The organism is Actinoallomurus iriomotensis (assembly GCF_030269445.1).
Taxonomy (GTDB): Bacteria; Actinomycetota; Actinomycetes; order Streptosporangiales; family Streptosporangiaceae; genus Actinoallomurus; species Actinoallomurus iriomotensis.
In genome coordinates this window covers 110390-165895 of record NZ_BSTJ01000006.1, presented here as the reverse complement: position 1 = coordinate 165895, position 55506 = coordinate 110390, and the positions used below count along the sequence as shown (strand labels likewise).

The 55506-nt window shown below is 71.0% G+C and carries 60 protein-coding genes (2 of these 60 only partly in view); 22 read left to right on the top strand and 38 right to left on the bottom strand.

The window, feature by feature from the left end; genetic code table 11:
* A protein-coding gene (locus QSK37_RS24630) for a GMC oxidoreductase (protein WP_285625285.1) crosses the window boundary here: on the bottom strand, positions 1 to 682 show its 5' end (the start). Its footprint begins 1040 nt before the window's first position; only the first 682 of its 1722 coding nucleotides appear in the window; the start codon lies at positions 680 to 682; the stop codon falls past the left edge of the window.
* An 8-nt stretch (positions 683 to 690) separates the two neighbouring features.
* Positions 691 to 2292, bottom strand: coding sequence for a succinic semialdehyde dehydrogenase (locus tag QSK37_RS24625; protein WP_285625283.1), 1602 nt, complete (start codon positions 2290 to 2292; stop codon positions 691 to 693).
* 246 nt (positions 2293 to 2538) lie between these two features.
* On the opposite strand from QSK37_RS24625, the gene QSK37_RS24620 reads away from it, so the two are divergent.
* On the top strand, positions 2539 to 3135 hold the full coding sequence (locus QSK37_RS24620) for a TetR/AcrR family transcriptional regulator (RefSeq protein WP_285625280.1): 597 nt from the start codon (positions 2539 to 2541) through the stop codon (positions 3133 to 3135).
* 10 nt (positions 3136 to 3145) lie between these two features.
* Here QSK37_RS24620 and QSK37_RS24615 read toward each other — a convergent pair whose 3' ends face one another.
* The 3 genes from QSK37_RS24615 to QSK37_RS24605 all read right to left on the bottom strand — a co-directional run bounded on the left by QSK37_RS24615 (position 3146) and on the right by QSK37_RS24605 (position 5374).
* The gene (locus QSK37_RS24615) at positions 3146 to 3679 is read right to left on the bottom strand and encodes an HAAS signaling domain-containing protein (RefSeq protein ID WP_432705602.1); all 534 of its coding nucleotides are present in this window, start codon (positions 3677 to 3679) and stop codon (positions 3146 to 3148) included.
* Positions 3680 to 3743: 64 nt separating this feature from the next.
* Positions 3744 to 4949, bottom strand: coding sequence for a phospholipase D-like domain-containing protein (locus QSK37_RS24610; protein WP_285625275.1), 1206 nt, complete (start codon positions 4947 to 4949; stop codon positions 3744 to 3746).
* A 158-nt stretch (positions 4950 to 5107) separates the two neighbouring features.
* Positions 5108 to 5374 (bottom strand): hypothetical protein, encoded by a 267-nt coding sequence (locus tag QSK37_RS24605; protein ID WP_285625272.1) that lies wholly within the window; start codon positions 5372 to 5374, stop codon positions 5108 to 5110.
* Positions 5375 to 5378: 4 nt separating this feature from the next.
* On the opposite strand from QSK37_RS24605, the gene QSK37_RS51490 reads away from it, so the two are divergent.
* Together QSK37_RS51490 and QSK37_RS24600 are read left to right on the top strand one after the other, a co-directional pair.
* Entirely contained in the window at positions 5379 to 5597 is a 219-nt protein-coding gene (locus QSK37_RS51490) for a hypothetical protein (RefSeq protein WP_349497985.1), read from the top strand.
* Entirely contained in the window at positions 5546 to 6049 is a 504-nt protein-coding gene (locus QSK37_RS24600) for a serine hydrolase (protein ID WP_349497984.1), read from the top strand. The genes QSK37_RS51490 and QSK37_RS24600 overlap by 52 nt, the downstream gene beginning before the upstream one ends.
* A gap of 73 nt (positions 6050 to 6122) precedes the next feature.
* Here QSK37_RS24600 and QSK37_RS24595 read toward each other — a convergent pair whose 3' ends face one another.
* Positions 6123 to 6767: a TetR/AcrR family transcriptional regulator gene (locus QSK37_RS24595; protein WP_285625270.1), complete on the bottom strand. Its 645-nt coding sequence runs from the start codon at positions 6765 to 6767 to the stop codon at positions 6123 to 6125.
* 80 nt (positions 6768 to 6847) lie between these two features.
* Here QSK37_RS24595 and QSK37_RS24590 point away from each other — a divergent pair, with 80 nt between their 5' ends.
* Entirely contained in the window at positions 6848 to 7696 is an 849-nt protein-coding gene (locus QSK37_RS24590; protein WP_285625266.1) for an oxidoreductase, read from the top strand.
* 42 nt (positions 7697 to 7738) lie between these two features.
* Here the strand turns inward: QSK37_RS24590 and glpD are convergent, their stop codons facing one another.
* From glpD to groES, 9 genes are all read right to left on the bottom strand, one after another.
* Positions 7739 to 9481, bottom strand: coding sequence for a glycerol-3-phosphate dehydrogenase (gene glpD / locus QSK37_RS24585; RefSeq protein ID WP_285625264.1), 1743 nt, complete (start codon positions 9479 to 9481; stop codon positions 7739 to 7741).
* Between the two features lie 69 nt (positions 9482 to 9550).
* The gene (locus tag QSK37_RS24580) at positions 9551 to 10663 is read right to left on the bottom strand and encodes a GuaB3 family IMP dehydrogenase-related protein (RefSeq protein WP_285582575.1); all 1113 of its coding nucleotides are present in this window, start codon (positions 10661 to 10663) and stop codon (positions 9551 to 9553) included.
* A 63-nt stretch (positions 10664 to 10726) separates the two neighbouring features.
* Positions 10727 to 12223, bottom strand: a complete 1497-nt coding sequence (gene guaB, locus QSK37_RS24575; protein WP_285582577.1) for an IMP dehydrogenase — start codon at positions 12221 to 12223, stop codon at positions 10727 to 10729.
* A 137-nt stretch (positions 12224 to 12360) separates the two neighbouring features.
* Complete coding sequence (locus tag QSK37_RS24570) at positions 12361 to 12747, bottom strand: DUF5319 domain-containing protein (protein ID WP_285582579.1); 387 nt, start codon at positions 12745 to 12747, stop codon at positions 12361 to 12363.
* A 120-nt stretch (positions 12748 to 12867) separates the two neighbouring features.
* Positions 12868 to 13362 carry a hypothetical protein gene (locus QSK37_RS24565; RefSeq protein WP_285625261.1) on the bottom strand — a complete coding sequence of 165 codons (495 nt, stop codon included), beginning with the start codon at positions 13360 to 13362 and terminating at the stop codon, positions 12868 to 12870.
* A 505-nt stretch (positions 13363 to 13867) separates the two neighbouring features.
* Positions 13868 to 14554 (bottom strand): hypothetical protein, encoded by a 687-nt coding sequence (locus tag QSK37_RS24560; RefSeq protein ID WP_285625259.1) that lies wholly within the window; start codon positions 14552 to 14554, stop codon positions 13868 to 13870.
* Complete coding sequence (locus QSK37_RS24555) at positions 14551 to 15189, bottom strand: sigma-70 family RNA polymerase sigma factor (RefSeq protein ID WP_432705594.1); 639 nt, start codon at positions 15187 to 15189, stop codon at positions 14551 to 14553. Before QSK37_RS24555 ends, QSK37_RS24560 begins: the two co-directional genes overlap by 4 nt.
* Positions 15190 to 15466: 277 nt before the next feature.
* Entirely contained in the window at positions 15467 to 17089 is a 1623-nt protein-coding gene (groL, locus tag QSK37_RS24550; protein WP_285582585.1) for a chaperonin GroEL, read from the bottom strand.
* Between the two features lie 103 nt (positions 17090 to 17192).
* On the bottom strand, positions 17193 to 17504 hold the full coding sequence (gene groES / locus QSK37_RS24545; RefSeq protein ID WP_141956791.1) for a co-chaperone GroES: 312 nt from the start codon (positions 17502 to 17504) through the stop codon (positions 17193 to 17195).
* A gap of 304 nt (positions 17505 to 17808) precedes the next feature.
* On the opposite strand from groES, the gene QSK37_RS24540 reads away from it, so the two are divergent.
* From QSK37_RS24540 to QSK37_RS24525, 4 genes are all read left to right on the top strand, one after another.
* Positions 17809 to 19047 carry a class I SAM-dependent methyltransferase gene (locus QSK37_RS24540; protein WP_285625257.1) on the top strand — a complete coding sequence of 413 codons (1239 nt, stop codon included), beginning with the start codon at positions 17809 to 17811 and terminating at the stop codon, positions 19045 to 19047.
* Positions 19048 to 19171: 124 nt separating this feature from the next.
* Entirely contained in the window at positions 19172 to 19384 is a 213-nt protein-coding gene (locus QSK37_RS24535) for a TFIIB-type zinc ribbon-containing protein (RefSeq protein WP_285582589.1), read from the top strand.
* A gap of 161 nt (positions 19385 to 19545) precedes the next feature.
* Positions 19546 to 20790 carry a coiled-coil domain-containing protein gene (locus QSK37_RS24530; RefSeq protein ID WP_285582590.1) on the top strand — a complete coding sequence of 415 codons (1245 nt, stop codon included), beginning with the start codon at positions 19546 to 19548 and terminating at the stop codon, positions 20788 to 20790.
* A gap of 204 nt (positions 20791 to 20994) precedes the next feature.
* A complete protein-coding gene (locus QSK37_RS24525) occupies positions 20995 to 21918 on the top strand; it encodes a phosphotransferase family protein (RefSeq protein ID WP_285625254.1) in 924 nt (307 codons plus the stop codon).
* A gap of 23 nt (positions 21919 to 21941) precedes the next feature.
* Here the strand turns inward: QSK37_RS24525 and tsaD are convergent, their stop codons facing one another.
* Genes tsaD through QSK37_RS24505 form a run of 4 tightly spaced genes read right to left on the bottom strand, consistent with a single transcriptional unit; the run spans position 21942 to position 24869 of the window.
* On the bottom strand, positions 21942 to 22973 hold the full coding sequence (gene tsaD / locus QSK37_RS24520; RefSeq protein ID WP_285625252.1) for a tRNA (adenosine(37)-N6)-threonylcarbamoyltransferase complex transferase subunit TsaD: 1032 nt from the start codon (positions 22971 to 22973) through the stop codon (positions 21942 to 21944).
* Complete coding sequence (gene rimI, locus QSK37_RS24515) at positions 22970 to 23452, bottom strand: ribosomal protein S18-alanine N-acetyltransferase (RefSeq protein WP_285582595.1); 483 nt, start codon at positions 23450 to 23452, stop codon at positions 22970 to 22972. The genes tsaD and rimI overlap by 4 nt, the downstream gene beginning before the upstream one ends.
* On the bottom strand, positions 23449 to 24114 hold the full coding sequence (gene tsaB / locus QSK37_RS24510) for a tRNA (adenosine(37)-N6)-threonylcarbamoyltransferase complex dimerization subunit type 1 TsaB (RefSeq protein WP_285582597.1): 666 nt from the start codon (positions 24112 to 24114) through the stop codon (positions 23449 to 23451). The genes rimI and tsaB overlap by 4 nt, the downstream gene beginning before the upstream one ends.
* Positions 24115 to 24149: 35 nt before the next feature.
* Positions 24150 to 24869: a hypothetical protein gene (locus QSK37_RS24505; protein WP_285625249.1), complete on the bottom strand. Its 720-nt coding sequence runs from the start codon at positions 24867 to 24869 to the stop codon at positions 24150 to 24152.
* Positions 24870 to 25028: 159 nt separating this feature from the next.
* On the opposite strand from QSK37_RS24505, the gene QSK37_RS24500 reads away from it, so the two are divergent.
* Complete coding sequence (locus QSK37_RS24500; protein WP_285625246.1) at positions 25029 to 25640, top strand: nucleotidyltransferase domain-containing protein; 612 nt, start codon at positions 25029 to 25031, stop codon at positions 25638 to 25640.
* 14 nt (positions 25641 to 25654) lie between these two features.
* On the opposite strand, the gene tsaE is transcribed toward QSK37_RS24500, so the two are convergent.
* From tsaE to QSK37_RS24470, 6 genes are all read right to left on the bottom strand, one after another.
* Complete coding sequence (gene tsaE / locus QSK37_RS24495) at positions 25655 to 26074, bottom strand: tRNA (adenosine(37)-N6)-threonylcarbamoyltransferase complex ATPase subunit type 1 TsaE (RefSeq protein ID WP_432705601.1); 420 nt, start codon at positions 26072 to 26074, stop codon at positions 25655 to 25657.
* A 104-nt stretch (positions 26075 to 26178) separates the two neighbouring features.
* The gene (locus QSK37_RS24490; protein ID WP_285625241.1) at positions 26179 to 27252 is read right to left on the bottom strand and encodes an alpha/beta fold hydrolase; all 1074 of its coding nucleotides are present in this window, start codon (positions 27250 to 27252) and stop codon (positions 26179 to 26181) included.
* Positions 27249 to 28382 carry an alanine racemase gene (gene alr / locus QSK37_RS24485; protein WP_285625240.1) on the bottom strand — a complete coding sequence of 378 codons (1134 nt, stop codon included), beginning with the start codon at positions 28380 to 28382 and terminating at the stop codon, positions 27249 to 27251. Before alr ends, QSK37_RS24490 begins: the two co-directional genes overlap by 4 nt.
* A 79-nt stretch (positions 28383 to 28461) precedes the next feature.
* Positions 28462 to 29979, bottom strand: a complete 1518-nt coding sequence (locus QSK37_RS24480) for an NAD(P)H-hydrate dehydratase (protein WP_285625238.1) — start codon at positions 29977 to 29979, stop codon at positions 28462 to 28464.
* A 2-nt stretch (positions 29980 to 29981) separates the two neighbouring features.
* Entirely contained in the window at positions 29982 to 30353 is a 372-nt protein-coding gene (locus tag QSK37_RS24475; protein WP_285625236.1) for a holo-ACP synthase, read from the bottom strand.
* Between the two features lie 31 nt (positions 30354 to 30384).
* Positions 30385 to 31254: a helix-turn-helix transcriptional regulator gene (locus QSK37_RS24470; RefSeq protein WP_285625235.1), complete on the bottom strand. Its 870-nt coding sequence runs from the start codon at positions 31252 to 31254 to the stop codon at positions 30385 to 30387.
* A 103-nt stretch (positions 31255 to 31357) separates the two neighbouring features.
* Between QSK37_RS24470 and QSK37_RS24465 the strand changes: the two genes are divergently transcribed.
* A complete protein-coding gene (locus tag QSK37_RS24465; protein WP_285625233.1) occupies positions 31358 to 32743 on the top strand; it encodes an MFS transporter in 1386 nt (461 codons plus the stop codon).
* A gap of 10 nt (positions 32744 to 32753) precedes the next feature.
* On the opposite strand, the gene coaA is transcribed toward QSK37_RS24465, so the two are convergent.
* Positions 32754 to 33692: a type I pantothenate kinase gene (coaA, locus tag QSK37_RS24460; protein WP_285625229.1), complete on the bottom strand. Its 939-nt coding sequence runs from the start codon at positions 33690 to 33692 to the stop codon at positions 32754 to 32756.
* A 140-nt stretch (positions 33693 to 33832) separates the two neighbouring features.
* Between coaA and glmS the strand changes: the two genes are divergently transcribed.
* The gene (glmS, locus tag QSK37_RS24455; protein WP_285625227.1) at positions 33833 to 35680 is read left to right on the top strand and encodes a glutamine--fructose-6-phosphate transaminase (isomerizing); all 1848 of its coding nucleotides are present in this window, start codon (positions 33833 to 33835) and stop codon (positions 35678 to 35680) included.
* Positions 35681 to 35943: 263 nt separating this feature from the next.
* Here glmS and QSK37_RS24450 read toward each other — a convergent pair whose 3' ends face one another.
* Positions 35944 to 36069, bottom strand: coding sequence for a hypothetical protein (locus QSK37_RS24450; RefSeq protein ID WP_285625225.1), 126 nt, complete (start codon positions 36067 to 36069; stop codon positions 35944 to 35946).
* Positions 36070 to 36142: 73 nt separating this feature from the next.
* Here QSK37_RS24450 and QSK37_RS24445 point away from each other — a divergent pair, with 73 nt between their 5' ends.
* Positions 36143 to 36670, top strand: coding sequence for a DUF1697 domain-containing protein (locus tag QSK37_RS24445; protein WP_285625224.1), 528 nt, complete (start codon positions 36143 to 36145; stop codon positions 36668 to 36670).
* 54 nt (positions 36671 to 36724) lie between these two features.
* Positions 36725 to 36877 (top strand): hypothetical protein, encoded by a 153-nt coding sequence (locus QSK37_RS52065; RefSeq protein WP_490246503.1) that lies wholly within the window; start codon positions 36725 to 36727, stop codon positions 36875 to 36877.
* A 66-nt stretch (positions 36878 to 36943) separates the two neighbouring features.
* Here the strand turns inward: QSK37_RS52065 and QSK37_RS24440 are convergent, their stop codons facing one another.
* Positions 36944 to 37636 (bottom strand): HNH endonuclease family protein, encoded by a 693-nt coding sequence (locus QSK37_RS24440; protein WP_285625220.1) that lies wholly within the window; start codon positions 37634 to 37636, stop codon positions 36944 to 36946.
* Positions 37637 to 37793: 157 nt separating this feature from the next.
* Here QSK37_RS24440 and QSK37_RS24435 point away from each other — a divergent pair, with 157 nt between their 5' ends.
* From QSK37_RS24435 to QSK37_RS24415, 5 genes are all read left to right on the top strand, one after another.
* Positions 37794 to 38696: an ABC transporter ATP-binding protein gene (locus QSK37_RS24435; RefSeq protein ID WP_285625217.1), complete on the top strand. Its 903-nt coding sequence runs from the start codon at positions 37794 to 37796 to the stop codon at positions 38694 to 38696.
* Positions 38693 to 39583, top strand: coding sequence for an ABC transporter permease (locus QSK37_RS24430; protein WP_285582633.1), 891 nt, complete (start codon positions 38693 to 38695; stop codon positions 39581 to 39583). The genes QSK37_RS24435 and QSK37_RS24430 overlap by 4 nt, the downstream gene beginning before the upstream one ends.
* 31 nt (positions 39584 to 39614) lie before the next feature.
* Positions 39615 to 40526: an ABC transporter ATP-binding protein gene (locus QSK37_RS24425; protein WP_285625214.1), complete on the top strand. Its 912-nt coding sequence runs from the start codon at positions 39615 to 39617 to the stop codon at positions 40524 to 40526.
* Between the two features lie 10 nt (positions 40527 to 40536).
* Positions 40537 to 41250, top strand: a complete 714-nt coding sequence (locus tag QSK37_RS24420; protein ID WP_285582636.1) for an ABC transporter permease — start codon at positions 40537 to 40539, stop codon at positions 41248 to 41250.
* A gap of 1065 nt (positions 41251 to 42315) precedes the next feature.
* Positions 42316 to 43116, top strand: coding sequence for a hypothetical protein (locus QSK37_RS24415; protein WP_285625211.1), 801 nt, complete (start codon positions 42316 to 42318; stop codon positions 43114 to 43116).
* A 56-nt stretch (positions 43117 to 43172) separates the two neighbouring features.
* Here the strand turns inward: QSK37_RS24415 and glmM are convergent, their stop codons facing one another.
* From glmM to rplM, 3 genes are all read right to left on the bottom strand, one after another.
* Positions 43173 to 44513 carry a phosphoglucosamine mutase gene (gene glmM / locus QSK37_RS24410; protein ID WP_285625209.1) on the bottom strand — a complete coding sequence of 447 codons (1341 nt, stop codon included), beginning with the start codon at positions 44511 to 44513 and terminating at the stop codon, positions 43173 to 43175.
* Positions 44514 to 44664: 151 nt separating this feature from the next.
* Entirely contained in the window at positions 44665 to 45171 is a 507-nt protein-coding gene (gene rpsI / locus QSK37_RS24405; protein ID WP_285582643.1) for a 30S ribosomal protein S9, read from the bottom strand.
* Between the two features lie 34 nt (positions 45172 to 45205).
* Positions 45206 to 45649 carry a 50S ribosomal protein L13 gene (rplM, locus tag QSK37_RS24400; RefSeq protein ID WP_285582645.1) on the bottom strand — a complete coding sequence of 148 codons (444 nt, stop codon included), beginning with the start codon at positions 45647 to 45649 and terminating at the stop codon, positions 45206 to 45208.
* Between the two features lie 255 nt (positions 45650 to 45904).
* Here rplM and QSK37_RS24395 point away from each other — a divergent pair, with 255 nt between their 5' ends.
* The 3 genes from QSK37_RS24395 (at position 45905) to QSK37_RS24385 (ending at position 49758) form a co-directional block, all read left to right on the top strand.
* A complete protein-coding gene (locus QSK37_RS24395) occupies positions 45905 to 46663 on the top strand; it encodes a CAP domain-containing protein (protein ID WP_285625207.1) in 759 nt (252 codons plus the stop codon).
* Between the two features lie 40 nt (positions 46664 to 46703).
* Positions 46704 to 47786: a flagellar basal body-associated FliL family protein gene (locus QSK37_RS24390; protein ID WP_285625205.1), complete on the top strand. Its 1083-nt coding sequence runs from the start codon at positions 46704 to 46706 to the stop codon at positions 47784 to 47786.
* A gap of 229 nt (positions 47787 to 48015) precedes the next feature.
* On the top strand, positions 48016 to 49758 hold the full coding sequence (locus tag QSK37_RS24385) for a hypothetical protein (RefSeq protein WP_285625202.1): 1743 nt from the start codon (positions 48016 to 48018) through the stop codon (positions 49756 to 49758).
* 85 nt (positions 49759 to 49843) lie between these two features.
* On the opposite strand, the gene QSK37_RS24380 is transcribed toward QSK37_RS24385, so the two are convergent.
* Positions 49844 to 50548, bottom strand: coding sequence for a hypothetical protein (locus QSK37_RS24380; protein WP_285625200.1), 705 nt, complete (start codon positions 50546 to 50548; stop codon positions 49844 to 49846).
* A 76-nt stretch (positions 50549 to 50624) separates the two neighbouring features.
* Here QSK37_RS24380 and QSK37_RS24375 point away from each other — a divergent pair, with 76 nt between their 5' ends.
* Positions 50625 to 51152, top strand: coding sequence for a DUF1707 SHOCT-like domain-containing protein (locus QSK37_RS24375; RefSeq protein ID WP_285625197.1), 528 nt, complete (start codon positions 50625 to 50627; stop codon positions 51150 to 51152).
* 84 nt (positions 51153 to 51236) lie between these two features.
* On the opposite strand, the gene truA is transcribed toward QSK37_RS24375, so the two are convergent.
* The 6 genes from truA to rpsM all read right to left on the bottom strand — a co-directional run.
* Positions 51237 to 52124: a tRNA pseudouridine(38-40) synthase TruA gene (truA, locus tag QSK37_RS24370; protein WP_285625195.1), complete on the bottom strand. Its 888-nt coding sequence runs from the start codon at positions 52122 to 52124 to the stop codon at positions 51237 to 51239.
* A gap of 136 nt (positions 52125 to 52260) precedes the next feature.
* Positions 52261 to 52788, bottom strand: coding sequence for a 50S ribosomal protein L17 (gene rplQ / locus QSK37_RS24365; RefSeq protein ID WP_285625192.1), 528 nt, complete (start codon positions 52786 to 52788; stop codon positions 52261 to 52263).
* A gap of 127 nt (positions 52789 to 52915) precedes the next feature.
* The gene (locus tag QSK37_RS24360) at positions 52916 to 53929 is read right to left on the bottom strand and encodes a DNA-directed RNA polymerase subunit alpha (protein ID WP_285582656.1); all 1014 of its coding nucleotides are present in this window, start codon (positions 53927 to 53929) and stop codon (positions 52916 to 52918) included.
* 98 nt (positions 53930 to 54027) lie between these two features.
* Positions 54028 to 54657 (bottom strand): 30S ribosomal protein S4, encoded by a 630-nt coding sequence (gene rpsD / locus QSK37_RS24355; protein WP_285582657.1) that lies wholly within the window; start codon positions 54655 to 54657, stop codon positions 54028 to 54030.
* 16 nt (positions 54658 to 54673) lie between these two features.
* Entirely contained in the window at positions 54674 to 55075 is a 402-nt protein-coding gene (gene rpsK, locus QSK37_RS24350; RefSeq protein ID WP_285582658.1) for a 30S ribosomal protein S11, read from the bottom strand.
* Between the two features lie 64 nt (positions 55076 to 55139).
* Positions 55140 to 55506 carry the 3' portion of a 30S ribosomal protein S13 gene (rpsM, locus tag QSK37_RS24345; RefSeq protein WP_285582660.1) on the bottom strand. It continues 14 nt past the right edge of the window, so 367 of the gene's 381 nt are visible here — the last part of the coding sequence; its start codon lies beyond the right edge, outside the window; it ends in the stop codon at positions 55140 to 55142.

Genomic DNA, 55506 nt, shown 5'->3' with positions numbered 1-55506 from the left:
CGTGCTCGGCCAGGTAGAGGTAGTTCTCGGTGAGCATGTTCTTGGCGCCCACGCGGCAGCCGGTCATGCACGACCCGCACTCGGTGCACGTCGTACGACGGGGGCCGGCGCCGCCGAAGTAGGGGTCCTCGACCCGCTCACCGGCCTTCTCGCCGAAAAGGACGCCCACCGGGGTGCGGTGGAAGGTCTCGCCGCGGCCCATCCGCTCGGCGATCCGCTGGATCGCCTGGTCGGCGGGCGTCATCGTGGGGTTCGTACGGACGCCGAGCATGCGGCGGGCCTGGTCGTAGAAGGGCGACAGCTCGGCCCGCCAGTCGGTGATGTGCCGCCACTGCGGATCCTGGAAGAACGGCTCCGGCGGCTCGTACAGGGTGTTGGCGTACACCAGCGACCCGCCGCCGACGCCCGCTCCGGCGAGGACGAGGACCCGCGAGCCCTTCTCCCCGCGCAGCAGATGGATGCGCTGGATGCCGGTCATGCCGAGGCCGGGCGCCCACAGGTACCTGCGGGTGCGCCAGGAGGTCTTGGGCAGGTCGCGGTGGCGCCTCCCCGGCTCGCCGTCCGGGTCGTCGAACCGCCGGCCGGCCTCGACCACGGCGACGCGGTACCCCTTCTCGGTCAGCCGCAGCGCCGCGACGCTGCCGCCGAACCCCGAGCCGACCACGATCACGTCGTAATCCATGCGGGCTCCTACCTGAGGCGCAGGCGTTTCATCGTCTTCAGGCCACGGCTGAGCAGCGCCGCGTACTTCTCGTAGGGCATGCCCATGACCGGTTCGAAACCGAGCCAGTGCTGGCTCGCAACGGTCTGGACCTCCGTGTACTTCAGCAGGCCCTCCGCACCGTGCCGACGGCCCACACCGGAGTCCTTCATACCGCCCATCGGCGCGTCGTAGGACCCGTATGCCGAGGCGTATCCCTCGTTGATGTTGACCGTGCCGGCCTTGATCCGTACGGCGAGGCGGCGCGCGCGGCCCACGTCGCCGCTCCAGATGCTGGCGTTCAGCCCGTAGGCGGAGTCGTTGGCGAGCTCGACGGCCTCGTCCTCGTCGCGGAAGGGGTACAGCGCCACGACCGGTCCGAACGTCTCGGACCGGCACAGCTCCATCTCGTCCTCGACGCCGGTGAGCACGGTCGGTTCGAAGAAGTACGGCCCGGTCTCGGGGCGGGGCCGGCCGCCCGCGAGCACCTTGGCGCCCTTCTCGACCGCCTCCTCGACGTGCCGGACGACGGTGTCGAGCTGCCGCTGGGAGGTGAGCGAGCCCATGTCGGCGTCGTAGCCGGCGCCGAGCCGCATGTTGCGCACACGGTGGGCGAAGCGCTCGGCGAACCGGTCGAAGATCTTCTCGTGGACGTAGAGCCGCTCGATCGAGATGCAGAGCTGACCGGCGTTGGCGAAGCACGCGCGGACCGCGCCCTGGGCGGCCTTCTCGATGTCGGCGTCGTCCAGCACGATCATCGGGTTCTTGCCGCCGAGTTCGAGTGAGTAGCCGATCAGCCTCCTGGCGGCCTGTTCGGCGATGGCGCGGCCGCCCCGCGTCGAGCCGGTGAACGCGACGTAGTCGGCCGCGCCGACCAGCGGCTCGCCGATCTCGGCCGGGTCGCCGACCACGACCTGCCAGATCTCGGGCGGCATCCCGCACTCGACCAGCAGGTCGAGGGCCCACAGCGCGGTGAACGTGGTCTGGGTGTCCGGCTTGTGGACGATCGTGTTGCCCGCGAGGAGCGCCGGCACGGCGTCGGGCACGCTGAGCGCGAGCGGGTAGTTCCACGGCGAGATCAGCCCGACGACGCCCTTGGGATGGCGGACCTCGATCGTGCGGGTCGCGAGCGGCATCAGGCCCTGGCGGTGGTGCGGCCGGAGCAGGCCGGGCGCGTGCCGAGCGTGGTAGAGCGTGCAGGCGGCCGCGTCCATGACCTCCTCGAACGCGTGCCGGCGCGCCTTGCCGGTCTCCAGCTGCAGAATGTCGAGGATCTCCTCCCGCCGGTCCAGCACCGCGTCGTGGAAGCGGATGAACGGCGCGGCGCGCTCGGCCGGCGACCGGCGCGCCCACTCCCGCTGCGCGGCACGGGCGCGCTCGTACGCGGTCGCCACGTCGTCCGGGCCGGAGACCGGCAGCTCGGCGAGCGCCTCTCCGGTGAGCGGGGTCCGTACGGTGGTGGTCCGCCCGCCGGAGACGACGCGGGCGGCCAGCCGATCGAGGCCGTCCGGTACGGGGGGCGCCTTGACGTCGGGGGCCTCGCCGGTCCCCGCGTCGGGCGCTTCGGCGGGGGACGCGGCGGTGGAGCTCATGGACGAAGCGTAGAACGTGGTTCGGCGGTTGGCTACCGCCCGGTAACCAAGACGTCCGTTTTGGGGTGCCGGACAAGCCTCAAAGTGGATTTCGGCCGACTCAAGCACCGCCGAGCCGCACTCAACTTTCGTTTCTACTGGTGCGTCTTGAGAAAACCTTGTATCCCGGTGTTGGAGGGGTGACCGGTAGTCGACGGAAGGGCAAGGATGATCTCCGACCCGCAGGAACGCGCCGTCCCAGAAGCGGTGAGACGGACGTCTCGTCAGGAGAAGCGCGCCCAGACACGGGAGGCGCTGCTGGACGCGGCGGAGCGGCTGTGGGCCAAACACGGCATCCGGGGAGCGTCGCTGGATGAGATCGCGGCGTCCGCGGGCATGACCAAGGGCGCGGTGTACTCCAACTTCGCCGGCAAGACCGACCTGATCCTGGCGCTCCTCGAGCGGTACACCCAGCTCGAGTTCGGGCGGCGCACCTCCTCGACCCTGCGCGACCAGGGCCGCCCGCGCGCCGACCGCTGCGCCGACGCGGGCCGCCACTACGCCAGCCGGCTGTCCGCCGAGGAGACCCGGATGAAGGCGCTGCTGCTGATGGAGCTGTGGCTCTTCGGCATGCGCGACTTCTCGGCCGGCTGGCGCATCGCCGACTGGTACCAGAGCCACCGCGAGGGGCTCGCCGCGGGGCTGCGGGCGGGCGGCGACGACCTGTCGGCCGCGGACCGCGCGTCGCTGGCGATGGCGATCGAGTTCGGGCTGGCGCTGCAGCACCTGCTCGACCCCGACCGCGTCCCGGCGGAGCTGTACGGCCCGGGGATGGACCTCGTCCTGGGGCCCGCCATGCCGTGAGTCCCGGAGGTCACGCCGCGGTGCGCCTCGCGCGGTGCAGCAGGTACGCCGCCGAGCCGATGGAGCCGATCGAGCCGACGAGGGCGAGGGTCAGCGCGGGGCCGGCGGACATTCCCGACGTCTGACAGGCCCCGTCCGAGGTGCACACACTCGAACCGCCCCAGAACAGGAGGTACCAGGCGGCGACGGCCAGACCGCCGGGGAAGACCAGCGTGCCGATCAGCTTGTCACGGCTCGTCCAACGGGCCGAGGCCCACAGCAGCACCACTCCGGCCAGCCAGCCGAGCACCGGTAGCACGATGCCGCCGATCAGCAGGAGGACCACCGTCACCAGTTCGAGGGCGCCGACCGACAGGCGCCCGGCGACCTCCTCGCCGGCCGGAGCCGATCCCGCTCCCGCCTCACGAGCGATGTCCTCGGGTTCACCGAGACGGTCGAGGATGGTACGCACCGTGGCCTCACCCTGGTCTTGGGCGCCGGACAGTGTGACGGTGATGTGTTCTCTGATCTGGGCGAGCAGTTCGACCCGCCGGGCCTCGGGCAGTGTGCGCGTAGGCCCGTTCAGAAAATGTCGTGCCGGGAGACCGCGAACCGTCAGGGGGCCGGGGTCACTCGCGGCTGCGGTCGGCCTGCTCCGGGTCCGGCGGTTCCAGTACTTTCTCGGGCACGGAGTCGGCGCTCTTGACCGTACGGCCGTGCTTGAACACCGCGTCGAAGTTCCCGGCGTACTCCTGCTCCAGCTGCGCGTCGGCCACGGTGATCATCGCTTCGTCGTGGCCGTGGAAGCCGACGGTCGTGTAGTTGTTGCTGCCGGTGAAGACGACCTCCTGCGGCCGGCCCTGGTACCGGCCGTCGATCAGCAGGTACTTCGAGTGCGCGTACGTCGTGCGGCCGCCCTCGGTGAGGTAGCGGGTCTCGGGACCCCCGTGCCGCCCGCCCTTCTTGGTGAGGGCGCGCAGGGTCCCCGGTCCGATGATGTCGAACACGACCTGCACCCGGCAGCCCGCGTCGTCCAGCTTCCACAGCCGCCGCGCGATGGACGCCACCGTGAAGTGGCCGAGGCTGAGCCTGATCCGGGTGCCGCCGGCGCAGGAGACCTGGTCGAGCGCCTGGCCGATCGGGTTGCCCTTGGCCCAGGGAAAGAAGTCCAGGCGGTACTTCCCGGCCTGCACGGTGCGGTGGTAGTCGAGCTTGTGGTGCTGGGCGGCCAGGTCCTGAAAGTAGGACAGGTAGGCGGCGTAGACCGCCGGGTCCCGCAGGACGAGCGCGTCGTTCCACTGGGTGTCGCGCGCGCCGTCGGTGGCGTTCGCGGAGGTCTGCACGACCATGTCCTGCGCGTCGCCCGTGGTGGAGAACAGGAAGAATTTGTTGTGGTTGAACTCCGGCCCGATGCAGCCCCGGTCCTCCTCGCACACGACCACCCAGGAGGCCTTCTTGGTGTCGGTGCCGAGCCCCCGCTTGAGGCGCTTGAAGGCGGCGTACGCGGTTGACTCGTGGTCGAGCACGACCTGCACGCTCACGTGCCGCTTGGCGGCGGCGACGAGTTGCGCGGCGGTGTCCATGCTGGAGAAGTGATACATCGCGATGGCGATCCGGCTGCCCTTGGGCGTCCCGGCGATCAGGCGGGCGACGCGGCTGGCGATCGCGTCGCGCTTCGCCGTGCCGCTGACCGGAGAGTTGAAGATCGGCCCGGTCTGCGGGCTCGGATCGGACCCGCCGGGCCGGGCGTGGGCGGCCGCGGGCGCTGCGGTGACGGCGGCGGCCAGCACCGAGGCCGCGATCACGGCCCTGGCGGCCGGCACGAACTTCGCCACACGGACTCCCGAAGAGGACACTAAGCGTCAAAGCACGCAGAAGGCGCTTGAAGTGCCGAAAGCGTACATGAGTTACGGGTGCCCATAACAGCCTTATACGGTCAAGAGTTATCCCGAACCTCCAGGTCAGCGGGATACCTCTCCCCGACTGCGCCGAGTCAGGCGGGTTTCGCTGGCACCAGCCGGAAGGCGTCTTGGTCCACCCGGCCAAGGGGGCTCCGGCCCATCGAGGCGGCGCCGCGATGATCTTTAACGTGGTCAAGCGCAACCGGCGCCGTGTCGCCGCCGTCGTCGCGCTCAGCGGTCTGGCACTGCTGGGCGGCCTCGCCTCCCCCGCCGCGGCGTTCGCGGCGCACACCGGCGACCGGCCCGCCGACGTGGTCCAGCAACGTCTCGACGCGCTGGTCGGCGACGACGCGGGACATCACGGTGCGGCAGATCCTCCAGCACACCAGCGGGCTGCCCAACTACACGAACCTGTTCGCGCAGCGCCTCCTGCCGTACCAGCACACGTACTTCGCGTCGCACCAGCCGCTCGCGATGGCGTTCAGCCAGAAGGCGCCCTTCGCGCCCGGCACGAACTCACGAACCACATCGTGGAGAAGGTCACCGGCCGCCCGCTGGGCGAGGAGATCACCAGGCGGGTGATCGAACGCGCCGGCCTGCGGCACACGTACTTCCGCACCCCCACGGGTACCACCATGACGCCGAAGGCGGCACTGACGACGTCACCAACGAGGATCCGTCCCCGGGGCTGGGCGGCCGGCCAGATCATCTCCGCGCCGCGCGACGTCAACCGCCTGTTCTCCGCGCTGCTCGTCGGCCGGCCACCGCCCGCGGCCCAGCTCAAGCAGATGCGGACCACGGTGCCCGCCCCGGCGCCGGGCAACGGCGTCCGGTACGGACTGGGCCTGACCAGCACCCCGCTGACCTGCGGCGGCGTCGCCTGGGGCCACGGCGGCGACTTCCCCGGCTACCACGCCAGCGACGCCGTCACCACGGACGGCCGGGCCGCCACCATCGCCGTCACCGAACTGTCCGGCAGCCCGGCGCGGCCGCAGCACCTGACCACCGACATCGACACCGCACTCCGCCAGTGACCCTCCCCCATGAGCCTCGCCATCGGCGGCGGCCCCGAACGGCCGGCGCCGTACCGGCGTGCAGGCAACCGATCTACCTGGAATCGGCGCCCGCGTCTCCGGCTCGGCTTTCCGGAGGCGCGGGCGCCGTCATGATCCGGCGCCAGACCTCGATGGACGTCTCGGCGGCCTGCGCCAACTGATCGCCGGGGGAGCGGGAGGCCTGATAGAAGGTCCGCTCGGTCATCCAGCACAGGGCGCGGGCCAGGGCCGCGGCCTCCTGGGGCCCGTCCCCGTCGGGCACGCCCGCACGTGCGAGCACGCCCCGCATCGTCGCGGTGAACAGCTCCACGGTCTCATCCCACGCGGTGCCGATCTCCGGGTGTACGGTGCCGTACTCGACGGCGGCGCGCATCACCGTGCCGTGGTCGCGCCACATCTTCTCGACGCTCTTGACCGCGCGCTCCATGGCTCCGACCGGCGAGGACGCCAGGTCGTCGGCGGTGATCGACGCCTCCTTGCGGATCTCGGCCACCGTGCGGCGGACCAGCGCCGCGAGCACCTCGTGCTTGGAGCCGAAGTAGAAGTACATCGATCCGCGGGAGATGCCGGCCCCCCGGGCGATCGCGTCGACCGTCATCCGCTCCAGGCCGGTCTGTTCAAGAAGTACTTCCGCCGCGTCGAGGAGCGCCTGCTCCCGCCGGTCCCCCTTGCTCGGAGCGCCAGCTCGCCTGCCCATTGTTTCCTCCCTGACCACCGAAGAGGCTACCGTAATCTGCATAGTGCTGAAAAAAGTCTGCGATGTGTAGAGTTAGGGCCATGGACAAGACATTCCTGATCACCGGGGTCAGCAGCGGTCTGGGCCGCGCCTTCGCCGCCGGCGCCCTCCGGGCTGGTCACACCGTCGTCGGGACGGTGCGCAAGCAGGCCGACGCCGAAGAGTTCGCAGCTCTGAGCCCCGAACGCGCCCACGCACGCCTCCTCGACGTCACCGACGAGGCGGCGGTCCACTCCGTGGTGGAGGACGTGGAGGCCTCCGTCGGCCCCATCGAAGTACTGATCGCCAACGCCGGCTACGGCGTGGAGGGGACCTTCGAGGAGACGCCGCTGAACGAACTCCGCGCCCAGTTCGAGGTCAACGTGTTCGGCGCTGCCGCGACCGTACGGGCCGTCCTGCCGTACATGCGCGAGCGCCGACGCGGACACATCCTCGCCGTGACCTCGATGGGCGGCCTGGCCGGCTTCCCCGGCGTCTCGGCGTACTGCGGCAGCAAGTACGCGCTCGAAGGCATCCTCGAAGCGGTCGGCAAGGAGGTCATCGGGTTCGGCATCCATGTCACCGCCATCGAACCCGGTTCCTTCCGCACCGACTGGGCCGGACGCTCGATAGTCCGCGTGCCGCGCAGCATCCCCGACTACGACGAGATCTTCAAACCGATCCGCGCGGCCCGGCAGGCGGCCAGCGGGAACCAGCTCGGCGACCCTGACAAAGCGGCGGCTGCCGTCCTGCGCATCCTCGACGAGCCCGACCCGCCCGCCCACCTGGTGCTCGGCTCCGACGCGTTGCGCCTCATACGCGGGGCTCGAGCGAACCTGGACAAGGACCTGGACACCTGGGAGGAGCTGTCCCACTCGACCGACTTCCCCGACGGCCACCAGATCGCCTAGCGCCTCGGACGGCTCCCGAGCGCCGGCAAGCTCAGAACGCCGTCAGGGAGTCATCGTGGGGACGATGTCCGGGACGCCACGGCGAGTCGCGTCGGCTTCCAGGTCGCCCTCCTGCTTCTGGGAGATGCGTTCGGCTTCGACGCGCTTCTCGTAGTACTCGATCTCGCGTTCGGTCTGTTCGTCGGACCAGCCGAGTTCGGGGGCGAGGAGTTCGGCGACCTCGCGGGCCACGCGGACGCCGCGGTCCCACGTTTCGATGGAGATCCTGGTGCGGCGGGAGAGCACGTCGTTGACGTGCCGGGCGCCCTCGTGGGTGGCGGCGTAGACGATCTCGGCGCGCAGATAGTCGTCGGCGCCCTCGATCGGGCGGCCCAGGTCGGGGCGTTCGCGGATCAGGGCCAGCAGGTCCTCCGCCAGCGTGCCGTACCGGCGGAGCAGATGCTCGATGCGGGCCACGTGCAGGCCCGAGGACTCCGACAGCCGGTGGCGGGAGTTCCAGAGCGCCTGGAAGCCGTCACCGCCGACCAACGCGACCTGGTCGGTGCACGAACCCGGCACCTTGCCGTCCAGGCCGTGTGCCACCGCGTCGACGGCGTCCTTGGCCATGACCCGGTAGGTGGTGTACTTGCCGCCCGCGACGACGACCAGGCCGGGGACCGGATGCGCCACGACGTGCTCGCGTGACAGCTTCGACGTCTCGTCCGACTCGCCGGACAGCAACGGCCGCAGTCCCGCGTACACGCCCTCGACGTCGTCGTGCGTCAGCGGCACGTTGAGCACCGCGTTGACGTGTTCGAGGACGTAGTCGATGTCGGCCTTGGACGCCGCCGGATGCGCCTTGTCCAGGTCCCACGGCGTATCCGTGGTGCCGATGATCCAGTGCCGGCCCCACGGGATCACGAACAGGACCGACTTCTCCGTCCGCAGGATGATGCCGCTGGCGGAGTGGATGCGGTCCTTGGGCACGACGAGGTGCACGCCCTTGGAGGCGCGTACGTGGATCTGGCCGCGGCCGCCGACGAGCTCCTGGATGTCGTCGGTCCACACGCCGGTGGCGTTGACGACCTGCTTGGCGCGGACGTCGGTCTCCGTCTCGGATTCCAGGTCGCGGATGCGCACGCCGGTGACGCGCTCGCCCTCGCGCAGGAAGCCCACGGCCTGCGTGCGCGAGACGATCTGCGCGCCGTACTCCGCCGCCGTGCGCAGCAGCATCGTGACGTAGCGGGCGTCGTCCACCTGGGCGTCCCAGTATTGGATGGCGCCGACGAACGAGTCGCGCTTCAGCGACGGCGCGACCTTCAGCGCCTTCGTACGGGTGAGGTGGCGGTGGTGGGGGACGCCGCGCGCCGTGCCCATCGACAGGGACAGGCCGTCGTACAGCGCGACGCCGGCGCCGATGTACGCGCGTTCCCACACCCGGTGCGTCATCGGGAACAGGAACGGCACCGGGTGTACGAGGTGCGGGGCGATGCGGCTCAGCAGCAGACCGCGTTCGGTGAGCGCCTCGCGTACGAGCTCGAAGTCGCGCTGTTCGAGGTAGCGCAGCCCGCCGTGGATGAGCTTGGACGACCGTGAGGAGGTGCCGGAGGCGAAGTCGCGCGCCTCGATGAGTGCCACGGACAGCCCGCGCGTCGCCGCGTCGAGCGCCACACCGGCGCCGACGATGCCACCGCCGACCACGACGACGTCGAACTCTTCGGCGCCCATGCGTTTCAGCGCCGTCTCGCGCTCGGCGGGACCGAGACGCGAGGTGCCGAGTCCGTTCACCGACTGCCCATCTGCCATTGCGCACTCCCTCGCGTCGTCTGCACCGACCACGCTATGACGGTGTCACTTCAGCCACAAAGCAGGTGTTCAGTGCGGTGCGACGACGACCTGCACGCGCTGGAACTCCTTCAGGTCGGAGTATCCGGAGGTCGCCATGGCACGGCGTAGCGCGCCGATGAGGTTCATCGAGCCGTCGGCGACGTTGGAGGGACCGTAGAGGATCTGCTCCAGCGTGCCGATCGACCCCACGTCGAGCCGGGTGCCGCGTGGCAGCTCCTCGTGGTGCGCCTCGCTGCCCCAGTGGAAGCCGCGGCCCGGCGCCTCGGCGGCCCGCGCGAACGGAGAGCCGACCATGACCGCGTCGGCGCCGACGGCGAGTGCCTTGGCGATGTCGCCGGACTGCCGCATGCCGCCGTCGGCGATCACGTGGACGTAGCGTCCGCCCGACTCGTCGAGGTAGTCGCGCCGGGCGGCGGCGACGTCGGAGATCGCGGTGGCCATCGGCACCGCGACGCCGAGCACCGTGCGGGTCGTGTGCCCCGACCCGCCGCCGAACCCGACGAGCACACCCGCGGCGCCGGTGCGCATCAGGTGCAGCGCGGCGGTGTAGGTGGCGCAGCCGCCGACGATCACCGGCACGTCGAGGTCGTAGATGAACTGCTTGAGGTTGAGCGGCTCCGCGCGGCCCGAGACGTGCTCGGCGCTGACCGTCGTGCCGCGGATGACGAAGAGGTCGACCCCGGCGTCGATGACGGCCTTGTGGTACTGCGCGGTGCGCTGCGGCGACAGCCGGGCCGCCACGGTCACACCCGCGTCGCGGATCTCCTTGATGCGCTGCCCGATCAGCTCTTCTTTGATCGGCTCGGCGTACAGCTCCTGAAGCCGCTTGGTCGCGGTGTCGTCCTCCAGCGAGGTGATCTCGGCGAGCAGCGACTCGGGGTTCTCATAGCGGGTCCACAGGCCTTCGAGGTCGAGCACGCCCAGCCCGCCGAGCCGCCCGATCGCGATCGCGATCTCGGGGCTGACCACGCTGTCCATCGGGGCGACGACCAGCGGCATCTCGAACCGGTACGCGTCGATCTGCCAGGCGACGCTGACCTCTTCGGGATCGCGCGTGCGGCGGGAGGGGACGATGCCGATCTCATCGAGCTCGTACGCCCGGCGGCCGCTCTTGCCCCGCCCGATCTCAACCTCAGCCATCTGGTGTCCCTTTCCATGGCTCGGCCGCGACCACCCTGTGGTCACGGCCGAGAAGTCTTTCTTTCAGCGGACCTGGTAGTTGGGCGCCTCGACCGTCATCTGGATGTCGTGCGGGTGGCTCTCTCGCAGACCCGCCCCAGTGATCGGCATGAGGACCGCGTTCTCCTTCAGATCCGTGATCGTGCGGGAGCCGGTGTACCACATCGCCTGGCGTAGCCCACCGACGAGCTGGTGCGCGACGGCCGCGATCGGCCCGCGGTAGGGCACCTGGCCCTCGATGCCCTCGGGGATGAGCTTGTCCTCGCCCTCGACGGTGTCCTGGGAGTAGCGGTCCTTGCTGTACGAACCGCCGCGCTCGCGGTTTTTCATCGCGCCGAGCGAGCCCATGCCGCGATAGGTCTTGTACTGCTTGCCGTTGATGAAGATCAGCTCGCCGGGGCTCTCCTCGCAGCCCGCGAGCAGGGACCCCAGCATCACCGAGTCGGCCCCGGCCGCGATGGCCTTGGCGATGTCACCCGAGTACTGCAGGCCGCCGTCGCCGATCACCGGCACCCCGGCGGGACGGCAGGCCAGCGCGGCCTCGTAGATCGCGGTCACCTGGGGCGCGCCGACGCCGGCCACCACCCGCGTCGTACAGATCGAGCCGGGACCGACCCCGACCTTGACCGCGTCGGCGCCCGCGTCGACGAGCGCCTGGGCTCCCGCGCGGGTCGCGATGTTGCCCGCGATGACGTCCGCACGAGTGTTGGCCTTGAGCTTGGCGACCATGTCGAGCATGCCGCGCGAATGGCCGTGGGCGGTGTCCACGACGATGACGTCGGCCCCCGCCTCGACCAGCGCGCGGGCGCGCCGCTCGGCCTCGTCGCCCACGCCCACCCCGGCGCCGACGATCAGCCGGCCGGCGGAGTCCTTGGTGGCGTCGGGGTACTGCTCGCTCTTGGTGAAGTCCTTGACGGTGATCAGCCCGCGCAGCCGGTCGCCCTTGTCGACCAGTGGGAGCTTCTCCACCTTGTTCTTGCGCAAGAGGGCGAACGCGTCCTCACGTGACACGCCGACCGGGGCCGTGACCAGCGGCATCGGCGTCATGACCTCGCGTACGGGACGGGAGGTGTCGGCCTCGAACCGCATGTCGCGGTTGGTCACGATGCCGACCAGGACGCCCTGCTCGTCGGTCACCGGCACGCCGGAGATGCGGTAGTGGGCGCACAGGCGCTCGACGTCGGCGAGCGTGTCGCCGGGCGAGCACGTCACCGGGTCGGTGACCATGCCCGCCTCGGACCGCTTGACCAGGTCGACCTGGAGCGCCTGTTCTTCGATCGGCAGGTTGCGGTGCAGCACGCCGAGGCCGCCCTGACGGGCCATCGCCACGGCCATCCGGGCCTCGGTGACGGTGTCCATCGCCGCGGAGACCAGCGGGATGCGCAGGGTCACCGAGCGGGACAGCCGGGTCGTCGTGTCGGCGTCGCCCGGCCCGAGATCGGAGTAGGAGGGCACGAGCAACACGTCGTCGTAGGTGAAGCCCTGCGGAGCGAACTTGGCGGGCTCGGGCGCGGAAGTCATTGGCATCATCCGATGGGGTGCGATATCGGGCCAGGTCAGCGGATCCTGGTTACATCCTAGAGCGAGGGGGTCGCTGACAAGGCCCGTCGGGTAGGGCTGTGGATAACCGGAAGGCGCCCGTACAGCGTCACGGAGCGTCAGCCGGACTGGCCCTCTTCGCTGTCGATCACACCGTCGACGTAGCCACGGGCGTACTCCCAGCTGACATAGTCGCTGGGCTCCGCGGCGATGGCCGGCTCGTGCACCCGGGCCAGGCCCTGGTCGAGCAGTTGCCGCAGGTTGCCGTACAGCAGGTCCCAGTCGATGTGGTGGGGTTTGCCGCAGTCGGTGCAGTCGACCGTCAGGCCCTTGATGCCCAACGGCTCCAGGAGCGCGCGGAAGACCTCGAGGTCGGACAGATCCGCGAGCACGTCCTCACGCTCCGTCATGCTCAGCGGCTCGGCCTCGTCATCCAGGTCGCCGAGGGCGGCGGCCGGGTCTTCCGGATCGTCCGCGAAGGGATCGAGCGGGGCGTCATCGTGCACAAACCCACGCTACTGCGCGGCGCAAGTGGTGCGTGCGGGGTCCGTCACACCGATGAGCACGCCGCGACGTGCCTGCCACGTCCGGGCAAAGCGGCGAGGGTCCCGAGCCGGGCCCTCAGCTCACCAGTCCGAGACGATCATCACGATGGCCGAGATGCCCCTGCGCAGCGTGAACCAGTAGCTCAACCGCCAGATCGCCGGGAACGCGGGCGGGATCGGGCGGAGGATCCGCCATCTCGCGTCCCGCCTGGCGCCGCACACGCGGCAGATGCCCGCCCACAGGCATCCCAGCGGCCAGAACATCAGGTGCAGGGCGAACAGCACGGGAGTCAGCAGAAACGTAACCACCCAGTACACGGCGTAGAGGGCCAGGAACGGCAGCAGGACGATCAGCAGGAGCACCCGGCCGACGGTCCCCCAGAAGCCGCGCCCGCGAAGCCGTAGCGCGGGCGGCGGAAACCGGCGGCGGCCCGCCGGACCCTGCGGCGCCCCGGCCGGATGCCGCGCGAAGTGATCGGGAGCCGTCCCGTGCCCCGGTGGCCGTCCGTACGGCCCCTGCCCCGGCTGCTCCCACGCCGACGGTGGGTCACCCTGCCCGTGATTCCGGCCCGTCACGACGGTCACCTTATCCTCGCCGATCACCCGGCGATCGTTCGCTCCCCTCCTCCACAGGTGCCGTCAGAGCGGTGCGTACGGCCTGACGGGTGCGGGACGTGCTCATGATCGATCAGGGGGCGCACCGGCTCGGCCGTCCAGCCGGCCGCTCCGCGTCGCCTGTGGCGAGCGCCGGTCGAAGTCGATCGCGATGAGCGAAGCTTGATCTCGTCCGCACCGCGCCCGCCCAGGCTGAGGCCCGGCCATGGGATGCGCTCCGGCCGGGAGGGCGACCTGTACCGGCCGCCGATCGGATAACGCGGATCCGCGCGGCTCGACGGACGGTGGCCATCCACCGGCGCTCGTACGGTGCCGCGCGACGGCCGGCGCCCCGATCAGGGGGCTGGGCGTGTGCTCCGGCCCGGGACGGCGATCTGTACCGGCCGTCGGCCAGGTAGCGCGGCTCGACGGACGGTGGCCGTCCACCGGCGCTCGTACGGTGCCGCGCGACTACCGATGGGCCCGGTCAGGGGGAGGGCGGGTGCTCCGGCCGGGACGGCGATCTGTACCGGCCGCCGGCCGGGTAGCGCGGTTCGGCGCGGCTCGACGGATGGTGGCCGTCCACCGGCGGTCGTACGGTGCCGCGTGACGGCCGGTGGCCCCGGTGGAACCACGGCGGCTGCGGGTCATCGCCGGTGCGGGGCGCGGACTCCTTCGCGGCCTCCGGCGGAACGGCGCGCGCGCTTCTGTCCGTGGTGCGTCGCACCGGCGTGCGGCGGTCGGCCGGGACGGCGTTCGTGCCGGCCACCGGATCACGGCGCTGGACGTTCGCGTTGGAACGTTCCGATGCCTTGATGCCGGCCGATCCGGGCGTGCGGCCCATCGCGCCGAGATCCTTGCCCCCGCCCGCCGCGGCGGCGCCGGCCGACGTCAGCACCATCGCGGCCACGCCGAACGTCACGAACGCGCGGACGCCACGGCGGTACTGCCCCTGGAGGCCGCACGGAACCCGGGCCGGAGGAGCGGGCAGCGGCGGGGCGCCCGCGTCGACGTCGGCGACCAGCGCCGCCAGCAGGGCGGCCGCCGGATCGTCGGCGGCGGTGCGGCGGGCATCGGCGAGGCGGCGTGCGGAAAGCGCGTCGAAGAGCTCGTCAGTGCCGCTGACCGCGCTGATGTCGAACGGATCGGGGGTGGTGGCACGACCACGTGTCAAGCGATCGACTCCTCACTTGCCATCGCTCGAAGCCGGGCGATCGCCCGGTGTTGCGCGACGCGAACGGCCCCCGCTGACATACCGAGTACATTACCGGTCTCCTCCGCGGACAGACCGGCCACCACCCTCAGAAGAACCAGCTCGCGCTGGTGTTCCGGCAGGCGGTCGAGCAGGTCGCGAGCGCGCTCGGCCTCGATGTAGCGCACGACCGTCTCCTCCGGTCCGGGCCCCTCGTCGGGCCCGTCGGGCAGGTCCTCGGTCGGCACGGCCGCGCGGATGGCGCTGCGCAACGCATCGGCGATCTTGTGTGAGGCGATTCCGAAGACGAAAGAGGCGAACGGCCGGCCCATGTCACGGTAACGGGGCAGGGCCCCGAGCACGGCGATACACACCTCCTGCGCGACGTCATCGGCGATGTGGTATTGCCCGGACACCCGGCCGAGTCGCGCACGGCAGTAACGGACGATCATCGGGCGTACACGCCCGATCAGAGACTCGACAGCCGCCGGGTCTCCTTGTACGGCGAGGCTCGTCAGGTCTCGGAGATCGCTTTCATCCCCTTTGGCCGGACGGCTCAACCGTAGATCGTCGGCAGCACCCCGATACGTGGCCCCGGCGATTGCTCCCTCGGTCACGAGAGCATGATGCCCATCGAGATCGCGCCTGTCTGCCTCGTTGATGACAACGGAATGGTCACAGTGCACGATCGAGCGGCCATTTCTCACTCATTGTAGCCGCATGCAAGCTCACTGTCAGCGTTGTGTGTCATTTGCAACATACATTCCGAGAGCAGCGGGCTTTCGGGAAATTATTGGCATCCCTCGCAAGTCCAGCGTACATAGGGCCGCCGAAGACAAAAGAAAGACCCTCGCCGCGCGACGCGGCGAGGGTCTGAAAAAAGACCGGTCGGAATCAGTGACCGTGGCCGTGGCCGTGACCGCCGGCCGCGGCGTCGGGCTCTTCCTCCGGCTTGTCCGCGACCAGCGCCTCGGTGGTGAGGAGCATGCCCGCGATCGACGCGGCGTTGGTGACCGCCGAGCGGGTGACCTTCACCGGGTCGATGACGCCCTGCGCGATCAGGTCGCCGAACTCTCCGGTGGCGGCGTTGAAGCCGTGCCCGGCCGACAGCTCCTGGACCTTGGAGACGACGACGTAGCCCTCGTTGCCGCCGTTCTCGGCGATCCAGCGCAGCGGCTCGACGAGCGCCTTGCGCACGGACTCGGCGCCCGTGGCCTCGTCGCCCGACAGGCCGAGCGCGTCGAAGCCGCCCTTGGCGACGTGCACCAGCGCGCTGCCGCCGCCGGAGACGATGCCCTCCTCGATCGCCGCGCGGGTCGCGGAGATGGCGTCCTCGAGACGGTGCTTCTTCTCCTTCAGCTCCACCTCGGTGGCCGCGCCGACGCGCAGCACGCTCACACCGCCGGCGAGCTTGGCGAGCCGCTCCTGGAGCTTCTCGCGGTCCCAGTCGGAGTCGCTGTTCTCGATCTCCTGGCGGATCTGGCGGACCCGGTCCTCGATGGCGGACTGCTCGCCGGCGCCGTCGACGATCGTGGTCGCGTCCTTCTTCACCGTGACGCGGCGGGCCGTGCCGAGCATGTCGATCTCGACGCCGTCCAGCTTGAGGCCGACGGCCTCGGTGATGACCTGACCGCCGGTGAGCACGGCGATGTCCTCGAGCATGGCCTTGCGGCGGTCGCCGAAGCCGGGCGCCTTGACGGCGACGCTGACGAACGTGCCGCGGATCTTGTTCTGCACCAGGAGCGCCAGGGCCTCGCCCTCGACGTCCTCGGCGACGATCAGCAGCGGCTTACGGGTCTGGGCGACCTTCTCCGCGAGGGGCAGGAACTCGGTGACGTTGGAGATCTTGCCGTCGTGGATGAGGATGTAGGCGTCCTCGAGGACCGCCTCCATGCGCTCGGGGTCGGTCACCATGTACGGCGAGAGGTACCCCTTGTCGAACTGGAGTCCCTCGGTGAACTCCAGCTCCAGGCCCATCGTGTGGGCCTCCTCGACCGTGATGACGCCGTCCTTGCCGACCTTGTCGAACGCCTCGGCGATCAGCTCGCCGATCTTGGCGTCCTGGGCGGAGATGGTGGCGACGTGCGCGATCGACTCCTTGTCGTCGACCTCGCGGGCCGACTTGAGCAGCTCGTCGGAGACGTATGCGGCTGCGGCGTCGATGCCGCGCTTGAGGCCGATCGGCGAGGCGCCGGCGGCGACGTTGCGCAGGCCCTGGTGGACCATGGCCTGGGCCAGGACGGTCGCGGTCGTGGTGCCGTCACCCGCGACGTCGTTGGTCTTGGTGGCGACCTCCTTGGCGAGCTGGGCCCCGAGGTTCTCGAACGGGTCCTCCAGGTCGACCTCGCGCGCGATGGTCACACCGTCGTTGGTGATCGTGGGGGCGCCCCACTTCTTGTCGATGACGACGTTGCGGCCACGCGGGCCGATCGTCACCTTCACGGCGTCGGCGAGGGCGTTGACGCCACGCTCGAGCGAGCGCCGCGCGTCCTCGTCGAAGTCCAGGATCTTCGGCATGAGAGAAGCTCCAAGTAAGGGATGTACGTCAGCTATGGGCTAGAAGCACACAGCCCCGGCCGCCCGCAGGGGCCGACCGGGGCGGTGCATCTGTCTTCAGTTGTTACTTCTCGACGACGGCGAGCACGTCGCGAGCAGACAGCACGAGGTAGTCCTCGTTGTTGTACTTGACCTCGGTGCCGCCGTACTTGCTGTAGAGCACGACATCCCCGACCTTGACGTCGAGCGGCACGCGCTTCTCGCCCTTGTCGTCGAAGCGGCCCGGGCCCACGGCGAGGACGGTGCCCTCCTGCGGCTTCTCCTTGGCGGTGTCCGGAATAACCAGACCTGACGCAGTTGTCTGCTCGGCCTCGAGGGGCTGGACGACGATGCGGTCCTCGAGCGGCTTGAGAACAACCTTGGTGGCGGTCGACACGATCTGACCTTCCCCTTCGATTGCGTATCCTCGGCCGACCGAAGCGGCCAGCCGCATGATGGAGACGCGACCACGGTGGTCTGCCGTCGCGGGTGCCAGACCAGCCTGTCGCTTGATTGGCACTCTGATGATGAGAGTGCCAGTCATGGAGATTATGCCGTGGCCGGGAACCCGTCAACACGGGCCCGCACCCTGGGAGTCCGCCGCCTGTGACCTGCCCCGATAACAGGTGTGGCGCACGGTGTGACTCTCCGGCGCCCACCGCCCGTGCCGTACCGCGCGCGGGCGTCGCTACCTTCTTCGGGTGGACATCGCCGCTTTCGAAGGCCTGCTGACCCCCGGCGGCCAGGCCCTGCTCGGCGAGGCGGGCGCGGCCGACGTGAGCGAGGGGGCGCTGCTGACGACCGCGTCGCGGCTGCGCACCCGCCATCCTCCGGAGCTGGTCGGGGCCGCGCTGACCCAGGTACGCCTGCGGCAGCGGGCGCGCGCCAAGTTCGGTGCCGACGCCGACCGCATGTACTTCACGCCGGCCGGCCTGGAGCAGGCGACGCGCGCGAGCGTCGCGCGGCACCGGGCCCGGCGCTTCGCCGCCCACCTGGAGGACACGGGGAGCGTGCTCGACCTGGGCTGCGGCATCGGCGGCGACCTGGTCGCGCGCGGGCGGGCCGGCTGCCGTGGGCTCGGCGTCGACCTGGACCCGCTGACCGCCGCCGTCGCCCGCGCGAACGTGGCGGCGTTCGGCTTGGCGGACTCCGCCTCCGTACGCGCGGGCGACGCGGTCGCCCAGGATCCCGCGCGGCACGCCGCCGTCTTCGCCGACCCCGGGCGGCGCACGTCGCGCGGGCGGGTGTTCGACCCGGAGGCGTACGAGCCGCCGCTGACCACCGTGCTCGGCCTCGCCCGTACGGCGCCGGCCGGCTGCGTGAAGGTGGCGCCGGGCATCCCGCACGACGCGGTGCCGGAGGGGGCCGAGGCCGAGTGGATCTCCGACGGCGGCGAGGTCAAGGAGGCGGCGTTGTGGCTCGGCGGCCTGTCCGGGGCGCGGCGGGGCACGACGCTGCGGCGGGCGACCGTGCTCAGGGAGGGCGCGGAGCCGGCCACGATGACGGCCGATCCGGCGCTTGGGCCCCCGCCCGTCGCGCCGTGGCGGCGTTACCTCTACGAACCGGACGGAGCAGTCGTACGCGCCCATCTCGTCGCGGAGGTCGCCGCCGCGCTCGGCGGGGCACTCGCCGACCCGCGCATCGCCTACATCACCTCCGACACGCTGCGGCCCACCCCGTTCGCCCGCGCGTACGAGATCCACGACGTTCTGCCCTTCTCGGTCAAACGCCTGCGCGCGGAACTGCGGCGACGCGACGCCGGCACCCTGACGATCAAGAAGCGGGGATTCGCCGCCGACATCGAACGCCTGCGGCGCGACCTCCGGCCGTCGGGGTCCAAGGAGTGGGTCGTGGTTCTCACTCGGGTGGGCGAAACACCAACGGCACTCATCTGCGCGGCCCGCCGACACCAGGTCACGGCAGAAGACACGCCACCCTAAGGCAAACACTGCGACTATTGCCGTATTGGGTTGACTACTCTTGGCAGCGGCCGCAATCCGCGCCGCGGGGGGCGCGGGCGGGAGCAGCGCCCGGTGGGGCGCACGGGGGAAATGGGGAACGACGATGACCGACGCCGTGCTGCAATGTCCCAAGTGCGGCGTCGCCATGGCCGGCTTTCACCGCGCCGGCGTCACCCTGCGGGAGTGCGGCGCATGTCGCGGCGTCTTCCTCGGCCGCGGCGAACTCGACCGGCTCCTCGGCCGGGGCGCCGCGAGCACGGGGGCGAACGCGCATGCGGCGTCCGCGCCTTACGAAGGCCGTCACCGCCGCGACTAAAACGGCATTCCGCTACTCCGGGATAAGGATCTCTTTTCCCTGAATTTCTTTGCTTACGCTCGATGACCATGGTCGGCTCATTAGAGTGACCCTTCGCGACGCACGCCACTGCCATTTACGCGCGCAGGCCGGCGACCCGGCAAAACGAAGGAGCTCCCCGGGTGGACACCAATCACAACTTCCTGCAGACAGGAGGTCAACCGGTCTCGGACCGAATGCGGGAATTGCTGGCCCGCGCTGCTCAAGATCATGTTTACGAGCAACGCTCGACAGGTCAGGTCCTCGACGAGATCCATCAGCGGCTCGAGGGCATCGAGTGGCTGCTCCGCGAGGTGCGCGAGCGCGAGCTCAGCGGCCTGACGACCCAGCTCGACTCGGTTCGTGGCCAGGTCGACGAGCTGTACGGCAAGCCTCCGGAGTGGGCCGAGGGGCTGGCCGAGCACATCGAGTCCGTCGGCGAGAAGGTCAAGCCGGTCGCCGAGCTGCCCTCGCTGTGGGCCGACGTCGGCGTCATCGCGGAGAACGTCGACGAGGGCCTCTCCCGCATCCAGAACGTCCTCGACTCGAGCAAGAGCATCACCGACGCGACGCTGCGGGCCGCGCAGCAGATGGACGACCTCACCAAACGCCTTGACCGGCTGGCGGGCACGATGGAGGCCGCGTCCGTACGCTTCAACCGGCTCGACAAGACCCTCGCCGACCTCGGACACCGCTCCGAGAAGCTCGAACACCAGATCAACGCCGTGGCCGGCAAGGTCGACCAGTCGCTCGGCGACATGGCCGAGCGCGTCGAGCAGGGCCTCGACGCGGTCAACGGCAGGGTCGAGGGCGTCGGCGGGCGTCTCGACGGCATCGACGGCCGCGTCGAGGGCCTGTCCGGCAAGATCAAGGGCATCGAGGGCCACTTCCAGGGGCTCGAGGCCAAGATCGAAGGGGTCGACGACCGCGTCGACGGGGTCAACCAGCGCATCGGCCAGCTGCCGGTCACGCTGGAGATCGGCGAGTTGCACCGCAAACTCGCCGCCATCGGCGACCGGCCGTTCATCGATCCGACCGACCGCTTCGACGCCCTGGAGAAACGCCTGGCCGAGGCGATCGACCCGCTCGTCGACGAGTTGCGGGCGCGGCCCGACCGCGACGAGGCCGAGGAGACCCTCTCCAAGATCGTCGAGTCGTCGCGCTCCGACCTCACCAAACACATGGAGATCCTCCGCGAGGACCTGCTGCGGCAGGTCGGCGGTGTGCACGAGGACGTGAGCAAGAAGGTCGACACGGCCCAGCACGACATGACGCAGCGCATGACCTCGGTCCACGAGGACCTCATGAAGCGGCTCATCACTCTTGAGGAGACCATGCTCGCGCTGGCCGAGGCGCTGTTCCGCCCGCGCCGGGAGAGCAAGGAGTGACGGCGACGGCCGCTCCGGTCTTGTCCCGGAGCGGCCTTTTCGTCGCCCTTTGCGCGAAACGCTGCACACATAGGTATTTGCGGGGTTTTCGGGATTAATAGCAGACCCAAGAAGATCGTCGGGCCGCAATGACATGCCGTTTACTTCGCCTTGGATTGATAAAATCACTCCCGATACGGTTCGGAATCCGTTTGGATGGGACCCGTGACCTTCCCCAGATTCTCAGAGCCGCTGAGCGCTGCGACGCTGCGCTGGGTCGAGGAATGCCTGGGGCCGGGCAGCGAGGTGAAGATGGTCCGGCCGCTCGTCGGCGGCCTGTCCCACATCAACCACGCGCTGCTCGCGGAGAGCCGCTCCGGCACCGTGCACCGGCTCGTGCTGCGCCGCTGGGCCTCCGCGTCCTGGCCGGACATCGACATCGAGTTCTCGCCCGAGCGCGAGATCGCCGCGCTGACGCTCCTGGCGGGCTGCGAGATCCCGACGCCGTCGCTCGTGGCGGCCGACCCCTCGGGCGCCCACTGCGAGACGCCGACGCTGCTGATCACGAGGCTGCTCGGCCACCCGCCGCGACCGGCGCGCGAAGAGCTGCCCGAATACCTCATCCAGTTGGCCGCCGGCCTGCTGTCGGTGCACGCGGTCGGGGGCGCCTCCACGATGCCGCCCTACCGCCCGTACAACCACCTCGACGTGCGTCTCGCGCCGATCAACGCCCGGCATCCGGCGCTGTGGGAGCGGGCGTTCGACATCGCGGCCGGCCCGTCCCCCGGCGCCACACCGCACTTCATCCACCGTGACTACCTGCCCGACAACACCCTCTGGGCGTACGGGCGGCTCACCGGCATCGTCGACTGGTCCGGCGCCTCACACGGACCGGCCGCCGTCGACGTGGCCCACATGCGGTGGAACCTCGCCCTCCGATACGGGGTCGAGGTCGCCGACCAGTTCCTCGGGGCCTTCGACCAGGTCTCCGGCGGCTACCGGCACAACCCGTACTGGGACCTGCGCACCGTGCTCGACCTCCTGCCCGAGCAGCCGCTGCGCCCGATCTCGCCGAACGACATCCCCGCGCTGGAGAGCTTCCTGGAGCACGCCCTGATCGAGCTGGGCGCGCCCGCGACGCGGTTCTGAGGTCGGACTCGCCGAACCGCGCCCTACACCAGCACGTCGGTGATCGGCAGGGACGAGTCGGCCGGGAGGTCGAGGGCCGAGGGCTTCAGGCCCGCGCCGACGAGTTCCGCGCCGAGGGCCGCGACCATGGCGCCGTTGTCGGTGCACAGTTTCGGGCGCGGCACCCGCAGCTGGATGCCGGCCGCCTCACAGCGCTCCTGGGCCAGCGCCCGCAGGCGGGAGTTGGCCGCGACGCCGCCGCCGACGAGCAGGTGGGAGACGCCGTTATCCCTGCAGGCGGCGATGGCCTTCTTGGTCAGCACGTCGACCACCGCCTCCTGGAACGCCGCCGCGACGTCGGCCACCGGCACCGGCTCACCGGCGCGCTCGCGTGACTCGACCCAGCGGGCCACCGCGGTCTTCAGCCCCGAGAAGGAGAAGTCGTAGGTGCCGTCCTCGTACTTGCCGCGCGGGAAGGAGATCGACGCCCGGTCGCCCTCGCGCGCCGCGCGGTCGATGTACGGGCCGCCGGGGAAGCCGAGGTCGAGCACTCGTGCCACCTTGTCGAACGCCTCGCCGGCGGCGTCGTCGACCGTCGCGCCCAGCGGGCGCACGTCGGAGGCCACGTCCGGCACGAGAAGGAGCGATGAGTGCCCGCCGGAGACGAGGAGGGCCACGCAGGGCTTGGGCAGCGGACCGTGTTCGAGCTGGTCGACGGCCACGTGGGCGGCGAGATGGTTGACGCCGTACAGCGGCTTGCCCAGGCCCAGGGCGTACGCCTTGGCGGCCGCGACGCCCACGAGCAGGGCGCCGGCCAGGCCGGGGCCGGCGGTGACCGCGATCGCGTCGACGTCGGCGAGCGTCACGCCGGCCTCGCTCAGCGCCCGGTCCACGGTCGGCGTCATCGCCTCCAGGTGGGCGCGGGAGGCCACCTCGGGCACCACCCCGCCGAACCTGGCGTGTTCGTCGACGCTGGAGGCGATCGCGTCGGCGAGGAGAGTGTGGCCGCGGACCACGCCCACGCCGGTCTCGTCGCACGACGTCTCGATGCCCAGCACCAGCGGCTGGTCCGTCACGGTTTCACCCCCTGCCGCGCCGGCGCCTCGCCCGGCCGCGACTCTTTCATCATCACGATCGCGTCCACCCCGGAGGGCTGGTAGTAGCGCTTGCGGACGCCGACGGCGGTGAAGCCGAAACGCTCGTAGAGCCGGCGCGCCCGGTCGTTGTCGGCCCGCACGTCGAGGAAGATCTCCACGCAGCCGCGTACGGCCGCCTCTTCCAGCAGCGCGGTCAGCAGCGCCGAGCCGATGCCCCGGCCCTGGAGCTCGGGGCGTACGCCGATGGTCAGCACGTCGCCCTGCCCGCCCACGGCGGACAGGCCGGCCCAGCCCGCGAGCACGCCGTCGTCGTCCACGGCGACGTAGCGGCGGGTGCCGGTGCGATCGACCAGCTCGCCGCGGTACGTCTTCTCGGACCAGGCGTCGTCGGGGAACAGCAGGTGTTCGAGCTCCAGCACCGCCGGCAGGTCGTCGAGAGTCAGGTCGCGGACCTTCATCCCGGCGTCACCCGCTTGCGGGGCCCGGGCTCACGCGCGTCGGGCTTGCGCAGGTAGAGCGGCTCGGGCGGCAGCAGATCGGGCCCGGCGCCCCCGGACAGCCGCGAGACGACGAGCTCGGCGATCGCGGCCGCCGACGGCAGCGCCGGAGTCTCACCCTTGAGCACGTCGGGGTAGAGCAGCGCGCCCTCACCCAGCGCGGGCAGACCGGGAATCGCGGCGTCGGCCGGCTTGCCGACCGACGGCCCGTCGGTGCGGACGGTCGCCGAGTCGTACCGCGCCCAGTAGACCTCTTTGCGGCGCGCGTCGGTGGCCACCACGAACGGATCGGTCCGCTTGGACTCCCAGGCGAGCGCGTCGAGCGTGCAGACGCCGTGCACCGGGATCTGCAGCACGGCGCCGAGCGAGCGCGCGGTGACCAGGCCGACCCGCAGCCCGGTGTACGGACCGGGACCGACGCCGACGGCGATCGCGGACAGGTCTTCGCGGCGCACCTGAGCGTCACCGAGCACGGTGTCGATCGCGGGCGCGAGCACCTCCGCGTGTCTGCGCCGATCGACGACCTTGGACTCGGCCCGGAGACGTGGCGTCTCGCCCGGGGCCCACTCGCTCAGCGCGACGGTGACCGCGGCGGTCGCGGTATCGAAAGCCAGGACCAGCACGATCCTTGAGGGTAGCGCGCCCCGGCCACTGCCAGTTACGAGTGCGACTCGAGCTTGGACACGATGTCGCGGGCGGCGCCGAGGGCGCCGTCGCTCGCGGTGTGGGAGGACAGCGGCGTGCCGGCGGCGTTGAGGTGGTCTCCGCCGGAGTAGTGCACGGTGATCAGCACGTTGGCGAGGCGGGCGTTGGCGACGGCCTCACCGATCGCGGCGGAGGCGTCGACCGTGTACACGACGTACGCCTGTTCACCGACGCCGCTCACGCCCCGGCTGTCCCGTACCTTGACGCCGTCGGAGAGATCCTTGCCGCCGCGGTCGGCCTGCCACTCGGTGGAGAAGGTACGGATCGCGGTGTCCGTGGCGGACGTGCCGCCGGTGGCGGCGAGGGCGCGCAGTTCGACGCTCAGCTGGCGGGTGCGGGAGCCGTACAGGCTCCAGGCGCATTCGCTGTGCTCGTCGGACTGGTTGGCGAGGGTCGCGCTGCGGTCGGCGCCGGGAGCCAGTTTGTCGGCGACGCTCTTGCTGAGCGTGTCGCAGGCGCTGGGCACGGCGTCGCGGTCGGAACCCCGGCCGGTGCTCATCGGCGAACTCTCGGCCCCCGCGTCGCGGGAGCGCGGCTGGTGGGCGTGGTCCCCGCCGAGAGAGACCCAGGCCACGGCGCCGGACACGACGAGGACGAACGCGGCCGCGCAGGCGGCGGCGACAAGCCGGCCCCGGCGTCTGGCCGGCCGGGCGGCACGACGACGACCGCTCACCAGGTCCCTCCTCCCTCATCTCCCGTTCGCGTGCTTTGCCGGAAGATGAGATTCAGGGGAAGAGAGTACGACAAGATCGTAATCTTGACCGCTCGAGGGTCCCCGATTTGGTATGGCCGTCACGGTGGGCCTTGGGCCACGGGTCGGAGAGACGTACCGATGAAGTCGATCGTCGCGCCGTACGGGCGCTGGGAGCCGGCGACGCCCGCGCGGGTCGCGTCGCTGTTCGCCGCCCTGCCGTGCCCGTGGTGGATCGCCGGCGGGTACGCCATCGAGCTCGCCGTCGGCCGTCGCGTCCGCGACCACGGTGACATCGACGTGATGATGCTGCGCCGGGACCAGTTCCACCTGCACGACGCCCTGCGCGGCTGGGAGTGCTGGGCGGCCGACCCACCGGGGGTCCTGCGTCCCTGGGAGCCCTCCGAGGTGCTGCCGCCGGCCGTCCACGACATCTGGTGCCGTCCGGGACCCGGCGAACCGTGGCGTGTCCAGGTGATGCTGGACGAGGCGGACGGCGAGGAGTGGGTGTCCCGGCGAGATCCCGCCGTCCGGCGCCCGCTGGCCGGGATCGGGGCGGCCGGTCCGGACGGCATCCCCTACCTCGCGCCCGAGATCCAGCTGTTCTACAAGGCCAAGCGGCCCCGGCGGAAGGACGAGACCGATCTCCTCGCGGTCCTGCCCCTGCTCGACGAGGCGCGGCGACGGTGGCTGAGCGAGGCCCTGGCGCACTGCTTCGGCGCGCACCCGTGGCGGGAACGGCTCGCGTACTGAACGGCGCGGGCCCGTCAGATCGGCTGGTCGCCCAGGGTCGCCCATCGGGCGCCGACGCCGGTCAGCGTGACCGTGCGCTCGTCCGTCTCGCTGCGTTCGATGACGATCTCCAGGCGGTCGTCGGACAGGCCCTCGGCGATGCCGCCGCCCCACTCGACCACGGTGATCGCGTCCTGCAGGTCGAGATCGAGGTCGTCCAGCTCGTCCAGGCCGCCGAGCCGGTACGCGTCGGCGTGCACGAGCGCCGGGCCGCCCGCCAGTGACGGATGCACCCGCGCGATCACGAAGGTCGGTGAGGTGATCGGGCCCCGGACCTGCAGGCCGTCGCCCAGGCCCTGGGTCAGGGTCGTCTTGCCCGCGCCGAGCGGACCGGACAGCAGCACGAGGTCGCCGGCGCGCAGCAGGGCGGCCAGCCGGCGGCCCAGGTCGCGCATCTCTCCCTCGGTCGGAACACGAAGTGGGCTGCTGGTCAAAGAATCCTCCTTCGCCGGAAGAGTGACCACGGGTGCCGTGTTACCGGTTCGCTCACTCCGTTCGCTCATGCGGAACGCTCCTCGGCCACGGGCCGGACGCGGCCGACCAGTTCGGCGATGGCATCGGTGACGGCCTCGGGGTGTTCGAGCATCACCACGTGGCCTCCCTCGGCCACCTCGATCAGTTCGGCGTCCGGCAGCGCCGCAGCGATGGCCCGCCCGTGCGCGGGCGGGGTGAGCCGGTCGTCGTCGCCGACCACGATCACGGCGGGCAGGTCCCGGAGCACCCCGAGCGCCTCCAGCTTGTCGTGCTCGGCGAGCGTCGGGTAGAACTCCGCGATCACGTCGGTGGGCGTGGACCCGATCATTCCCTCCACGAACTCCACGATCGACGGGCTCACCTCACGGTCGGCGAACGCGATCCGGCGGGTGATCACGAAGGCCACGTCGGCGCCGATGCGGCGGCCCTTGTCGACCAGCGCGCCGCGCTTGCCGATGCCCCGTACGACGCCGGGCACGGCGCGCCGGAACACCTTGCCGAACAGCTCCGGCAGGCCCAGCGTGAGCTCGGCGAGCTGCCCCGACGAGGTGTTGACCAGGGCCACGCCGACGACGCGCGAGCCGAACAGCTCCGGGTGCCGGTCGGCCAGCGCCATGATCGTCATGCCGCCCATGGAGTGACCGACGAGCACGACCGGCCGCCCCGGCGAGGTGGTGGCCTCGATCACCGCGAGCAGGTCGTCGCCGCACTGGTCGATGGTGGCGTGGGTGAGGTCGCTGCGCCCCGAACGACCGTGGCTGCGCTGGTCCCAGAAGACCATCCGCACGTCGTCGAGGCGGGCCAGGTCGCGCCGCTGGAAGTGCCAGGAGTCCTGGGTCAGGCAGTAGCCGTGGCTGAACACGACCGTGAGGGCGGCGTCGTCCGGCCCGTCGACCTCGACGTGGAGGGGTACCCCGTCACTCGCGAGGACGGTCTGGGGGCGGCCGCGCAGCTCGCCGAACCGTTCGTACCGGTCGGGGTCGGGACGCAGGCGTTCGCGTCCGACGGCGTAGCGGCGCGCCCCGACGACCGCGCCGACACCGATGGCCCCGGCGGTGCCGATCGCGGCACCGATCAGGCCGGCTCGCTTCTTGTTCATACCGCCTCTTCAGCGTAGGTACGGGGGACCCGGGCCCCGATCCTGGTGACGATCTCATATGAGATCGTGCCGAGCATGTCCGCCCAGTCCTGGGCGGTGGGTTCGCCGTGGTCGCCCGGCCCGAAGAGGATCACCTCGTCGCCCGCGCGGATCTCGTCGTCGCCGACGTCGATGACGAACTGGTCCATGCACACGGTGCCCGCGACGCGCCGCCGCCGGCCCGCCGCCCAGACCTCCAGGAGGTTCGTGCCGTGCCGCGGGATCCCGTCGGCGTACCCCAGCGGCACCAGGCCGAGCGTGGTCTCCGCCGAGGTGGTGTACCGGTGGCCGTACGACACGCCCTGCCCGGCCCCGACCCGTTTGGCCAGCGCCAGGCGTCCGGTCAGTGTCATCGCCGGCCGCAGGCCCAGACGGCGCGCGGGCCCGAGTGAGGGGATCGGATCCAGGCCGTAGACCGCGATGCCGGGCCGTACGAGGTCGTAACGGGCCTCCGGGAGGGTCAGCGTGGCGGCGGAGTTCGCGATGTGGCGCACCTCGGGCCGTACGCCGGCCTTCTCGGCGAGCTCGACCGCCTCGTCGAACTCCCGGAGCTGGGCGGCGATCGAGGGGTGGCCCGGCTCGTCCGCGCAGGCCATGTGGGACCAGAGCCCGACGACCGTGGCGAGGCCCTCGGCCTGGGCCCGCAGGGCGGCGTCGACCAGCGCGGGCCAGTCGGCCGGGGTCGCGCCGCTGCGGGCCAGCCCGGTGTCGGTCTTCAGGTGCAGTCTGACCTGCCGCCCGACGCGGGCGGCGGCCCGGGTGATCTCCTCGACCTGCCCGACGGAGGTGGCCGACAGGTCGACGTCTTCGGCGACGGCGTCGTCGAACCGCTCGCCGGGCGCGTACAGCCAGCACATCGCCCGCACGTCGAGACCGGCGCGCCGCAGGGTCAGCGCCTCGTCCAGGGTGGCGACGCCCAGCCAGGACGCTCCGCCCGCCACCGCGGCGCGTGCGGCCGGCATGATCCCGTGACCGTAGCCGTCCGCCTTGACGACCGCCATCAGCTCGGCACCCGGGGCGCTTTCCCGCAGCAACTCGACGTTGCGCCTGATCGCACCAAGATCGACACGGGCCGCTGTGGTAACGCTCATGCACCAAGTGTGGCAGCGCCGGACCCTTGCCCAGGCCATCGGCGACGGGCGCGCCGCACGCGAAGGCCGGCTCCGGAGCTCAGCCGGCGAGCGTGCGGAAGGCGGCGGGAACGGCGTCGACGACGTCCTGAGCGCTGATCGGAGCCTCCGCGTCGGAGCCCGGCTCCGGACCGGCGGCGGCGAGGCGCCCGGCGAGACCGTGGAGGTACGCGCCGGCGGCCGCGGCGTCGATCGCGGCCGCCCCACCGGCCAGGAACGCGCCGATCAGGCCGGACAGCACGTCGCCGGTGCCCGCGGTGGCGAGCCGCGGCGTGCCGGTCGGGTTCACGCGCACCGGCCGGCCGGCCTCGGCGATGACCGTGGTGGAGCCCTTGAGCAGCACCGTCGCGTTGAGTTCCTCGGCGGCCCGGCGTACGTGTTCGAGCCGCCGGGCCTCGACCTGGTCCGCGTCGGTGCCCAGCAGCCGGGCGAGCTCGCCGGCGTGCGGGGTGAGCACGGTCGGGGCGCTGCGCCCCAGCAGGTCGCGGCGGCGGGTCAGGACGGTGAGCCCGTCGGCGTCGACCAGCACCGGCAGATCGGTGGCGAGCACCTCGCCCAGCAGCGTCTCAGCCCGCTCGTCGGTGCCCATGCCGGGTCCGGCGACCCAGGCGTTGACCCGCCCGACGCCGCTCAGGGAGTCCTCGACCACGCTGGTCACCGCCTCGGGCCAGTGGTGCCGGACGAGCTCGACCGCGTGCCGCGCCGAGGCGAAGCGCACCATGCCGGCGCCGCCCCGGACGGCGCCGCCGACCGACAGCACCGCGGCCCCGGTGAAGGTCTCGCTCCCGGCGAGCACGCCGGGAACACCGCGGCGGTACTTGTTGGACTCCCGCTGCGCCTGGGGAGTCCACAGGTCGACGTCGACCGCCTGCGGCAAGCACGCGTCCGGGTCGCTCAGGTACGGGCCGAGCCCGATGTCGACCAGCTCGACCACGCCCGCGTGCCCGGCCCCGGGATCGACGAAGAGGCCCGGCTTGTACGCCCCGAACGTCACCGTCACGTCGGCGCGGACGGCCGCACCGCTCACCACGCCGGTGTCGGCGTCGACGCCGCTGGGCAGGTCGCACGCCACGAGGGTGGCGATGGCGCACGAGGCGTGCCCGGCCAGAGTCGCGTACGGCTCGCGGAGCCCGCCCCGGCCGCCGATGCCGAGCATTCCGTCGATGATCAGGTCCGCGGCCTCGATCGCGCGCACCGGCCGGTCGCCGTCGCCCGCCTCGACGGCGCGTCCCCCGGCCGAACGCAGCGCCGCCAGGCCGCCCTCGTGGGTCTTCGAACCGGCCAGGATCGCGGTGACCCGCGCGCCGCGGCGGGCCAGCCGTTCGCCGGCGTACAGCGCGTCGCCGCCGTTGTCACCGCTGCCGACCAGCAGCACGACCTCCGCGCCGTACACGCCGTCGCCCGGGCCGGTGACCCCCGCCCGCCCGCTGCGCAGCAGGCCCGCGCAGACGGAGGCGAGCCCGGCCGCGGCACGCCGCATGAGCGCGCCCTCGGGCAGCCGGGCCATCAGGGCGCGTTCGGCGGCGCGGACCTTCTCCACCTCGTACGCGTACCGCATGCTCAGGTTCCCTCTCGTCGGTCGGTGTGCTCGGCGATCACCACCGCGACGGCGACACCGCCGTCGTGGCTGAGCGAGACGTGCCAGGAGTCGACGCCGAGCCGCGCCGCCGCCGCGGCGACGGTGCCCTCGACGTGAAGGCTGGGCCGCCCGTCGGGCGCCCTGCGCACCTCGGCGTCGGTCCACTTCAGCCCACGCGGCGCGCCCAGTGCCTTGGCCAGGGCCTCCTTGGCCGCGAAGCGCGCGGCGAGGGAGCGCGGACGCAGCCCCCGCTCGGACTCGGTGAACAGCCGGACGGCGAGGCCGGGCGTGCGTTCGAGGGACCCCGCGAACCGCGCGATGTCCACGACGTCGATCCCCACTCCGACGATCACCGCCTCAGCCTATTCATGTCCGTGAGCGGCGTCAGTGGACGGGCGCGTGCGTGTGGTCGACGGCCGGAGCGTCCGGGTGCGCGATCAGCCAGTCCACGCGCTCGCGGCTTTCGACATCGACCGGCGTGTAGACCGCCATGCGCGTCTCCGGGGTGGCCACGACCGCGAAGTTGACCACCGACAGGCTCACCTCGCCCACGGCGGCGTGCCGGAAGACCTTGACCCTCGTCGTCGGTGTGCCGACATCGTGCGCGGCCCACATCTCGGCGAACTCCGGACTGGCGGCGGACAGCCGTTCGACGAACTCGGTCCAGGCGGGTTCCCCGAGGTGACGGCCGTACGACGCGCGGAACGTCGCCACCATCTGCGGGAGTTCACGGTCGCGGTTCACGAACGTGCTGCAGCAGGTCGGGATCACGAATCCCGCCCAGAGCAGGTTGCGGTGGTTACGCGCGGCGGAGATGCTCGGCCACATCGCGGCGTACGCGGCGTTCCAGGCGAGCACGTCGTACCGGCTGTTGATCACGGCGGCGGGCAGGTCGGCCAGGCCGTCGAGCACGGCCTGCACCTGCGGCTCCAGCCGGTCGTGCGCGTCCCGCGGGCGCGGCGGGGGTACGTCCGCGATCCGGAACAGATGCTCGCGCTCGGCCTGGTCGAGGCGGAGGGTGCGGGCGATCGCCTCCAGCACCTGGACGCTCACGTTGATCGGCCGGCCCTGTTCGAGCCAGGTGTACCAGGTGATCCCGACGCCGGCGAGCTGGGCGACCTCCTCGCGGCGCAGGCCGGGCGTGCGCCGTCGCGGCCCGGCGGGCATGCCCACGTCGGCGGGCGTGATGCGCCCGCGGCGGCTGCGCAGAAAGGCCGCGAGCTCGGTGCGGCGGCCGGTGATCGTCGCGGTCACCTGTCCGATTCTCGCTGGTACGGCGATCGCGTGCCAGGTGCTGGCAACACCAGTATCACGGGGCTCTCAGCACTCTCACCCGCGCGGCCGCAGGCTGCTGCGCATGGCCCAGATCACCCTCGACGCACCGGCGTCACATGCGCCGGTCCGGCTCGGCCGGCTGCTCACGATCATTCTGGCCGGCCAGTTCATGGCGATCCTCGACGTCTCCGTCGTCAACGTCGCCGCGCCGACCATCCGTACCGACCTGCACGCGTCCGGCGCCGGGCTGCAACTCGTCATCGCCGGCTACACCATCGCGTACGCCGTTCTTCTCATCACCGGCGCCCGTCTCGGCGACCGGCTCGGGCACCGCGCCGCCTTCCAGGCGGGCCTCACGGTCTTCACCGCCGCGTCGCTGGCCTGCGGCCTGGCCGGCGGCACCGGCATGCTCATCGGCTTCCGCTTCGTCCAAGGGGTGGGTGCGGCGCTGATGGTGCCGCAGGTCATGAGCCTCATCCAACGCAACTTCACCGGCGCCGCGCGGGCCCGCGCGCTCAGCGTGTACGGGGCGGTACTGGCGGGCGGCTCGGTCGTCGGCCAGGTCGTCGGCGGGCTCCTCGTCAGCGCCGACCTGTTCGGCACCGGCTGGCGCCCGGTCTTCCTGGTGAACGTTCCGATCGGCGTCGTGCTGCTGGTCGCCGGCGCCCGTACGCTGCCCGGCGACCGTGGCGAGCAGGACCGCGGCCTGGACCTGCCGGGGCTGGTCAGCCTGGCCGCGGCGACGCTGCTGTTCGTGGTGCCGCTCGTGCTCGGGCACGAGGAGGACTGGCCGCTGTGGGGCTGGCTGATGCTCGGCGGCAGCGTCGTGGTGTTCGCGCTGTTCGTGGTGGCGCAGCGGCGCGCGTCCGCACCGCTGATCCCCGGCCGGGTGGCCGGCGCCCCCGGCATGCGCGCGGGGCTCGTGACGATCTTCCTGTGCATGGGCACCTTCGGCGGGTTCCTGTTCAGCGTGGCCCTGCACCTGCAGGGCGGCCTCGGCTACAGCCCGCTGCGGGCCGGGCTGTTCTTCATCCCGGGCGCGGGCGGGTTCGCGCTGGCCAGCCTCAACTGGCGGCGCGCACCCGCGCGGTGGCACCGCCCGATGATCCCCGCCGCGCTGGTCGTGGCCGGGCTGGGCTACCTGGGGCTCGAGGTGTTCGAGTCGGGCGGCGTCGGGTTCGAGGTCGCGATGGGACTGGCCGGGCTGGGCCTCGGCGCGGCGTTCAGCCCGCTGCTCGCGGTGGCGCTGAGCCATGTGGCCGTGGCGGACGCGGCGGACGCCAGTGGCCTGCTGGTGATGACGAACCAGCTCGGCCAGGTCGTGGGCGTGGCGACGTTCGGCACGCTGTTCCTCAGCGTCGCGCCGCCGACCGGGCACGCCCTGACGGTGACGTGCGTGGCGCTGGCCGTCACGGCGGCGGTGGGCGCGTGCTGCGCGACACCGCTGCTCCGGCGACGACGGGGCTGAGCCGCCCCGGTCAGATCCGCCGCAGCCGTACGCGGCGGACGCGGTGGTCGCGGTCCTTGTTCAGGACCAGGGTGGCGCGGGCGCGGGTGGGCAGGATGTTGGCCACGAGGTTGACCTCGTTGATGTCGCGCCAGAAGCGCTCCGCCTGCGCCGCCGCCTCGTCCCCGTCGACCTGCGCGTACGGGTGGAAGTAGGAGCGCTCGTCGGTGAAGACCGTACGGCGCAGGGCGAAGAAGCGGTCGATGTACCACTGACGGATGTCGTCGACCCGCGCGTCGACGTAGATGGAGAAGTCGAACAGGTCCGCCAGGGCCAGGCTGCCCGGCCGCGCGCTCTGCAGCACGTTGAGCCCCTCCACGATGAGGATGTCCGGCCGCCGTACGACCTGCCGGGCGTCCGGCACGATGTCGTACCGCAGCGCCTCGTACACCGGCATGGACACCTCGGGCACGCCCGCCTTGACCTCCGAGACGAACTTCAGCAGCGCGCGCCGGTCGTAGGACTCCGGGAAGCCCTTGCGCTGCATCAGGCCGCGCTCGACGAGGACCGCGTTGGGGTAGAGGAAGCCGTCCGTGCTGACCAGCTCGACCCTCGGATCTCCCGGGCCGCGGGAGAGCAGGACGCGCAGCAGCCGGGCGACCGTCGACTTGCCGACGGCCACGCTGCCGGCGATGCCGATGATGTACGGGGTGGGGGCGACCGGTTCGCCGAGGAAGGCGCTGACGGTGTCGCGCAGCCGCCCGTCGCCCGTGACGAACAGCCGCAGCAGCCGCGACAGCGGCAGATAGACGTCCTCGACCTCGTCGAGGTCGATGGGGTCGCCGAGCCCGCGGATCTCCTCCAGGTCCGCCGGAGTGAGAGAGAGCGGTGTGCCGGCGCGCAGGGCACGCCATGCGTCACGGTCGAGCTCGACATACGGGCTGGGAGGATTGCCCCCGATGCTCGTCATGTGCTGTGACCCTAGCCGGAGCCTGGCAGATTACGGTGATTTGCTGTGTTACGAGATGGTCACGCGCGGCAACAAGGGCGAGCGGAGAGTTGGCGCGGCGGTGGTCTACCCGTTCACCTGGACCCATTACTGTGGCCCGCATGTGCGGAATCGTGGGGTACGTCGGCTCGCAGCCGGCTCTCGACGTCGTCATCGACGGCCTCTCCCGGCTGGAGTACCGGGGGTACGACTCGGCGGGCACGGCCGTCTCCGCCGACGGCAAGCTGACGGTGACCAAACGCGCCGGGAAGCTGGCCAACCTGCGTGAGGCACTCGCGGGCGCCGACCATTCGGACACCGGCCGTTCGGGCATCGGTCACACCCGCTGGGCCACCCACGGCCCGCCGAACGACCGCAACGCCCACCCGCACACCGACTGCACCGGCGCGGTCGCCGTCGTGCACAACGGCATCATCGAGAACTTCGCCGCGCTCCGCCTCGAACTCGAGGGCCGGGGCCACGAGCTGTCCTCCGACACCGACACCGAGGCCGTCGCCCACCTGCTCGAGGAGGAGGTGGCCAAGGGCGCGAGCCTGGCCGACGCGATGCGCCGGGTCTGCCTGCGCCTCGAAGGCGCGTTCACGCTCGTCGCGGTGTACTCCGGCGAGCCCGACCTCGTGGTCGGCGCCCGCCGCAACTCCCCGCTGGTCGTCGGCGTCGGCGCCGGGGAGAACTTCCTGGCCAGCGACGTCGCGGCCTTCATCGCGCACACGCGCGACGCGATCGAGCTGGGCCAGGACCAGGTCGTCGAGCTACGGCGGTCCGGCGTCACGGTCACCGGCTTCGACGGCAAGCCGGCCGACGTGAAGGAGTACCACGTCGACTGGGACGTGTCCGCCGCGGAGAAGGGCGGCCACGACTACTTCATGCTCAAGGAGATCGCCGAGCAGCCGCGCGCCGTCGCCGAGACGCTGCTCGGCCGGATCGGCGCGGACGGCCGGCTCAGCCTCGACGAGATGCGGCTCACCGACGACGAGCTGCGCGACATCGACAAGATCATTATTGTCGCGTGCGGCACGGCCTACCACGCCGGGCTGATCGCCAAGTACGCCATCGAGCACTGGACCCAGCTCCCCTGCGAGGTCGAGCTGGCCAGCGAGTTCCGCTACCGCGACCCGATCCTGACACGCTCGACGCTGGTCATCGCGATCTCCCAGTCCGGCGAGACGATGGACACGCTCATGGCGGTGCGCCACGCCCGCGAGCAGCGCGCCAGCGTCCTCGGCATCTGCAACGTCAACGGCTCGACCATCCCGCGCGAGTGCGACGGCGTCCTCTACACCCACGCCGGGCCGGAGATCGCGGTCGCCTCGACCAAGGCGTTCCTCACCCAGCTGATCGCCGTCTACCTGATCGCGCTCTACCTGGCGCAGGTACGCGGGACCAAGTGGGGCGACGAGGTCTTCGCCATGATCCAGCTGCTGGGCACGATGCCGCAGAAGGTCGAACAGGTCCTGGAGACCGTCGAGCCGGTACGCGACCTGGCCCGGTCGCTGGCCGGTGAGCGCTGCGTACTGTTCCTGGGCCGGCACGTGGGCTTCCCGGTGGCGCTGGAGGGCGCGCTCAAGCTCAAGGAACTCGCCTACATGCACGCGGAGGGCTTCGCCGCCGGTGAGCTGAAGCACGGCCCGATCGCCCTGATCGAGCAGGACCTGCCGGTCGTGGTCATCGTGCCGTCGCGCGCCCGCCCGGTCCTGCACGACAAGATCGTCTCCAACATCCAGGAGATCCGCGCCCGCGGCGCCCGGACGATCGTGATCGCCGAGGAGGGCGACGAGGCGGTCGCGCCGTACGCCGACACGCTCATCCGCGTGCCGGCCGTCCCGACCCTGCTGCAACCGCTGGTGGCGACCGTGCCGCTCCAGGTGTTCGCCTGCGAGCTCGCCACCGCCCGGGGCCACGACGTCGACCAGCCGCGCAACCTCGCCAAGTCCGTCACCGTGGAATAGAGCAGACGGTCAGCCGCGCGCAGCGCGCCGCGTCGGTCTGCCGCCAGGAGAAGTAGTCGACGACGTCTTGCGCGGCGGCGCCCATCCACACGCGACTGTCGAAGTGGACGGCTTCGCCCACGGCGTGCGTGAAGGCGGCCGTGGCACGGTGAAGCGGGAGAAGCCTCGCCCGTCCACCCGAATGATGGTCCAGGCGCCCGGCAGCACGGCGAGGGAGTGGAACCACTCCAACGACCGCATGCGGTTTTCCAGGTCCTTGCCCTTCATCCCTCCACCTCCTCGGCCAACGGCCGGACGTCGAAACCTCCCGCGCCGTCGAACCGGAGCGCGTACAACGCGTCGAACCCCTCCGAACGCCGCGGGCGGCGCAGGCGTTCGGAGGGTCGCATAGATGCCGACCTGCGGCACCTGGGTTTTTTGCGACCTGGCGAATTCCGCCGCGATGGAGTAGGAAGCGACGTTGTGACGCGATATGTGGCGCTGCTGCGCGCGGTGAACCTCGGCAGCCACAAGAAGATCTCCATGGCCGACCTGCGCGAGCTGCTGACCGGCCTCGGGTACGGCGACGTGCGGACGTACCTGCAGAGCGGCAACGCGATCTTCACCGCTCGCGAGACGCGGACGGAGCGGGTGGCGGCGGCGATCGAGGAGCGTCTCGCCGCCGGGCTGGGGCTGACCACCGAGGTGATCCTGCGGACCGCGGAGGAGCTTCAGGGCGTGGTCGAGCACAATCCGCTGGAGGTGGGCGACCCGGCGAAGTCCACCGTCCTGTTCCTGCTCGAACCGCCGCCCGAGGATTGGCTTTCGGGCATTGACCTGGGAAGATTCGCCCCCGAGGAAATGCGAGCCGGCGAGCGGGAGCTCTATTACCGGCTGCCGAACGGCATCGGCCGCGCGAAACTGCCGATCGCGCTCGGGCGGCGCCTGAAGACGCCGGCCACGATGCGCAACTGGAACACGGTCACGAACCTTTTGTCGCTCGCCGTGTAGAACTCGCTCACCGGGTATACACCTCTCCCGAACGGACAGTGAAGGGAGAGACCGATGGCGGGCCGCATCATCGCAGCGCTCAGAGCCGTCGTCGCGACGGTGGCGAACGTACTCCTCCTGCCCTTTCGAGTCTTCGCCCGCCTGCTGGGCGTGTCGAGCAAAGGACGGCCGGGGGCGGCGCGGAGGACGCATCGCCAGGCCGCATAAGGGCTGATCACCGGAGAAGAGAGCGGAGAGCGCCTGGCGGGGGCGCTCTCCGCTTCTCCGTACGGCTCAGCAGGTGTCGAGCATGTCGCCCAGCTCGCCGTGGTCCGCCTGCGTCACCGCCAGGTGGTACTCATCGGCCACGGCGACGAACTTCTCCGCGTACGTGCACTGGAAGGACTTCTGCGGCTGCCACTCCGCGGGGCCCTTGTCGCTCTTCTGCGCGTTGGGCCGCCCCCAGACCGCGAGGAGGTTGTCGCGGTCGTTGGCCAGTTCCGCCCGCTTCTCCTCGGTCCAGTGGTCCGCGCCCATCCGCCAGGCGAGCGCGAGCGGGAAGATGTGGTCGATCTGCACCTCGGTGGCGTGCGCCTTGGCGAAGGTGATCTGCTTGCCCGTGTACGGGTCGTCCAGCGTCCCGGCGATGACGACGCACTTGTTGCGCTTCTTCACGGCGTCCAGGTCGCGGGCGAGGATGTCGTTGCGGGTGTCGCAGCCGTTGTGGTCGACGTCCTTCCAGGCGGGGCCGAACTCATCCCGGCTGTACCCGCTCATGGAGTCAGGCTTGGCCTCCTTGAGCCCGGCGAGCTCCTTCCGTGCCGTTCCCTCCTTGCCCTTGCCGTCCTTTTTATCCGTTTTGGACGACTTGCCCGAGGCCGACGGCCCGTCGCCCGACAGGCTGACATTGCCCGCACATCCGGCCGCGACAAACACGGATACGACCACCGAGGTGACCTGCACGCCCACTCGCCGCCGTACTGACATTTCCCCACCATCCAGGATTTTTTGGCGAAGCTATGCCCGGAATATAAGGCTTTACGCGGGTCCAGCCTCGGTAGGGGGGAGTTCTCATCCCTACGGTGGGTCGTGAGTACCGCCCAAGGGTGACGACGCGACCACCGTGGTCCACTAAGTTCGGCGCATGTCCATCATCGCCACCCGGGGGCTCGGCAAGCAGTTCCCCGGCGTGCTCGCCCTGGACGAGCTGACCATCGACATCGAGCCCGGCATCGTCGGGCTGGTCGGGGCCAACGGCGCGGGCAAGTCGACCCTCATCAAGATCCTCCTCGGGCTGATCCCCCCGACGCGCGGGCAGGCGAGCGTGCTCGGCCTCGACACGGCCCGCGAGTCGCTGAAGATCCGCGAGCTGGTCGGCTACATGCCCGAGAACGACTGCCTTCCGCCCGACGTCTCCGCGACCGAGTTCATCGTGCACATCGCGCGCGTGTCCGGGCTGCCGGCCACCGCCGCGCGCGAACGCGCCGCCGACACCCTCCGCCACGTCGGCCTGTACGAGGAGCGCTACCGGCCGATCGGTGGTTACTCCACCGGCATGCGCCAGCGGGTCAAGCTCGCCCAGGCCCTCGTGCACGACCCGAAGCTCGTCTTCCTCGACGAACCCACCAACGGCCTGGACCCGGCCGGGCGCGACGAGATGCTGGCCCTGATCCAGCGCATCGGCACCCAGTTCGGCATCAGCGTCCTGGTCACCTCCCACCTCCTGGGCGAGCTCGAACGCGTCGCCCAGCACCTGGTCATCATCGACGGCGGCCGGCTGCTGCGGTCGCAGGCGGTCACCGCGTTCACCCAGGCCAGTGGCGTTCTCGCGGTCGAGGTCGACGACGAGGCCGCCGGCCGCGACCGGCTCGGCCACAGCCTGGCCGAGGCCGGGCTGCGCGTCCACCCCGACGGACGGGGCCTGCTCATCGACATCGCCGACGAGACGACGTACGACCTCGTGCGCGACTGCGTCGCCGACCTCGGGCTGGCCCTCGTACGCATGGAGAACCGCCGGCACCGCATCGAAGAGGTGTTCTCCTCATGACGAGCGTCATCCACGACATCGGCTACCGGCACTACGACGGCCCGCGGCTCGGCCGCGCGTACGCCGTCCGCTCCCTGTTCACGCACAACCTGCGCGCGGCGTACGGGCTGGGGCGGCCGGTCAAGGCCAAGATCATGCCGTTCCTGCTGTTCACGATCATGTTGCTGCCCGCGGCCATCAGCGTCGCGATCACGGCGCTGGCGTCCTCGATCGGCAGCGGCCAGTCCATCAACCTGATCCGCTACTCGGCGTACGCCGTCTACCTGCAGCCGCTGATCGCGATCTTCCTGGCCGCGCAGTCGCCGGTGCTGGCCTCGCGCGACCTGCGGTTCCACGTCACGCCGCTGTACTTCTCCCGCCCGCTGTCGCGCCTGGACTACGTGCTGGCCAAGTACGGCGCGCTGACCGCGGCGCTGTTCATCCTGCTGGGCACCCCGATCACGATCCTGTTCATCGGCGCGCTCGCCACCAAGCAGAAGCACCTGGGCACCCACGCGCTCGACTGGGCCGGCGGCCTGGTGGGCTGCCTGATGTTCGCGCTGGTGCTCGCCGCGATCGGCCTGGTCGTGGCCGCCTTCACCCCGCGCCGCGGCTTCGGCGTGACCGCGGTGATGGCGGTGTACCTCATCAGCACGGCCGCGGTCACCTCCATCCAGGGCATCGCCGAGAGCCAGACCAAGTTCGGAGTCGCCCGCTGGGCCGGCGTGTTCACGCCCTTCAACCTCGTGGACGACGTGCAGGTCTGGGCGCTGGGGGCCAAGTCGTCCTCACCGGAGCCGCCGCCGTCCGGCCTCGGCGGTCCCGTGTTCACGCTCGTGTGCGTGGCCGTCGTCGCGGGCTCGCTCGCGATCCTGTACCAGCGGTTCCGCAAGGCGGGCGCGCGATGACCGGCCGGCCCACCGACGAGAGGAAGGCATCGTGAGTGTCCTGGAGCTCCGGGACGTCTCCCGGTGGTACGGCAACGTGGTCGCGGTCAACGGCGTGTCGATGACCATCGGCCCGGGGGTGACCGGCCTGCTCGGCCCGAACGGCGCGGGCAAGTCCACGCTCATCCACATGATGGGCGGTTTCCTCGCGCCCTCGGGCGGCCAGGTCGGCATCGACGGGCAGCGCATCTGGAAGAACCCCTCGGTCTACCGCAACATCGGGCTGGTGCCCGAACGCGAGTCCGCCTACGAGTTCCTCACCGGCCGGCAGTTCGTCCGCTCGATGGCCAAGCTGCACAAGCTGTCCGATCCGGGTGCCGCCGCCGACCGCGCCCTCGGGATGGTGGAGATGCTGCCGCCGGCCGACCGGGCCATCGGCACCTACTCCAAGGGGATGCGGCAGCGCGTCAAGATGGCGTCGGCGCTCGTACACGACCCGGCGGTCCTGCTGCTCGACGAGCCGTTCAACGGCATGGACCCGCGCCAGCGCCTCCAGCTCATGGAACTCATCCGCAAGATGGCCGCCGAGGGCCGCACGGTGCTGTTCAGCTCGCACATCCTCGAGGAGGTCGAGCGGCTCGCGAACCACATCGAGGTCATCGTCGCGGGACGGCACGCCGCCTCCGGCGACTTCCGCGCGATCCGCCGGCTGATGACCGACCGGCCGCACATGTTCGCGATCCGCTCCAGCGACGACCGCCGTCTGGCGGCCGCGCTGATCGCCGACGATTCGACCCGCGGCGTCGAGCTCACCGCGGCCGGCCTGGAGGTGGAGGCCGTCGACTTCCGGCGGTTCACCCAGCTGCTGCCGCAGGTGGCCCGCGGCGCCGACATCCGGCTGTGGGAGGTCTCCCCGGCCGACGAGTCCCTCGAAAGCGTCTTCTCCTACCTGGTCTCGTCATGAACGAGGACTCATGAACACCATCGCGTACATCACTTTTCGCGGCATGCTGGGGCGACGCCGCGCGCTGCTCCTGTTCATCCTCCCGGCCGTGCTGCTCCTGCTCAGCATCGGCCTGCGGGTCACCGGCAACGCCGACCTCGACACCGCGGCGGCCCTGCTGACGCAGTTCGGGCTGGGCGCGCTGCTGCCCCTGCTGGCGCTGCTCGCCGGCACGGGAGTGATCGGCCCGGAGATCGACGACGGCCAGATCATGTACCTCATGACCAAGCCGATCGCCCGGCCGATCATCTCGACCACGAAGTACCTGGTCGCGGTGGCCCTGGTCGTCGGCTTCGGCGTCGTGCCGATCTTCGTCTCCGGCCTCATCATGAACGGCCTGACGGCGGGCCTGGCGAGCGGTTTCGCTCTGGGCGCGCTGGTGGGCGGCATCGCGTACTGCGCGCTGTTCGTGGCGCTCGCGGTGATGAGCCGGTTCGCCGTGACGATCGGACTGATCTACGCCCTGGTGTGGGAGAACCTCATCGGCCGGTACGCCTCGGGCGCCAGGACGCTCTCCGTCCGGCAGTGGGCGATCTCGGTCACCGACCTGGGCACGAACGCCACCTCGGTCACCTCGGAGGTGCACGGCTCCACCGCCGTACCCCTGCTGATCGTGCTGACCGTCCTCGGCGTCGCCGTCGCCGGCTGGAAGCTCCGCACCCTCTCGATCACCGGCTCCGACTAGTGCCGTGTCAGTCAACGTTCGCCTCGTTGGGGAGGCGGGGTGTTGGCTGATCCTCGCTGTGGTGGGCGAGCGACTCCCCACGTGGGGTGGGGCGGGCCACGGCCGGCCAGGGGACCCTTTGTGCGGTGCCGTGATGGGGGGGGACCGTCGGGGGTCACGCCGGGACCGTCCGGCACCGGGGAGGTGCGGTCCGCTTACGCCACCGCCGCGACCCGGCCTGACCGGTTTCGGTACCCGTCCCGCCACCGCACGCCGCCGGTCCTTCGCGTCGTGCAGATGCAGGTGGGTCTCGGCACGGATCGCCCGCCCCGACACCACTAATCCCTCCCCATCCGGCCCGGCCAGCGAACGGATGGATCACCCCCGGATCCACTCCCGCCACCCGCACGGGATCCGGCTCCTGGCCCACGGGATAGGAGGTGATCGGAACTTCGGCGGTGACATCGACGAACAACCGGCCGCCCTCGGCCACCAACGTCACCGACCGCACCTGACCGGCCGGGTAGAGAACCGGCCGATCCAGCCGCACCCACAACCGCGCACACCGGCGACCGACCGGCAGGCGCAGCCGCCGCCCCTCCAGGGTGAACGTGCCGTGGTAGCAACGCACCGGCATCAACCCGCGATTCCGCCGCGGGAACCGCGCCGCCACGTCACCGCCCTTGCGGCGCGCGGCGGTAGCGAACCACGCGTCGCTGTAGCGCCGCAACACCGACCGCGCCCCGACCGCGTCCAACTCCCCGAACATGCCCGGCCGCGCCGCCGACAGCCCCCGCACAACGCCTGATAGCCGACGATCGCCGACAAGCCGCGTCGCCGCCACCACCGATTCATATCAAGCACACGCGCCCCCACATCCCCCGCCGAGACCAGCAACCCGAAACATCGGCGCCGCTGACCGCCGAGGTCCGCAGACCCACCCGGGCGGTCCGCATGACCACCCGCCCACCATCATCACGTCGAGGCACCAGACGATTACAGCAAGTGCCTACGACAAAACCCGGCCTTCACCCCACCGCCCCGACGAGGCAAACGTTGCCTGATGCCGCACTAGCCTCGACATCCGTGAGCACAGCCGAGGATGTGGTGGCGAGGAGCGTCTTCCGACCGGTGATCCGGTTGTACCGCAGGAGCGTTCCGGAGGACTTCGCCGTCGCCGTGCACCGGCTCGAGTACCTTCCGCTGAAGGTCATCGAGGGGGCGTTCGGCAGCCACCTCGTGCTGCGCGACGGCCGGACCCTCGGCGTGTACAAGTGGGGGCGCGGCCAGGGAGCCCAGCGCGAGGTCGCGGCGTTCGAACTGAGCGACGAGACCGGCCTCGGGGTCGTCCCGCGTACGAGAAAGTGGTCCGGCCGCTACGGGAAGGGCATCCTCCAGGAGTACGTCCCGGCCACCGCCGGAGTGACCGCGGTGCGCAAGGGCGAGGGGACCCAGAGGATGGCCGCCTTCGACTATGCCGTGGCGCAGGGAGATCGCGCGGAGGCCGACGAGAACTTCCTCGTGCTCCACGACGGCCGCCCGATGTCCCACGACAACGGGACGACCTTCAACGAACCCGCGCCGGGGAAGGTGCAGTTCATCCAGTCCAACTTCGTCGTCGCCCACCTGAACGAGCCGCTTACCCCCGGGCTCGTGGACGAGTTGCGCTCCGCCGACCTCGGCCGTGTCGCCGACCGCATGCACGCCGCCGACCTCGACACCCCGGCCATCGACGGAGCCGTCGCACGCCTCACGGAGATGCGAGAGGAGGGCAGGATAACCGGCCGCGCCTGGGACGGCCTGATCGTCGACAGCGGGTTCGCGGTGAGATACCCGACCGAGGCCCCCAGCATCGAGGAGTGGGTACGCGCGGCCCGCGGCAGATGACGGGACGCCGAGTCGGCCGAAGACGCGCGGGGCCGCGCCACCGCCGCCGAAGAGTGCTACAGCGCGGTGCGGACGACCTCGGCGAGGCGTTCGGCCAGGGCCCGCGCCTGTTCTTCGCGGGTGGCCTCGACCATGACGCGGACCATCGGCTCGGTGCCGCTCGGGCGGATCAGGACGCGGCCCGTGTCGCCGAGTTCCGCCTCGGCGGCCTCGACCGCCGCGTTCAGCTCCGGTGAGGTCTTGGCGCGGGACTTGTCGACGTTCTTGACGTTGACGAGGACCTGCGGCAGGCGGGTCATCACCTTGGCCAGCTCGTCCAGCGGGCGGCCGCGGCCCGCGACGGTGGCGAGCAGGTGCAGGCCGGTCAGCAGGCCGTCTCCGGTGGTCGCGTGGTCCAGCATGATCACGTGGCCGGACTGCTCGCCGCCGAAGGCGTATCCGCCGGACTTCATGGCCTCCAGGACGTAGCGGTCGCCCACCGTCGTCTCGACGACGTTGAGGCCCTCCTCGCGCATGGCGATCTTAAAGCCGAGGTTGGACATGACCGTCGCGACGACCGTGTCGCCGGGCAGCCGGCCGGCCTCGCGCAGTTCGACCGCGAGGATCGCCATGATCTGGTCGCCGTCGATCGGCTCGCCCGCGGCGGTGACGGCGAGGCAGCGGTCGGCGTCGCCGTCGTGGGCGATGCCGACGTCGGCGCCGTGCTCGATCACGGCGCGGCGCAGCGGCTCCAGGTGGGTGGAGCCGTAGCCGTCGTTGATGTTCAGGCCGTCCGGGGAGGCGCCGATGGCGACCACGCTGGCGCCGGCGCGGCGCATCGCCTCGGGTGAGACGCCGGACGCGGCGCCGTGCGCGCAGTCGACCACCACGCGAAGGCCGTCCAGCGAGCGGGGCAGCGTCGACAGCAGGTGCGCGATGTAGCTCTCGACCTCGCCCTGCGCGTCGCGTACGCGGCCGACGCCGGAGCCGGTCGGGCCGGACCACTCCTCGCCGAGGTGCGCCTCGATCTGGTCCTCGATCTGGTCGGCGAGCTTGTGCCCACCGCGGCCGAAGAACTTGATGCCGTTGTCAGGCGCGGGGTTGTGGGAGGCCGACAGCATGACGCCGAGGTCGGCGCCGAGCGACTGGGTGAGGTACGCGACGGCGGGCGTCGGCAGGACGCCTAGGCGGAGCACGTCGACGCCGGCGGAGGCGAGCCCGGCCACGACGGCGGCCTCGAGGAACTCACCCGAGGCGCGCGGGTCGCGGCCCACCACGGCGACGGGCCGGTGGCCCTCGAACGCACCGGCCTCGCCGAGGACACGGGCGGCGGCCACCGAAAGGTCGAGCGCGAGCCGGGCGGTCAGGTCACGGTTCGCCACCCCCCGGACACCGTCGGTACCGAACAGACGTGACACTGCTAACACCCCAAGGTCGCGCGTGGTACGGCCGGCCTGCCGGCCCTCGAACAAAGCGATCGGCGGCCCCGCGAAACCACGGAACCGCCGAAGTCCTGTGCGGCGTCGCCGCCCGGTCGTACCGGGCCGGTGGAACGCCGCACAGGGCCGATCAACGCTTGCTGTACTGCGGAGCCTTACGCGCCTTCTTGAGACCGTACTTCTTGCGCTCCTTGGCCCGCGCGTCGCGGGTGAGGAAGCCGGCCTTCTTGAGGGGCGGGCGGTTGTCGGGGTCGACGAGCTGCAGCGCGCGGGCGATGCCCAGGCGCAGAGCGCCGGCCTGGCCGGTCACGCCGCCGCCGGTGACCAGCGCGATCACGTCGAACTGGTCCTCGAGGCCCAGCGTCACGAACGGCTCGTTCACGATCTGCTGGTGGACCTTGTTGGGGAGGTAGGCGTCGAGCGGACGACCGTTGATCGTCCACTTTCCGCTGCCGGGGACGATGCGCACGCGGGCGATCGCCTCCTTGCGGCGGCCGGTGCCCGCGGCCGGGCCGGTCAGCACCGGACGGGGGGTCTCCTCGACGACAGCCTCAGCGGACTCGGAGGTGTAGTCCCCCACGTACTCTTCAAATTCGGCGCCCTCGAGGGGCGTCTCGATACCGGTGGACTCAGCCACGGGACTCCTCAGGATTCGATCTCGACGGCGCGCGTCACTGCGCGATCTGCTTGATGTCGTAGGGCACCGGCTGCTGGGCCTGGTGCGGGTGCTCGGGACCGGCGTAGACCTTGAGCTTGCCGAACATCTTCCGGCCGAGCGAGTTCTTGGGCAGCATGCCCTTGATCGCCTTTTCGACGGCGCGCTCGGGGTGCTTCGCCATGAGGTCGGAGTAGGCCACGGAGCGGAGACCGCCGGGGTAGCCCGAGTGGCGGTAGGCCTTCTTCTGCTCGAGCTTCTTACCCGACAGCGCCACCTTGTCGGCGTTGACGATGATCACGAAGTCGCCCGTGTCGAGGTGTGGCGCGTAGATCGGCTTGTGCTTACCCCGAAGCAACGTCGCGACCTGGCTGGCCAGCCGACCCAGCACGACATCGGTCGCGTCGATGACGTGCCACTGACGTTCGACGTCAGCGGGCTTAGGGGTGTAGGTGCGCACGGTCGTATGCCTTCGTTTCGTGTCTGACAACAGAGACCGGGCCGGCGGGACGGGCGACGTCCGTCACTGGCCCGCATGGTCAAGCGACCCGAAGAACGGGCACGCTGACGCACACAACGAACTGGCAGGATACCGGCCCACTGACGTGCGGGTCAAAGCGGGCGGCTTCCGCCGCCTCCTGCCATCGCTTCGGACGATCATGCGTTCGTCCTTTTTACAGCATATAGCAGGGATTACTCCAGAACGGCGCGCTCGATGGTGGTTACCGCCTCTATAGTGCTGCACCTCCGCAGCCCCCTGGAGGACCCCCTGTCCGCCAAGCGTTCGATCCCCATCAAGCGCAAGGTCCAGGCATTCGTGATCCTGGCGATCGCGTTCTTCGTCGCCGCCGGCTTCGCGGCGAACCGCTACGTGACCACGGCGCACCTCGCACCCGGCGACCAGCCCGCGCAGGACGCGGCCGTGGTCCCCAGCCCGGAGGGTTCGGCCGTCAAGCCGCCCACCGCGACTCCCTCGCCCAGCCGTTCCCGTACGCACACGCCGAGCCACCGCCCGGCCTCCGCCGCCAAGGTGGTCAAGCCGAAGAAGCCTTCGGCCGCGGCGAACGCCGGCACCGCGGGCACCGCGGCCAAGAACGTCACGGCCGAGAACCTCGCCGTCCAGCTGACGAACCAGCAGCGCGCCAAGCACGGCTGCTCCGCCCTGCGCGTGAACGTCGACCTGCGCACCGCGGCGCGCGCCCACTCCAGGGACATGCGTGTGCGGCACTACTTCGAGCACAACTCACCGGACGGCAAGACTCCGTGGGACCGGATCAAGGCGGCCGGCTACAGCCAGCCCGGCGCCGAGAACATCGCCATGGGATACGCCACCGCCCAGGCGGTCGTGACGGGCTGGATGAACAGCCCCGGACACCGGGCGAACATCCTCAACTGCAGCCTGAAGGCGGTCGGAATCGGCGTCGAGTACGGCTCCGGCGGACCGTGGTGGACGCAGGACTTCGGCTTCCGGTAAACCCCCTGATCACCTGATTCGAGCAGGTAGGGTCGCATTCATGTCTTATCCGGGTGATCAGCAGCAACCCGGCGGCTGGGGTCCCTCCCAGCCGCCGTCGTCGCCGTACGGCCCGGGCGACGACCAGGCCGGACACGGCGGTCCTCCCTTCGGCGGCCCCCGCGACGATCCGTACGGCGGCCCCCCGCGAGACGGCGGCTTCGGGCCGGCCGGCGGGGGCGCGGGCGGCTACGGCGGCTCGTTCGGCGACGAGCGCTCAGAGCCGTACGGCAACGCCTTCGAGCCGAACCCCTCCTACGACTCCTACGAGTCCCACGACGAGAACGCGGACCCCTACGGCGGCGGTCCGGGCGGCTACGGCCCGGAAGACGACTTCGGCTCGGGTTCGGGCTCGGGCTCCGGTCGCAAGAAGTTGATCATCGGAGCGGCGATCGCGGTGGGCGTCATCGTGGTCGCGGGCGGCGCGGCCTTCGCGCTCACCTCCGGGGGCGACGACAAGCCCAAGACGGAGGCGGCCCAGCCCTCGGCGCCTCCCGCCACACCGACGCCGACCCCCACGCCGTCTCCCACCGAGACCGGCCGCGGCGACCGCCTCCAGAGCCGTACGACCGACCCCAGGCCCCTCACGCTGAACGAGATCTTCAAGGCCAGATCGTTCAAGGCCGGCGGCCGCCGCTACCTCATGACGGCGCGGCGCGCGGAGCGCAAGTGCGCGCCGCCTACGCACGGCACGAAGTTCCGCAAGGCCCTCGCCAAGGGCGGCTGCACCCAGGTGCTGCGCGCGACGTTCAGCAACGGCAAGCTGATCGGCACGATCGGTGTGATCAACCTCAGGACCCAAGCCGCGGCCACGTCGGCTCAGTCCGCCTCCAAGACGAAGGACGCGTTCATCCTCGCGCTGCCGGGCTCGGGCACCACCAAGAAGATCGGCCAGGGCCTGTCGCTGACCACCACGGAGGTGAACGGCCACTACCTGATCATGAGCTGGGTGCAGTACCCGAACGGCAAGCAGATCGCCAAGGGCGACTACTCGGCCGTGACCTCGTTCGTGAAGTACACGACGTATGGCAGCAATCTGCGCACGGCCCTGAACTATCGGTCAATGGAGGGCAAACCGTCATGAAATTTGCCCTCAGCTAATACTCTGGTGACTCATGTCTGGCCATGACGAGACTTTCCTTCCCCCTCCTGAGGGGGAAGCGAAGCTTCCGCCGCAGCCGCCGACAGACGCTCCGCCCCACTTCGGACAGGGTTCGGCCACGAGGCCGTCAGTCGTTTTCCAGACCGCCGACGCATGGCCGGGCACTCCGGACTTCTCCGGATCGTCGGCGGCGTCCGACGCCGAGGAGACCATGACCCCGCCCTTCCCGCGCCCCGGCGCCCCCACGCCGGACGCCCACCAGCCCACGCCGTCCCCACAGCCGGCGCAGGACCCCTCCCCGCAGAACCCCGCCCCCTCCACGCCGCCGCCGGGCTTCTCCGCCTCCGCGAACGGCGGGAGTGACCCTGGTCACGCCCCCGGCCCGTACGGCACCACCCCGCCACCCGGCTTCCCGGGCGACGCGAACGGCTCAGGCGCCCCGTACGGCGCCACACCACCGCCCGGCGCCCCCCGCGACGCGAATGGCCCAGGCGCCCCGTACGGCGCGACGCCGCCGCCCGGCACCCCCGGCGACGCGAACGGCTCAAGCACCCCGTACGGCGCCACACCACCGCCCGGCACCCCCGGCGACGCGAACGGCTCAAGCACCCCGTACGGCGCCACACCACCGCCCGGCACCCCGGGCGACGCGAACGGCTCAAGCACCCCGTACGGCGCCACACCACCGCCCGGCACCCCCGGCGACGCGAACGGCTCAAGCACCCCGTACGGCGCGACGCCGCCGCCCGGCTTCCCCGGCGCGGCGGGCGAGTCCGGCCGGACGCCTCCGCAGGAGCCGCCCGTGCCGGAGGCCGAGCGCACCGTCACCGACGAGCCGTACCCCGCGCCGGACGACCTCCCCGAAGCGGAGCGGACCGTGGCCGACGACGTCCTGCCGCCCGGCTCCGCATCGGAGGCCACCTCCGCCGCCTCCTCCGCCGCCGAGGCCGGCGAGACGGGCGCGGGCCCGGCGGGCGGACAGCGGACGCTGGCCGTACTGAAGATCCCCGCGGACGGGGAGACGACCACCGCCCCGGGCCCCGAGCTCGAACCCGACGCGATCCTGCCGCCCGGCATCCCGCCGCAGGCGCCGCCGGAGCCGCCGCACGACCCGCACGTGACCACCACCGGCCCGATCCCCCGGCTCGGCTCCGGGGCGTCCTTCCCCGGCGGCCCCGGCATGCACCCGCCCCAGGGCGGCGGCGCCGGAGGCTCCTCAGGAGCCCGTAGAGCGCTGCTCGTGGCCGGAGGGCTCGTGGCCGCCCTCGTACTCGGGGGCGGCGGCGCGCTGGCCGTCACGCAGCTCTCCGGCGGCACGGTGAAGGAGCACAAGGTCGCCGACTCGCAGCCGCCGCCCACGCCGACGCAGGTGCGCCCGACGCCCACGCCGACACCGTCGAAGACCAAGTCCAAGCACAAGCCCAAGCACGTGCCGATCGACATCCGCGACGAGAAGACCGACCCCAAGCCGCTGACCGTCGGCGAGGTCTTCCCGTCGTCGACGCTGACGCTGGCGGGCGGCAAGTTCACGCGCGCCAAGGCGGTCGTCAACGACCACTGCTCCCTGGCCGCCAACGGGCCGTTCGCCACGGAACTGACCCGCCAGCACTGCCGCCGGATCGTCCGCGCGACGTTCGTCTCGAAGGACAAGAAGGTCGCCGTGACGACCGGCATCGCGGTGATGCCGACGGACGCCGCCGCCAAGGCCGTGCTGAAGGTGCAGGACCCGGCGCACTACGAGTGGTTCCGCGGCATGAAGGCCACCGGAGCCCCGAAGATCGACCACGCCGGCGGCTTCGCCGCGAGCACGGTCCGCGGCCGCTACATCTGCTACTCCTACGCGACGTACGTCGACGGCCACAAGCCGGCCGCGGACGACGACACGCTGAAGAAGGCCGGCACCGCGTTCCGCGACTCGACCGCCCGCCCCATCGAACGGCGCGACAAGCACTGACCACCACGGGTACGAGGGCGCGGTAGGCGACCCGTCCGCCGGTGCGCGGGCGGATCGCCACCGGCGGAGACGCACGGCGTTCGGATCAGTGTGCCGACGCCACCTCCTGGGCGAGTTCCTCGGCATGATGACGGGCCGCCCGAAGGCTGACGGTGAGCTGCCGGTCCTCGCCCACACTGCGGCTCACCCCCGAGCGGGGATTGGCGGCGACCAGCGTCCGGGTCGCCAGGTCCTCGGCGTGCAGGCGATCCTGGAACTCGGTGATCGCACGTAGGAGTTCCCCCACACGAGGTTCACAGTCCTGGGGATCGGTGTCGTCGATGCACCCCGCGAGATCCAGGGCGAGGTCCGCCGTACGCCTCAGCTCGGCGGCGAACCGGGTCATGGCATCGGGGTCGACGGCGTCGACCCTGACGCGCGCCCCCCCGATGCCCCGGGTGACGCGCTGGGCGTACCGTGCCGCGTCCTCGAGATACCTGGCGACGTTGTCCGCTCGGCTGAAGGGCGTGTACCCCGCCATACCCGCTCGTGCCAGGACCGCGTCCAGCCAGAACCCGAACCCTACGACCAGCTTGCCGAGGTTCCCAGGAGACATCCGGTCGATCCGGCCGGCGTACTCCTCGCCGTATGTCTGCGCCTTGCCCGGATGGAAGAAGCGGAACCGCGCCGACCGACGCGCGACCCTCCGCGCCAGTCGCGGAGACCGGTCATAGACTTCGCTCGCCAACAAGTTGAGCAAGAGCCCGCCGATCATTCCCAGCCAGAAGTCAGAACTCGCGAGATCGGGCACGCGCCCATTATCGGACCGTGAGGAGACAGGTGCGCGGGGTCCGGGAAGGTCGCCGTGACGGCTCTACGATGGCGTGGTGGCTCCCCTGCCGGAAGACCCGCCGCCCTCCGTCGGCGAAGACGACCGCGACGTGGCCGTGCGGCGCCTCCAGGACGCCTACGCCGAAGGGCACCTCTCCCACGAGGAGATGGACGAGCGCCTCCACCAGGTCCTGACCGCCAGGACGCGGGACGAGCTCGAGACGGCTCTGGCCTCCCTCCCGAAGGAGGACCCGTCCACGATCGCCGCCTTCGGCGGCCGGATCCGGCGGCGCGGCGCATGGCGGGTCCCCCGGACCCTCAAGGTCGAGTCCGCGTTCGGAAGGGTCCACCTGGACCTGTCCCACGCGGTCATCGAGCATCCGGTGGTCGACATCGAGCTGCGGCTCGGCACCGGCCGGGCGAAGATCACGGTGCCTCGCGACGCGATCGTCGACGTCGAGGGCCTGCACACCGGGTGGAAGGACTCGCGTTACAAACCCCGGCGGAGCTCCGGCGGCCCGAAGATCCGGATCTCCGGGAGCATGGGGTTCGGACGGCTGAGGATCCGCCACGCGCGGCGTTGAGCCCGAGGGCCTGTCTCAAAGTCCCCGTCCGTAGCGAGCGGCCTGGACGCCGCGCAGTAGGACAGCGGGGCTTTGAGACAGGCCCTAACTCGCGTGGCGTTCCTCCGGGGTGATGCCGCCGAGGACGCGGATGCGGCGCGTCTCCTGGGCCCGGTCGGCCAGGTGCGCGGCGTCCGGATACGTGACCTCTTCCAGCGACAGCCCGTACGGCGGGAGCACCTGCACGGCGGAGTCACGCTGCCGGCCGGCGAGCACCTCGGCCGGCCACTCGATGGGACGGCGGCTGTCGCCGACCGAGATCAGCGCGCCGACCAGCGCCCGCACCATCGAGTGGCAGAACGCGTCCGCCACGATGGTCGCGACGGCGATGTTGCCGGCCTCGCGAGCCCAGTCGCAGCGCAGCAGCCGGCGGATGGTCGTGGCGCCCTCACGGCGGCGGCAGTACGCCGCGAAGTCGTTCTCGCCGAGCAGCAGCGCCGCCGCGGCGTTCATCCGGTCGAGATCGAGCGGCCGCGGGTGCCACAGCACCTCGTGCCGGCGCATCGGGTCGACGCCGATCGGGTTGTCGCACACCCGGTACGCGTAGCGCCGCGACAGCGCCGAGAACCGCGCGTCGAAGCCCTCCGGGGCCTGGCCGATGCGCCAGATCCGGATGTCGGAGGGCAGCACGCCCGCGAGGCGACGCGGCAGGGTGCCGGTGACCGGGTGGTAGGCCGCGACCGGTACGACGACGTGCGCCACCTGGCCGCGGGCGTGCACACCGGCGTCCGTACGGCCCGCCACGGTCAGCACCGGCGGCGGGTCCAGGCGGAGCACGCGTCCCAGAGCCTCTTCGATGACGCCCTGCACCGTCCGCTGGTTGGGCTGGCGGGCCCAGCCCGCGAAGTCCGACCCGTCGTAACCGATGTCGAGCCGGAGTCGTACGAGAGCGGTCATGGCATCAGGAGACGGCTCGGGTGGGCGTTCGTCCATGTCGGTTGCCCCTCGGGTGCCATCATTCGGCGGTGACCCCGTGTCCATGCTCTCCGTGTCCTGGCCATTCCACAACTCTCCCAAAGATCGAGCCCGCCGTCCCGTAGGGCACGGCGGGCTCGGGACCAAGCGTGGGTTACTTCTTGTCCTCGGCCTCGTCTGCTGCCTCGGCCGGAGCGCTGTCCTGCGGCTCCTCGGCCTCGACGGCGGCCGGCTCCTCGGCCGGGGTCTCGGCCTCGGCGGCCGGCTCCTCGGTCGTGGCGGCCTCGGCGGCCGGTGCCGGACGGCTGGTGGTCACGGCCCCGATCGGCTCGTCGACCAGCTCGATCAGGGCCATCGGAGCGCTGTCGCCCTTGCGCGGGCCGAGCTTGGTGATCCGCGTGTAACCGCCGGGGCGGTTCTCGAAGCGCGGGCCGATCTCGGTGAACAGCGTGTGGACGACGCCCTTGTCCTGCACGACGGTGAGGACCTGGCGCCGCGCGGCGAGGTCACCGCGCTTGGCCTTGGTGATGAGCTTCTCCGCCAGCGGCCGCAACCGCCGGGCCTTGGCCTCGGTCGTCGTGATGCGGCCGTGCTCGAACAGCGCGGTGGCGAGGTTCGCCAGGATCAGCCGCTGGTGCGAGGGGCTGCCGCCGAGACGAGGGCCCTTGGTGGGCTGGGGCATGAGTGCTTCTCTCCTTTTTCAACCCGCGCCGGCCGTACGAGGTACCGGCGTCGGTCCGGCGGGGCGATCACCCCGCCGCGTATCGACGAGCGGGCGGCCCCGCGATCGGAGCCGCCCACCCAGATGATCAGTACTGCTCGGTCTCGGCGTAGCTCTGGTCCTCGTCGCCGTAGGCGTCCGCCGCTGCGGTCGGGTCGAACCCGGGCGGGGAGTCCTTCAGCGTGAGGCCCATGTCGTTGAGCTTCTGCTTGACCTCTTCGATGGACTTGGCGCCGAAATTCCTTATATCGAGCAGGTCCTGCTCGCTGCGCGCCACGAGCTCACCCACGGTGTGGATGCCCTCGCGCTTGAGGCAGTTGTAGGACCGGACCGTGAGGTTGAGCTCCTCGATCGGCAGTGCCAGGTCCGCGGCGAGCGCGGCGTCCGTCGGGGACGGGCCCATGTCGATGCCCTCGGCCTCGACGTTGAGCTCGCGCGCCAGCCCGAACAGCTCGACGAGCGTCTTGCCGGCGCTCGCCACCGCGTCGCGCGGCAGCATCGCGGGCTTGGTCTCGACGTCGACGATCAGCCGGTCGAAGTCGGTGCGCTGCTCGACACGCGTCGCCTCGACCTTGTAGGTGACCTTCAGGACCGGCGAGTAGATCGAGTCGATCGGCACCCGCCCGATCTCCTGGCCCGGCTGCTTGTTCTGCGCCGCGGAGACGTAGCCTCGGCCACGCTCGACGGTGAGCTCCATCTCCAGCTTCGCCTTGTTGTTCAGCGTGGCGATGTGCAGCTCGGGGTTGTGCACCTCGACACCGGCCGGCGGCGCGATGTCGGCGGCGGTGACGTCACCGGGCCCCTGCTTGCGGAGGTACATCACGACCGGCTCGTCGTGCTCGGAGGAGACGACGAGCTCCTTGAGGTTCAGGATGATGTCGGTGACATCCTCCTTGACCCCCGGGATCGTGGAGAACTCGTGCAGCACGCCCTCGATGCGGATGCTGGTGACCGCGGCACCCGGGATCGAGGACAGGAGCGTACGGCGGAGCGAGTTGCCGATGGTGTAGCCGAAGCCCGGCTCCAGCGGCTCGATGGTGAACCGGGACCGGAACTCGTCGACCTGCTCCTCGGTGAGGGTCGGTCGCTGTGCGATGAGCATTTCAGAACATCCTTCCCGCGGCGCCCGCTATTTGACTGCCGCGACCTTGCGTTCGGCGGGCGTACGCCGCAGTGGCGCACGCCCGCCCGAGTCGTACGTCAGCGCTTGGCGTACCACTCGACGATGAGCTGCTCCTGGACCGGCGCGTCGATGTGCTGGCGGACCGGGAGCGAGTGCACGAGGATGCGCATCTTCTCGGGCGCGACCTCGAGCCATGCCGGGACCGGACGCTCGCCGGCCTCGGCCTTCGCCACGACGAACGGGGTCTGCTCGAGGCTCTTGCCCTTGACCTCGATGATGTCCCGCTCGCTGACGCGGTACGACGGAATGTCGACCTTCTTGCCGTTCACCAGGAAGTGACCGTGGCGCACCAGCTGGCGGGCCATGTCACGGCTCTTGGCGTAGCCGGCGCGGTAGATCACGTTGTCGAGGCGGCGCTCGAGCAGGCTCAGCAGGTTCTCACCCGTCTTGCCCTGACGGCGGTTCGCCTCTTTGTAGTAGTTCACGAACTGGGCCTCGAGGACCCCGTAGATGCGGCGGGCCTTCTGCTTCTCCCGGAGCTGGAGCATGTGCTCGCTCTCCTTGGGACGGCCGCGACCGTGCTCACCCGGCGGGTAGGGCCGGATCTCGATCGGGCACTTCGGCCCGTCGCACTTGCTGCCCTTGAGGAACAGCTTCATCTTCTCGCGGCGGCACAGCTTGCAGTCCGCGCCGGTGTATCGAGCCATCTCTCTCTTTCCTAACTCAGACGCGGCGGCGCTTCGGCGGGCGGCAGCCGTTGTGCGGGACCGGGGTGACGTCCTGGATGGAACCGACCTCGAGGCCGGTCGCCTGCAGCGACCGGATCGCGGTCTCGCGGCCCGAGCCCGGGCCCTTCACGAAGACGTCGACCTTGCGCATGCCGTGCTCCATGGCGCGGCGCGCGGCGGCCTCGGCGGCCATCTGAGCGGCGAACGGCGTCGACTTACGCGAGCCCTTGAAGCCCACGTGGCCGGCGCTGGCCCAGGAGATCACGGCGCCCATCGGGTCCGTGATCGTGACGATGGTGTTGTTGAACGTGCTCTTGATGTGGGCGTGCCCGTGAGCGACGTTCTTCTTTTCCTTGCGGCGCACCTTCTTGGCGCCGGTGCGGCTCTTAGGCGGCATCTGCTCTCAAGTCTCCTGGAGGTCGTCGATCCGGCGTCCCGGCCGCGTGGACCGGGGCGGCGGACTACTTCTTGCCGGCCTTCTTCTTGCCGGCCACGGTCTTCTTCTTGCCCTTGCGCGTACGGGCGTTGGTCTGCGTGCGCTGGCCGTGGACCGGCAGCCCGCGGCGGTGCCGGATGCCCTGGTAGCACCCGATCTCGATCTTGCGGCGGATGTCGGCCTGGATCTCGCGGCGGAGGTCGCCCTCGATCCGGTAGTTCGCCTCGATCCAGTCGCGGAGCTGAATCAGCTCGTCGTCGCCGAGCTCGTGGACCCGGCGGTCACCGCTGATGCCGGTCTCCTTGAGGGTCTCGAGCGCGCGGGTGCGGCCGATGCCGAAGATGTAGGTAAGAGCGACCTCGAGACGCTTTTCGCGCGGGAGGTCGACGCCG

Bases quoted from the DNA above. Each gene is read 5' to 3' on its own strand.
- QSK37_RS24625 (WP_285625283.1), bottom strand. From the start codon at position 2,292: ATGAGCTCCACCGCCGCGTCCCCCGCCGAAGCGCCCGACGCGGGGACC.
- QSK37_RS24605 (WP_285625272.1), bottom strand. From the start codon at position 5,374: ATGTCCCGCGTCGTCGCCGACCAGCGCGTCGAGACGTTGCTGGACCAC.
- QSK37_RS24595 (WP_285625270.1), bottom strand. From the start codon at position 6,767: ATGGGCAGGCGAGCTGGCGCTCCGAGCAAGGGGGACCGGCGGGAGCAG.
- QSK37_RS24590 (WP_285625266.1), top strand. From the start codon at position 6,848: ATGGACAAGACATTCCTGATCACCGGGGTCAGCAGCGGTCTGGGCCGC.
- glpD (WP_285625264.1), bottom strand. From the start codon at position 9,481: ATGGCAGATGGGCAGTCGGTGAACGGACTCGGCACCTCGCGTCTCGGT.
- QSK37_RS24580 (WP_285582575.1), bottom strand. From the start codon at position 10,663: ATGGCTGAGGTTGAGATCGGGCGGGGCAAGAGCGGCCGCCGGGCGTAC.
- guaB (WP_285582577.1), bottom strand. From the start codon at position 12,223: ATGACTTCCGCGCCCGAGCCCGCCAAGTTCGCTCCGCAGGGCTTCACC.
- groL (WP_285582585.1), bottom strand. From the start codon at position 17,089: ATGCCGAAGATCCTGGACTTCGACGAGGACGCGCGGCGCTCGCTCGAG.
- QSK37_RS24535 (WP_285582589.1), top strand. From the start codon at position 19,172: ATGACCGACGCCGTGCTGCAATGTCCCAAGTGCGGCGTCGCCATGGCC.
- rimI (WP_285582595.1), bottom strand. From the start codon at position 23,452: ATGAAGGTCCGCGACCTGACTCTCGACGACCTGCCGGCGGTGCTGGAG.
- QSK37_RS24500 (WP_285625246.1), top strand. From the start codon at position 25,029: ATGAAGTCGATCGTCGCGCCGTACGGGCGCTGGGAGCCGGCGACGCCC.
- tsaE (WP_432705601.1), bottom strand. From the start codon at position 26,074: ATGCGCGACCTGGGCCGCCGGCTGGCCGCCCTGCTGCGCGCCGGCGAC.
- QSK37_RS24490 (WP_285625241.1), bottom strand. From the start codon at position 27,252: ATGAACAAGAAGCGAGCCGGCCTGATCGGTGCCGCGATCGGCACCGCC.
- alr (WP_285625240.1), bottom strand. From the start codon at position 28,382: ATGAGCGTTACCACAGCGGCCCGTGTCGATCTTGGTGCGATCAGGCGC.
- QSK37_RS24480 (WP_285625238.1), bottom strand. From the start codon at position 29,979: ATGCGGTACGCGTACGAGGTGGAGAAGGTCCGCGCCGCCGAACGCGCC.
- QSK37_RS24465 (WP_285625233.1), top strand. From the start codon at position 31,358: ATGGCCCAGATCACCCTCGACGCACCGGCGTCACATGCGCCGGTCCGG.
- coaA (WP_285625229.1), bottom strand. From the start codon at position 33,692: ATGACGAGCATCGGGGGCAATCCTCCCAGCCCGTATGTCGAGCTCGAC.
- glmS (WP_285625227.1), top strand. From the start codon at position 33,833: ATGTGCGGAATCGTGGGGTACGTCGGCTCGCAGCCGGCTCTCGACGTC.
- QSK37_RS24450 (WP_285625225.1), bottom strand. From the start codon at position 36,069: ATGCGACCCTCCGAACGCCTGCGCCGCCCGCGGCGTTCGGAGGGGTTC.
- QSK37_RS52065 (WP_490246503.1), top strand. From the start codon at position 36,725: ATGGCGGGCCGCATCATCGCAGCGCTCAGAGCCGTCGTCGCGACGGTG.
- QSK37_RS24440 (WP_285625220.1), bottom strand. From the start codon at position 37,636: ATGTCAGTACGGCGGCGAGTGGGCGTGCAGGTCACCTCGGTGGTCGTA.
- QSK37_RS24435 (WP_285625217.1), top strand. From the start codon at position 37,794: ATGTCCATCATCGCCACCCGGGGGCTCGGCAAGCAGTTCCCCGGCGTG.
- QSK37_RS24430 (WP_285582633.1), top strand. From the start codon at position 38,693: ATGACGAGCGTCATCCACGACATCGGCTACCGGCACTACGACGGCCCG.
- QSK37_RS24420 (WP_285582636.1), top strand. From the start codon at position 40,537: ATGAACACCATCGCGTACATCACTTTTCGCGGCATGCTGGGGCGACGC.
- QSK37_RS24395 (WP_285625207.1), top strand. From the start codon at position 45,905: ATGGTGGTTACCGCCTCTATAGTGCTGCACCTCCGCAGCCCCCTGGAG.
- QSK37_RS24390 (WP_285625205.1), top strand. From the start codon at position 46,704: ATGTCTTATCCGGGTGATCAGCAGCAACCCGGCGGCTGGGGTCCCTCC.
- QSK37_RS24385 (WP_285625202.1), top strand. From the start codon at position 48,016: ATGACCCCGCCCTTCCCGCGCCCCGGCGCCCCCACGCCGGACGCCCAC.
- truA (WP_285625195.1), bottom strand. From the start codon at position 52,124: ATGGACGAACGCCCACCCGAGCCGTCTCCTGATGCCATGACCGCTCTC.
- rplQ (WP_285625192.1), bottom strand. From the start codon at position 52,788: ATGCCCCAGCCCACCAAGGGCCCTCGTCTCGGCGGCAGCCCCTCGCAC.
- QSK37_RS24360 (WP_285582656.1), bottom strand. From the start codon at position 53,929: ATGCTCATCGCACAGCGACCGACCCTCACCGAGGAGCAGGTCGACGAG.
- rpsD (WP_285582657.1), bottom strand. From the start codon at position 54,657: ATGGCTCGATACACCGGCGCGGACTGCAAGCTGTGCCGCCGCGAGAAG.
- rpsK (WP_285582658.1), bottom strand. From the start codon at position 55,075: ATGCCGCCTAAGAGCCGCACCGGCGCCAAGAAGGTGCGCCGCAAGGAA.